Genomic DNA, 56481 nt, shown 5'->3' on the forward strand with positions numbered 1-56481 from the left:
CGCTTCGCCTGCCCCCCGGAAGCGAGCCTGTTGACGCTGGTCCCGCGCGGATCCGGGGCCTCCGACCCCCGCAAACCAGCCCCGCGTAAAGCCGCGAAACCCGTCCGCTAGACTTACTCTCGACCCGCTAAGCAGTACCTCGGGGTGTGGCGCAGCTTGGTAGCGTGCCTCGTTCGGGTCGAGGAGGTCGTGGGTTCAAATCCCGCCACCCCGACGTATGAAGGCCGGGTAGTCACGAGATCGCGACTACCCGGCCTTCATTATTTCCGCCGCCTGCCGCGGTTCGCCAGGTGACTGTCTGCGACCTTTCGCGACAGATCCGGGCTCTCCTATGCAGAGCTGGTGGTCGTCGCAGGGCTCCCAGCGCGTATCCCGGATGCGAGGCTCATCCATGATCGCCTGCTCCCCGCGCGGATCGAGTTCGCGGTACTCATTGGAAAAGTAGTTGCGATCTTGTCCCCTGCGTTCACCGCTACCACTACGAAATCGATAATCTCCTCGCCGGGCATCCGGGCGGCAAGGACGGTAATCCTGATTCTCGGACTGGCCTTGCTCGCTCTGAGAATCACTGCTTTTTGCGGTCTTTTCTTTGTTCTCGCGTTAAGCCGCGGCGGTCAAGGCGGGGTCAATGCGGACGCGGCGTTCACCTTTTTCGCGGCGCACTAGCAAGTCGCGGTCAGCTCTTGCCAACACTGCTGGAAGTCGCCGACGGCGGCGGTTCTTGCCCAGGACCAGGCGGAACGAGCCGCGGAGGTCACTTGGTCGCGGTCGTTCGCGCGGGATTCCGACAAGGCGACGGCCAGCCGAGATTCCATGTAGGCGGCCAGTGCCCGGTAAGACAGATCTTCCCGGAAGCGAGCGCGCTCGACGATGTCCGTGAATCCGGCAGCGGCGACGTAGGCGGCAATAGCGCGACCCGCGAACGGGTCGCCGCCCGCACGGCGGCGCACCAGGTAGTAGCCGCGCAGGGCGGCGTCCACGTTTGCTGTCCTGGGACGGATTTTCGCCCGGCTCCAGTCCGGCGCGGCCAACGCCAGCCGGCCGCCAGGGCGCAGGATGCGGCGGATTTCGGCCAGAGCCGCGTGCGGGTCGGACAGGTGCTCGAAGAGCGAGTGCGAAAACACTACGTCGATCGTTGAAGTGGCAAAGGGAAGCGCATAGACGGCTCCGGCCACGTAAGCCGCCATGGACGGCGAAGCGGGTGCCGGAGGACAGACGTCGACGCAGACCACTCGAGCGGCCGGAACCAGGGAGCTGAGGATCGAGCCTTGGCCGCAGCCCAGGTCCAGGACTCGGGAGCCTGGGGTGAAGAGTGATCGGGCGAACGCGGCGCGGTCACTCGCTGTGCGCGTGTTCATCATCGACAGCGCGTCTTGGGCGTAGCCCGGCGCGTAACCCTCCAGCACCCCGCACAGAGTACGGGTGAGAGGTGGCAGGATCGAGGGGTGAGCACGCAGTCAGGCAACCAAAATCCGCCCGCGGTGGTCCCGGACCGCCTGTTCGACGACGCCGAAGCCGAAAAGCGCTGGCTGGCGCGGTTCCACGCGCCGCGCATCTCGGTGCCCGAGTGGGCCCGCGACGCGCCCGACGCCAACGTGTACGTCTCCAACGCCAGTGGCGTGTGGGAGGTTTACGCGTGGGACCGGGCCACCGACAGTCACCGGCGCGTCACCAATCGACCCAACGGCACCTTGCACGCGACTCCCGCGCCCGACGGGACGGCCATCTGGTGGTTCGACGACACCGACGGCGACGAATTCGGGTCCTGGCGCAGCCAGCCGTTCGACGCCGACAGCTCGGCGGCCGTCAAAGCACTGCCCGACATTCACGACGGATACCCGGCCGGGCTGGAGATCGGCCAGCGAGTAATCGCGGCCGGTGTCTCGACCGATGACGGCAGCGAACTGTTCGCGAAAATCGACGGCGTCACCTCGCGGTTTTATCAGCACGCGGACGACGCTGGGATCGCGTCGATGTCGCGCGATGAAAGTCTGCTCGCTATTTCCCATTCCGAGCACGGGGATTCCCGGCATCCGGCGTTGCGGGTGCTGTCCACCGACGGGTTCGCCACCGTCGCCGAGAAGTGGGACGGCGAAGGAAAAGGCTTGCAGGCGCTGGAGTTCTCGCCGCTTCCGGGCGACCAGCGCGTGCTAGTCCTGCACGAACGCCGCGGCCGCGAAGAACTGCTGGTGTGGGACGTGCAGGCGGACACCGAAACCGAACTGCTGATTGATTTGCCCGGCGAGGTCGTCGCGGACTGGTATCCGGACGCCCGCGCCTTGCTCGTCGTGCACTTCCACGAGGCACGCAGTTCGCTGTACCGCTACGACCTCGACACCGGCGAACTGTCCGCTGTGGACACTCCGGCCGGACGCATCGGCGGCGCGGGAGTGCGACCGGACGGGACCATCGAGTACTCGTGGTCCAGCGCCGCGGAACCCGCCGCGGTCCGTGCTCGCGCGGCCGACGGCACCGACTCCGTACTGCTGACGCCGCCGGGCGAGCGCGCGCCGGGTTCGTCGCCGGTCACCGATGCGTTCGTCGAGGGTGTCGGCGGCCGGATCCACGCACTGATTTCCCGCCCGGCGGACGCCCCCGACGGCCCACTGCCGACAGTGTTTTCGCTGCACGGCGGCCCGGACGCGGCCGACGAGGACCGGTTCTCCGCCTACCGCGCGACCTGGCTGGACGCCGGATTCGCCGTGGTCGAGGTGAACTACCGCGGCTCCACCGGCTACGGCTCAGCGTGGCGCGATGCCATCGAAGGCCGCCCCGGGCTGACGGAATTGGAAGACGTCGCGGCGGTCCACGACTGGGCTGTCGAAAGTGGACTGTCCGATAAGGACAAGTGCGTGGTGAACGGCGCTTCGTGGGGCGGATACCTGTCCCTGCTGGCACTGGGCACCCAGCCGACGCGGTGGGCAGCGGGCGTCGCGGGCGTGCCGGTGGCCGATTATGTGGCCGCTTACGAGGACGAGATGGAACAGCTGCGCTCGTTCGACCGCGCCCTGTTCGGCGGTGCGCCGGAGGACGTGCCGGCGGTGTACCGCGAATGCTCGCCGCTGACGTACGTGGACGCGGTTGCCGCCCCGGTCCTGATCCTGGCGGGCGACAACGACCCGCGCTGCCCGATCCGGCAGATCGAGAACTACCTGGACCGCCTCGCCAAGCGCGACGCCCCTCACGAGTTTTACCGGTACGACGCGGGGCACGGTTCGCTGGTGATCGCCGAGACGATCAAGCAGACGTCCATTGAGGTGTACTTCGCCTTGCGGGCACTGGGAATGCGCTGAGGGTTCGGGCCGTCCAGGTTCTCCTGGGCGGCCCGGCTCACAGCCCGCGCTTAGCGCCCTTCAACTGCTCCACCGCGGCATCGTCTCCCTCGTAAGAGACCTGCACCGCATCCCGCCCGAAGACGAACAGCAGCAGTTCCACCGGCTCCCCCACCACAGTCACCACCGGAGTTCCGGACTTCACCGACGCCGACTGGCCACCAGGAGTCCGCAGCACCACCCCGACCGGTGACTTGCGCAGGTTCAGCTTCGCCGTCCGCGTAGCCAGCCGCCAGGCCGCACCGTCCCGCGAGGGGTCAGCCGGGCGCGGGGTCCAATCCGGTTGCGCCCGGCGGACATCCTCGTGGTGCACCAGGAACTCCGCGCTGTTCGTCGCCTCGTCCACCGGACCGATCGACGTCGGCCAGAAGCGGGACGGGCCGCGGCGCACCTGGCCGACCAGGTCGTCCCACGGGCGCGCCGCGACGCCGTCCTGCACCTTCTGCGTGTGACCCGCGAGCGCGGGCACGACGATTCCCGGCATCGCGTCCGGCCGGTGTTCTCGTACGACCAGGTGCGCGGCCAGGTCCCGCGTCTGCCAGCCCTCGCACAGGGTCGGGGCGTCCGGGCCGAGCTGCTCGAAGAGGTCGCTCAGCGCTTGGCGTTCATCTTTGGCGAGGCCCATGACACCCACGTTACCTATCAGTAGCCCTCAATGGTGGAATCCAGTCGACGTGGCTGGGTCGTGCTGCGGCGACGGCTGGCGGTTCAGCTCCGGCAGTATCCGCCTCAGATCAGCGAGCAGCAGATCGGCCAAGTCGTGCGTAAAGCCGTTGCGGACGACGACGCGCAGCACCGCCAGGTCGGTGCGGTTGTCCGGGAACGTGTACGCGGGCACGAGCCAGCCGCGTTCGCGGAGGCGGCGGGAAACGTCGAAGACGTCGAACGAGGTGATGTCCGAGCGAGTGGTGAACGCGAACACCGGCAATTGGTCGCCGCGGGTGAGCAGTTCGAAGGGCTCCAGCTTGGAGATCTCGTCCGCCAGATACATCGCCACGTCACGCGAAGCTTGTTGTACCGCACGGAAACCTTCGCGACCCAGCCGGACGAACGTGTAGTACTGCGCGGCGACTTCCGAGCCGGGGCGGGAGAAGTTGAGCGCGAAGGTCGGCATGTCGCCGCCGAGATAATTGACGTTGAACACCAGTTCCTCGGACAGCGCGGCCTTGTCGCGCCATACGACCCAGCCAACGCCGGGATAGACGAGGCCGTATTTGTGCCCGGAGGTGTTGATCGACGCGACGCGCGGCAGCCGGAAGTCCCATTCCAGGTCCTCGTCGAGGAACGGGGCGATCATCGCGCCGGACGCGCCGTCGACGTGCACCGGGATGTCCCACCCGGTCCGCTCCTGCAGCGCGTCGAGTGCGGCCGCGACCTCGGCGACCGGCTCGTAGCTGCCGTCGAAGGTCGAGCCGAGGATCGCGACGACGCCGATGGTGTTCTCGTCGCAGAGTTTCACCGCTTCTTCGGCGGAAAGGTGGTACCGGTCGCCCTCCATCGGCACCAGGCGCGGCTCGACTTCCCAGTACTCGCAGAACTTTTCCCAGCACACCTGGACGTTGATGCCCATCACCAGGTTCGGTTTTCCCGTCCGGCCCAGCTTCGACCAGCGCCGCTTCAACGCCATCCCGGCGAGCATGCAGGCCTCGGACGACCCGGTCGTCGAACAGCCCATGATGTCGGTGGGATCGGGTGCGTGCCACAGATCGGCGAGGATGTTGACGCAGCGCCGCTCGAGTTCGGCGGTCTGCGGATACTCGTCCTTGTCGATCATGTTCTTGTCGACGCATTCGGCCATCAGCTCGCGCGCCTGCGGCTCCATCCACGTCGTGACGAACGTGGCGAGGTTGAGCCGTGCGTTGCCGTCGAGCATCAGCTCGTCGCGCACCAGCTGCAGTGCCGTGTCCGGTGGCAGCGAATCGTCCCGAAGCCGGTCGCGCGGCATCGTGAAGTCCGCTGCGAGCGCCGGATTGCTCCCGGCGTACAACGGATTCGTGCCGGTCTTCCGGTCTGCCCGATCTTGTTTCCCCTGATGCAGCACCATGTCTGCGAACCTACTGCCGGGCGCGCGCGACGACCACCGGATAGCCGAAAAGCCGTCCGCGACAAGGCGGACGGCTTTTCTCCGGCGAAGCGGGTCAGGCCTGCTGCGCCTGCCACATCCAGTGCGCCTCTTCCAGCGCGCGGGTGATCTCGATGAGCAGATCCTGCGTCACGAGGTCGCTCTTGTCGGTCTCGTCGATGCGCTTGCGGAGCCGCTCGATCAGCGCCGCGAGGGTGTCGACGATCGCGGCGATGGTCGAGTCGACGGACTGCCAGTTGTCCGGGTACTCCGGCGCACCGGAGGTCGCTACGACGGTTTTCGCCTTGCCGTTGGGCGAAACCCCGATCGCGGCGGCACGCTCGGCCACCTCGTCGACGTACTGCCGCGCGGTCGACACCAGCTCGTCGAGCTGCAGGTGCGCGCTGCGGAAGTTCTGGCCCACTACGTTCCAGTGCGCCTGCTTCGCGATGAGGGAGAGGTCGATCAGATCGGTCAGCGTCGCCTGCAGCGCGTTGCCGGTGATCTCCTTGTCCGCGTCGGAAAGCGGGCTTTTGATGGGGGAAGTGGTCATCTCGAGTGTCCCTCCTCGGTCTCAGTTCAGCCGGTGCCTAATCAGACGGTGGTGGTCAGCTCCACCTCGATGTTGCCGCGGGTCGCATTGGAGTACGGGCAGACCTGGTGCGCCTGCTCGACCAACTGGTCGGCGTCGGCCTTCGCCAGGCCCGGCAGCGACACGTCAAGGCGCACACCGAGCTGGAACCCGACGTCCTTCTTGAAGACGCTGACCGAACCGGTCACGGTCGCCGCCGGCAGCGCGACCTTCGCCTGCCGCGCCACGGCTTGCAACGCACTCAGGAAACACGCGGAATACCCCGCGGCGAACAGCTGCTCCGGGTTGGTTTTGTCCCCGCCGGGACCGCCCATTTCCTTGGGGATCGTCAGCGACTCGTCAATCACGCCGTCCGAGGACGTCACGTCGCCGTTGCGGCCTTCTCCTCGCGCGGTCGCGACGGCGGTGTAGATCGGCTCGGCCATGCGTGTTACCTCCCTCATTGGGACGCCTCCGGAGTCAGCGTCTCAGTGAGTTCAACGCTCCGCATCCGCGGAACAGTGCCCCGGCATGGCAGTCATCACCCCAGGAATAGCCGGGAGGAGAGGAGGCGAAACCTCAGCGCGCGCGAAGCAGCGCGTGCTCCGCGACCTGCTCCCCGATGAGCCGCAACGTGCGGACGCTCTTCTCGTCGGACGCGCCGCCGCCCTCGTCGAACTTCGTCTCGGCGGAGTTGATCGAACCACCCAACGGAGTGGACCAGCCGCGCAAAGCGTGCGTGATCGTGCGGAGCTGTTCGAGCGTGGTGACCGCGGCCTGCCAGCCGTACGCGACAGCGGCGAGACCGACCGCCCGGCCGTCGAGGTAGGGGCGAGTGTCTTCGCGGAGGTCCTCGACGTAGTCCAGGGCGTTCTTGACCAGCCCGGACAGCCCGCCGTGGTAGCCGGGCGAGACGACGATGAGCCCGTCCGCATGGCGGATGCCCTCGATGAGCTTCCGGGCGCGTTCGTTCCGCTCCAGTGTGGCCGTGTCGTAGAACGGCAGGACCAGTTCGGGTCCGGGAATCAGCTCGGTCACGACGCCGCGTTCTTCGGCGGCGGCGAGCGCGATGCGCAACGCGCGCTCGGATTGCGAGCCCTCGCGCAGCGAGCCGCCGATACCCAGCACCTTGACCGTTTTCGCCGAAGTCACAGGTCGAGGCTAACCCCTCCACCTAAGTAGAGGACCAGGATCTGAGACGGAGGCTTGGGTCACACACCGACTGGACCAACGTACCTACTGGCAAGTAACGTCGGCTCATCCGGCGTTCGAGGAGGAACGATGGCCATTCCGCTGCAGATCCGCGTCCAGGCTGCCGCCGCGCAGTTGTTGTTCTGGCTGCCCCGGCCGGTGCGCAGGCTGGTCGCCGGGGCGCCGTTGCGGCTGGACGGGCAGGAACTCGCCCTCGACGCCCAGTTGCTACTGCGACTGCAGAAGCTCTCCGGTGCTTCGCTGGTCAACGGCTCGGTCGAGCGGTCGCGCGCACTGCTGGAAGCGAGCCAGCACCTGGTGAACGGCAAGCAGATCAACCCTGTCGCGACGCGCGATGTCGCCATCCCGTCCGGTGACGCGTCCCTCGACGCCACCCTCTACACCCCTGCCGGACTGCCGGAACCGTCGCCGCTGCTGGTGTTCTTCCACGGCGGCGGCTGGGTCATCGGCAGCCGGGCCACGCACGACAACGCCGTGCGCTACCTCGCGAAGCACGCCGGGGTCCGCGTGCTGTCGGTCGAGTACCGGCTCGCGCCGGAAAGCCCGTTCCCCGGGCCGGTGGACGACGCGCTGGCCGCGTTCGACTACGCGCACGCCAAGGCGGCTGACCTCGGCGCGGACCCGGACCGGATCGCGGTGGGCGGCGACAGCGCGGGCGGAAACCTGTCCGCCGTCGTCGCGCTGGAGGCGACTCGGCGCGGCGGCCCGGCACCCGCGTTCCAGCTGTTGATCTATCCCGCGGTCGACTTCACCACGCGGCGTCGGTCCCGCGAACTGTTCGGCGAAGACCTCTTCCTCACCGACCAGGCGATGGTGTGGTTCGAGGGGCATTACGCGCCCGAGGGCGTCGACAAGGCCGATCCGCGGATGTCGCCGCTGCTCGCGACTGACCACAGTGGACTCCCGCCCGCCTACATCGTGACCGCGGGCTTCGACCCGCTGCGCGACGAAGGCGAGGCGTATGCGGAAAAACTGCGTGCCGCGGGGGTTCCGGTGGCGCTCAGCCGCCAGGCCGACTTGATCCACGGATTCCTCAACTTCGCCGGAGTCGGGACGCGGTTCCGGGAGGCGATCGCCGAGATGGCCGGTGCGCTGCGGGTGGGACTCGCGAAGCGCTCGTGAGTGCCTATGCCGGTTAGAACCGGCATCGCCACTCACGAGCCTGGACATGGAACGGAGCCTGGCGCGGCGAACCGCACCAGGCTCCGGGCCTTTCCCCTCCTGTTCAGGCCGCTTAGGTGCCCGGAACTGGCACCGGTGCGGGCAGCGGCGGCGTCGGCACTGGCACCGGCAGCGGCGGCACCGGGACCCCGCCGAGCAGACCGGCCAGCAGGCCGGTGACCGCGCCGAGCAGGGTCTTGACCAGGTCGCTTACCGCCTTCAGCGGTCCGGGAAGGTCCGGAAGCGGCGGGATCGGCAACGGCGGCAGTTGCCTCGGCGTCGCTGTCGGGTCGCCGAGGAGCCGGTTGGACTCGTCCGCGCGGGTCTTCGCCGCCGACGAGAGCTGCTGGGTTTCGGATTGGACCTGGTAGCGCTTGCCCGCCGCGATGTCGGCGAGCACCGGGCTGAGCTTGCCCAGGTCCGCCCTCGTCTTCGCGACATCGCCCGCGTACGCCACCTTGGTGAGGTCGTCCCGCATCTGCAGTACCTGCGCGGCGACGGCTTGAGTGGCCGAGGAGCCCTTGCCGCCCGCCGGGCTCGCGGAGGCCATCCCCGAAGTGCCGACGGCCAGCAGACTGCCCGCGGCGACCACAGCGATGATCCGCCCGATCTTGCCTTTCATTCTTTACCTCCCTGGCCTTTGGGACCTGCCGGGTAAATCGATACCCGCCGTGTCGGCCCAACACCAGCCGATCACCGGATAGGGAGTTTTTCTAACCCTTACGTGCCGAATCCAATAATCGGGAACCGGCCCGCAATTGATTAACGTGGACGGCTTGCGCGTCCCCCGACGATCACGGACCGCGGATCTGAATCTGACTCATAGTAGCCGGATTACCCGAATGGCGGCGCTGCTCACTCACACGGGCGCAGTTCGTGATCGATTACCTTCGTCACTCCGTCGGGAGGCGTGATCTCGCTCGTCCGACCGTGGTGGGTCCCCCACGCACGCACCGCGGCCCGCATTCGGGTCAGCTCCCCCTTTCCCGGGGATCGCCGCCGCTTCGACCGGAGAACTCCGAGGTCGGCGCAGAAATATGAAAAATTGTTCGCGAATGGGCGACAGGAATGCTTTTTCGCGTCGCCGATGAAGTTATCACCCAGGTCGCGCACGCATTTTCCGGCCCCGCCGAACGCCTGCGCGACGCCCGGCCGGGGGGCGAGACGGCCGCCGGGCGGGTGTGACGAAAAGAAGTTGCACGCTCGTACCAACTCTTGCTCTCATGGGGTACGTGCCTTTTCAGCCGTATCGCCGCGTCCTGAGCGTCCCCGGAGTCCGCCCGTCGATGGCGCTGATGTTCTTCGCACGCGTGCCCATGACGATGACCGGCGTGACGCTGACGCTGTACGTCGTCAGCGGCCTCGGCCGGGGCTACGGCGCGGCGGGCGTCGTCGGCGCGGCCGTCACGCTGGGCATGGCGCTCGGCGCGCCGGTGATCGGGCGCACCATCGATCGGTATGGCCTGCGTCCGGTGGTCGCGGTGTGCGGGCTGTCGTCCACCGCGTTCTGGTTCGCGGCGCCGCATCTCTCTTACGGAGCGCTGGTGGTGTGCGCGCTGCCGGCTGGCGTGCTGTCGGTCCCCGCGGGTTCGCTGGCGCGACAAATCCTGGCCGCACTCGTGCCCGCTGCCCAGCGGCGCGCGGCGTACTCGCTGGACACGATCCTGGTCGAAGCGTCGTTCATGATCGGTCCGGCGGCCGGGATCGCGGCGATCTCGTCGCTGTCGGCGACGCTGACGCTGAGCGGCATCGGCACCATCTTCGGCGGCACGGCGTTGTTGATCTTCCTGCTCAACCCGCCGATCCGGAACGAGGACGAACTCGCCCCGACCGGCACCGCGCGTCCGCCGCTGCGGTCCTGGCTGACCGGACGGCTGCTGGCGACCCTGCTGATCGCCGCCGGGACGCTGTTCTGCCTGGTCGGCACGGAGGTCGCGACGCTGGCCGCGCTGCGCTCCCACGACGACGTCGGCTGGACCGGCCTGGTCATCGCGGTGATGTGCGCGGCGTCGATGATCGGCGGCATCGTGCACGGCGCGGTGCGGAAGTCGCTGCCGCAGGGGCTACTGATGCTGCTGCTCGCGCTGCTGGTGATCCCGGTCGGGCTGGTGACGCAGCCGTGGTGGCTGCTGATGCTTCTGCTGATCCCGACGAACCTGGTCTGCGCCCCGACGCTCGCGGCCACCACGGAGGCGGTCAGCGAACTCGCGCCGCCCGCGGTCCGCGGCGAGGCGATGGGCCTGCAGGACGCGTCGACCCGGCTGGGCCTGGCCGCAGGGAGCCCGGTGGTCGGGTTCGCGATCGACCATTCGAGCCCGGCGTGGGGCTTCGCGGCGGCCGGGCTCGGCGGGCTGGCGCTGGCGGCGCTCGGGTTGGTGTGGTCACTGCGCCGGAGCACGGCGCGGACGCCTTCGCTGGCAGCCGCGGTTCGCGCGCGTCGCTGAACTGGGCTGGGCTGGCGGCTTGGGCTCGGCTCCCGCAAAAGTCCGTGAGGGGAACCCTGAGGGAATCAGAGTCCGTCAGGGTTCCCCTCACGGACAGCGGGGTGCCAAGGGTCAGGTGCAGGCTTTGCGCAGCCCGTCGAGCTTCTCCAGGTTTCGCTTGGTCCACCGGGCGATCACCCCGGCGTCCTCGAGGTGTTCCTTCTGCACCTGGACGTACGAGTCGGCCATGCCGAGCAGGGCCTTCTTGACGTCCTCCTCCTTGACGTCGGCCGCCAGCTCGCGCAGCCGCCGTTCCTTGTCCTGGGCGCGGGCTTTAAGCTTTTCGCCGTCCACCAACGGATTCAGGTCGGCCAGCCCCAGCGCCTCACTGCACGCGGAGACCTTGTCCGCCGTGGAATTGGCCTGATTGACCGCCGAATCGACCTGGTCGCATCCGGCCAGCAGCGTTCCGGCCGCCGCCAAAGCGACAGCCACCCCCCAGTTCTTCATGCACTTCAGGGTAGCGGGTCCCGCGGGCGGACCAATGCGATTCGCCCGCGGGAACTCCTCACCCCTTCACGCACACGACCTGCTTGAGGTGGGCGACCACCTCGACCAGGTCGGTCTGTGCCTTGATCACCGTCTCGATGTCTTTGTACGCGGACGGGATCTCGTCGACGACCCCGGTGTCCTTGCGGCATTCGACGCCCGCGGTCTGCGCGGCGAGGTCGGCGGCGGTGAAGGTCTTGCGAGCCTTCGTCCGCGACATCCGCCGTCCGGCGCCGTGGGACGCGGATTCGAACGACGCGGTGTTGCCGAGCCCGCGCACGATGTACGAGCCGGTTCCCATGCTGCCCGGGATGATCCCGAGATCACCGGAGCCGGCCCGGATCGCGCCCTTGCGGGTGACGAGCAGGTCGACGCCGTCGTAGGTTTCCTCGGCGACATAGTTGTGGTGGCACGAAGTCGCGTCGTCGAACGTCGTACCCGGGATGACCTCCGCGACCGCCAGCTTCACCAGCGCGATCATCGTCGCCCGGTTCCGCGCCGCGTAGTCCTGCGCCCAGAACAGGTCTCGCCGGTACGCCTGCATTTCCGGCGTGTCCGCGACGAACACCGACAGGTCGGGATCCGGCAGATCCCGGTTGTGCGGCAGCTTCCGCGCGATCGCCATGTGCCGCTCAGCGAGTTCCTTGCCGATGTTCCGCGAACCCGAATGCAGCATCAGCCACACGCGGCCCTCGTCGGCTCCGCCCTGTTCGAGGCAGACCTCGATGAAGTGGTTGCCGCCGCCGAGGCTGCCGATCTGCCGTGCCGCCCGGTCATGCAGGTCCTGAACGCCTTCGTGCAGGTCGCCGAACGACTTCCAGAACGTGTCCCAGCCGCCGACGCCGTGCACCTTCGCGGTGTTGACCGGCGTCTTGTGCAGCCCGAACCCGACCGGCACCGCCGACTCGATCCGCTTGCGCAGCTTGCCGAGGTCGTCCGGCAGGTCGCTCGCGGTGAGCGACGTCCGCACCGCGCTCATCCCGCAGCCGATGTCGACCCCGACCGCGGCCGGCGAGACGGCGTCGCGCATGGCGATGACACTGCCCACCGTCGCGCCCTTGCCGTAGTGGACGTCGGGCATCACCGCGACGCCGTGCACCCAGGGCAGGTTGGCGACGTTGCGCAGCTGACGCATCGCTTGGTCTTCGACCGACGCGGGATCTGCCCACATCCGGATCGGAACCCGCTCGCCGTCCACTGCCGTGTACATGACTTTCCTTTCCCAGAACGAAGTTTGCCCGCTCAGCATCCGGCACCGGGATCCGGACGACAACGGATTTTCCGGACTCGCCCGCCGCGGGTGAAACGAAATCCGGCCCGTCATCGATAACGGGCACAACGACCGCACGCCCGGGGTGCTGGTCCGCCGGGAGGATTCCGCGGTTTCCATGAAGAAAACTTTGCGGTCGCTGCTCGCCATTCTGTTGCTGGCCGGGTTTCCCGTGCTGGTGCTTGCCGTGGTCGCGTTTCTCGCCGCCGCCGAGGGGTACGCTCTGACCGAGCGGCCCTGGACCGGGCTGTGGCTCGCCATTCTCGCCGTGCCTGTGCTGTACGTACTGCTGCGCGCGCTGATAGTCATCGAACGTTCCCGAGACGACAAGGTGCGCGGCCTGCTCGTCACGCCTGCCGCTCAACCTGAATTGTGGACGACTGTCCGCGAACTCGCCCAAGCAGTCGGCACGCGGCCGCCGGACGAGATCTATCTGGTTCCCGCGGTCAACGCGTCGGTGCGCGAGCAGACGCGCTGGTTCGGGACTCGGGTGAAGCGGCGCCGGATGTACCTCGGCGCCCAGCTCATCGCCGGATTGCGGGTCAGCCAGCTCCGCGCGGTCATCGGCCACGAACTCGGGCATTACAGCAACCGGCACACGCGCTTCGGCGGCGTGACCTACCGGGGCAGGCAGACGGTCGGCAGAGCCGTGAACGGACTCGACAGCTCGACCTGGCTGCACTGGCTCCTGCGGCCGATCTTCATGCCCTATGCCGTGGTGTATTTGCTGGTCTCGCTGCGAGTGAACCGCGAACAGGAAATCGCCGCGGACGCCGCGTCCGCGCGGATCGCGGGCACTGCCGCGGCGACGAGCGCGCTGCGGGACCTCGAAGTGCTCGACGCGTCCTGGCAGATTTTCGTCAGAGACTACATAAAGGCCGGCTGGGCGGCCGAGTACCTGCCCGATCGACTGGCCGAGGGCTACCAGCTCCTGCTCGCCGACGAAGCGCGGAGGGCGGAAATGGCCGAGCTGCGGCGAAATCCGCCAACGAAACCGAAGGCACGATTCGACAGTCACCCGGCAGCAGCCGAACGGATCGCGTTGCTGGAAGCCGCCCCTTTCGTCCCCGTGCCGCCCGGCAGCGAACGGCCGGCGACGGAACTGCTTCGTGACGCGGCAGCGACGCTCGAAGCGGCATTCGCGACCGGACTGTCGAAGGAAGCCCTTGCCAAGAAGCGGGCTGACTGGGCGACGGTCGTCAACGCGGGGATGCGCAAGTCATTCGAGGACGACGCGCTGAGCGTACTGCGTGATCGCAGCCTCGAAGGCCTGCTCGACGCACTCGACGACGGCCGGCTCGCAGAGATCGCCGACCCCGGTCAACCCGCCCCGCCGGGAATGGAGCCGCGTACGGAACGTGAATTTCACCAGACGTCCGCCCGCCGCCGACTGTCCACTGTGGTCATTGCACGGCTAGCCGAAACTGGTGCGGCGCGGTGGGAATTGTCGTGGTCCGGACCGGCACCGCTCGTGCTGGCCGAACCGTACGCCACCGGACTGACCCCCGCAGTCGATGCGGCGATCGGCGGGGACACTGCTCCGCTCCGCGCCCTGCTGGCTACCAAACCCTGAGGGCGGGATCCGATCAATGCGCCTCGCGATCGGCGGGCAGGCAGCGCTCATACTGGGGCCAAAAGAAGTGAAAACTGCCCGGCCCCTGAAACAGGGACCGGGCAGTTTTCTGCAAGGAAGCTCAGCGGTTCTGCGCCACCAGCTCGGCGATCTGCACCGTGTTCAGCGCCGCCCCCTTGCGGAGGTTGTCGGCGGAGACGAACAGCGCCAAGCCGCGGCCGTCCGGGACACCGGGGTCAGTGCGGATGCGGCCGACCAGGCTCGGGTCGATTCCGGCGGCCTGCAGCGGCGTCGGTACGTCCGCGAGCTGTACGCCCGGCGCGGTCGACAGCAGTTCCGTCGCCCGCTCGACCGACAGCGGCCGCGCGAATTCGACGTTCACCGACAGCGAGTGCCCGGTGAACACCGGAACCCGCACGCACGTTCCGGAAACCAGAAGCTCCGGGATGCCCAGGATCTTCCGGCTTTCGTTGCGCAGCTTCTGTTCCTCGTCCGTCTCGAACGTGCCGTCGTCCACAATGGACCCGGCCATCGGCAGGACGTTGAACGCGATCGGCGCGACGTACTTGGCCGGGGCCGGGAATTCGACTGCCGAACCGTCGTGGGTGAGCGAGGCGGCGCGCGAGGCGACCGCGTTTACCTGCGCGGCCAGTTCGTCGACGCCAGCCAGGCCGCTGCCGGACACCGCCTGGTAGGTGCTCGCGATGATCCGGACCAGACCGGCTTCGTCGTGCAGCGGCTTGAGAACCGGCATCGCGGCCATCGTGGTGCAGTTGGGGTTCGCGATGATCCCCTTGCGCGCGTCCTTGATCGCTTCCGGGTTGACCTCGCTGACGACCAGCGGCACGTCCGGATCGCGACGGTAGGCCGACGAGTTGTCGACCACGATCGCGCCCGCCTCGGCGAACCGCGGCGCCTGCTCGCGCGAGGTCGCGCCCCCGGCGGAGAACAGCGCGATGTCCAAACCGGACAGATCAGCGGTCGCGGTGTCCTCGACGGTGATTTCCTCGCCGCGCCACGGCAACGTGCGTCCCGCCGAGCGGGCCGAGGCGAAGTACCGGATCTGCTCGACCGGGAAGTTCCGCTCGTCGAGCAGCTTGCGCATCACGGCGCCGACCTGGCCGGTAGCCCCGACCACGCCGACGCGAAGACCCTGTGCCATCAGCGACCACTCCCCGCGTAGACGACAGCTTCCTCGTCGCCGCCCAGTTCGAACGCCTCGTGGATCGCGCGCACGGCCTCGTCGAGCTGCGCGTCGCGGATCAGCACCGAAATGCGGATCTCCGAGGTGTTGATGATTTCGATGTTCACGCCCGCGTTGGCCAGCGCCTCACAGAACGTGGCGGTGACGCCCGGGTGCGAGCGCATCCCGGCGCCGACGAGCGAGACCTTGCCGACGTGGTCGTCGTACAGCACGGACTCGAAGCCGATCTCCGCCTTGATCTTCTCGAGTTCCTTGACCGCCTTGGCCCCGTTGGCCTTCGACAGGGTGAAGGTGATGTCGGTGCGGCCGGACGACGTGCTGGACACGTTCTGCAGCACCATGTCGATGTCGATCTCGGCGTCGGCGACGACCCGGAAGATCTTGCCCGCGGCACCGGCGTGGTCCGGCACGCCGGTCACGGTGATCTTCGCTTCCGAGCGGTCGTGTGCCACACCGGTGATCAGCGCTTGTTCCACGGGGATCTCCTCGATCGATCCGGCCACCGTGGTGCCCGGCTTGTCGCTGTAAGAAGAACGGACTCGGATCGGCACGCCGTAGCGGCGCGCGTACTCGACCGAACGCAGGTGCAGGATCTTCGACCCGCTCGCCGCGAGCTCCAGCATCTCCTCGTACGGGATGGTGTCGAGCTTTTTGGCGTCCGGCACGATCCGCGGGTCGGCCGAATACACACCGTCCACATCGGAATAGATCTCGCAGACGTCCGCGTTCAGCGCGGCGGCGAGCGCCACCGCGGTGGTGTCGGAACCGCCGCGGCCGAGCGTCGTGATGTCCTTGGTGTCCTGTGCCACGCCTTGGAAACCGGCCACCAGCGCGACGTAACCCTGCTCCAGCGCCTCGGTGACGCGGCTCGGAGTGACGTCGATGATGCGCGCGTTGCCGTGCACCGACGTGGTGACCACGCCCGCTTGGGAACCGGTGAACGACCAGGCTTGCGCGCCCTGTGCGGAAATGGCCATCGCGACCAGCGAATTCGAGATGCGCTCACCGGCGGTGAGCAGCATGTCCATTTCCCGTTCCGGCGGCGCCGGGTTCACTTGCTGCGCCAGATCGAGCAGCTCATCAGTGGTGTCGCCCATCGCCGAGCACACGACGACCACGTCGTTGCCCGCCTTCTTGGTCGCGACGATCCGTTCTGCCACGCGCTTGATCCGGTCGGCACTTTCCAGCGACGATCCGCCGTACTTCTGGACCACGAGGGCCACGCCCGAACCTCCTTGACGGGCCGGGGCGTACTCCTTGGAGGGCACCGAGGAGCGCCCACGGCCCTTCATTTGGAGAAGAGCCTACCGGCGAGAACGGCGCTCGCCACCCCATCGAGTGGTCCGCCACGGCACGTTCGGAGCGTTTGGAAGTAAATTTTCCTTAACGCCAGGGGAAAGCTCGAAGCCCTTCCTCCGGAGTGACGGAGAGCACTACCGGTCGTACTACGGTTCGCCGCATGCGCAAACCAGCCGAGACGAGCGTTCCCGTCGCGCCGGCCATCGCCGAGCGCTGGAGCCCGCGGGCCTACGACGAGACCGCCGAGATCACCGACGCCCAGTTGACCGCCTTGCTCGAAGCCGCCAGGTGGGCGCCGTCTTTCGGCAACACCCAGCCGGCGCGCTACCTCGTCGGCCGACGGGGTGATCCGGTCTTCCCGCGCCTCCTCGCGACGCTGAACTCCGGGAACCAGGCGTGGGCGTTCCGGGCGAGCGCGCTGCTGATCGGCGTGATGGTCACCACGAACGAGAAAGGCGAGGTGCCCTACACCGACTACGGGCTCGGCTTGGCGACCGAGAACCTCGTCCTGCAGGCGGTCGAACTCGGCCTGATCGCGCACCAGATGGCCGGGTTCTCCCCGGACGCCGTTCGCGCGGAGTTCAGCCTGCCGGACGAGGCGGTGGCCCGGGTGGCGATCGCCGTCGGGTCGGCCGCCGATCCTTCGGTACTGGAGGACCCGCGCCGCATAGAACGGGAACTGGCCCCGCGTCGACGGCTGCCGCTCGACGAGTTCGCCTTCGGGGACAAATGGGGGTCTCCGGCACTGTGACCGTTTCGTGAGCAATCGAGGGAACCGGCGTCGCGTCTTTGAGGTCAGATAGGCACCAAACCGGTCAGGCCACTGAATCGGTGGGACACCCCTCAAGGAGCGACGAGATGCGTACTGGGCTGCCGGTTGTAATGGCGATTTCCGCAACGGCGATGGCGTTCGCCCTGTCCGGGTGCTCCAGCTCGGACGACAAGGCTCCCGCTCCGGCGATCGCCACGCCGCCCGCCTCGTCCGCGGCCGCGCCTTCGTCTTCCTCGGCCGCCGCGCCCGCCGGCGACTCCGCCTCGGCCGAGTACACCAAGCAGGGCACGAAGCTGAAGATCGGCGAGAAGGCCGTGGTGCCGTTCAAGTCGCAGAAGAACACCGGCGCGATCGGCGTGACGGTGACCGGCATCGACAAGGGCGTCGAGGCCGATCTCGCGCCGCTGAAGCTCGGCGACCGAGCCAAGGGCATGACGCCGTACTACATCCAGGTCAAGGTGACGAACGAGACCGGCTCGGACTTCGCGTACAGCTCGCTGGGCCTGATGAACGGCCTGCTCGCGGACGGCACCAGCGGCCCGCACGTGTCGGTGATCGGCAAGTTCGAGAAGTGCGACAGCGGGAACTCCGGCAAGGCATTCACCACGAAGGGCGCTTCGTACAACAGCTGCGTGCTGGCGCTGGCTCCGGCCGGCGCGGAGGTCAAGGGGGCTAGCTACGGGGCCAGCACTTACCGGGACCTGGCTCCGAACACGGACTACGGCAAGGACGCGGTGACCTGGCAGTAAGCTGGGAGCGAGACCGCCGCGGGGGCGTCAGTCGAGGACTGACGCCCCTTTTCGCGTCCTGGGGAGAACTTGATGTCTGGCAGAAGACCGATCGTCTTGGTGGCGGCGTTGGCATTCACGCTGTCCGCGTGTTCGAACGCGGCCGACGCGCCGCGGCCGGGCACCGCCCCGACCTCAGCGCCCACCGCGGCCTCAGCGCCCGCGTCGACCAGCGCGCCCGCGCGGAAGAAGATCGCCTACACCAAGCCGGGCACGAAGCTCAAATTCGGCGAGAAGGCCGTGGTGCCGTTCACGACCGATTCCTCGCCCGTCGGCGCGGTCGGCATCACGGTGACCCGCATCGACCGGGGCACCGAGGCGGAGCTGGCCCGGATGAACCTCGGCGACGACCTCGCCGGGCTGGTGCCGTTCTATGTCCAGTTCACCGTGTCGAACGAGACCGGCGACGACTTCTCCTTCGCCCGGGTGCTCGGCATCAGCGGCCTGATCGAGAACGGCTCCGAAGGCAGGATGGACCTGCCCGCGGACTCGGCGAGGTGCCTCAGCGAAACCCCCGGCGACTTCACCGCCAAGGGCGCGACCAACGACACCTGCACGATGGAACTGGCCGCCCGCGGCACCACGGTGACCGGTGCGAAGTACGACAACGACGGCTACGCCTGGCTGGCCAAGGGCACCGACTACCACGAAAACCCGATCGTCTGGCAGCCGTGATCCCGGCTCAGACGCCCGCGCCCCCGACGCGGCGGATGATCTTCGCCAGGATCCCCGACACCACCAGCCAGAACACCGCCGCGATGCCATAGTTCACCAGCACCCGCAGCTTCGCGTCGCCCGGCGTGAACAGGTCCTTGAAGCCGAGCGAAAGCCCGTCGGCCCAGTTGCGGACGAACGAGACGATTCCGTTGCCCTGGTTGGCCTCGCCGATGACGAAAATCACGTGCAGCACCAAGATTGCGGCGAACAGCAGCCCGACCCAGCGCACGAGCGACGCGATGAACGACACCGCGCGCTCACGAGTGCGCCGCCAGTCCACCGGGGTGCGCTGGGGACGCGCCTTCGCCTCGGTTTCCTGCGCTTCTTCCGCGTGCTCGCCCATGCCGGGCAGTCTGGCACGTCGCCTCGCGCCTCGCTACCCGCTAGTAACAGGTATCAGCCACCCGACGTAACAGTTCGATCGCGGCGGGCGGCTTTTCTTTCGGCGCGTCGGGTGGTTACAGTGACCCCGTGGCGCGTGAACTCCTGCTTCGCTGCCGCGACGGGGCCTGATCTGACCGGCTCCTCGTCGCGGGGCTTTGTGGTGCCGGTCGTCCGCACCGATCCCTTCAGGAGATTTTCCCGCGATGAGCACCGACCCCCGCACCACTAACTCCCGTCTGCGCACGCCCTCTCGTCCCGCGCCCGCCGGACAGCCCTCGTGGAACCCGCAGCGCGGCACGTCCATGCCGGTCCACCGTTACCGCCCCTGGTACGACGTGGTCGAGAACATCGACGTACCCGACCGCACCTGGCCGGACAAGCGCATTGACCGCGCGCCGCTGTGGTGTGCGGTCGACCTGCGCGACGGCAACCAGGCGCTGATCGACCCGATGTCGCCCGCGCGCAAGCGCAAGTTCTTCGACCTGCTGGTCCGCATGGGCTACAAGGAGATCGAGGTCGGCTTCCCGGCCGCGTCGCAGACCGACTTCGATTTCGTGCGCGAGATCATCGAAGAGGGCGCGATCCCGGACGACGTGCACATCCAGGTGCTGACCCAGTGCCGTCCCGAGCTGATCGAGCGCACCTTCAAGTCGCTCGAAGGCGCGCCGCGGGCAATCGTCCACATTTACAACTCCACCTCGATCCTGCAGCGCCGCGTGGTGTTCCGCGAGGAGCGCGAGGGCATCAAGAAGATCGCGACGCAGGCCGCGGAAATGGTCGTCGAGCTGGCGGCGAAGCAGCCGGACACCGACTTCCGCTTCCAGTACTCGCCCGAGTCCTACACCGGCACCGAGCTGTCCTACGCGCTCGAGGTGTGCAACGCGGTCACCGAGATCTGGCAGCCGACCCCGCAGAAGCCGGTGATCCTGAACCTGCCGGCGACCGTCGAGATGGCGACGCCGAACGTCTACGCCGACTCGATCGAGTGGATGAGCCGCAACCTGGAGCGCCGCGATTCGGTGATCCTGTCGCTGCACCCGCACAACGACCGCGGCACCGGCATCGCCGCCGCCGAACTGGGCTACCAGGCCGGCGCGGACCGGATCGAGGGCTGCCTGTTCGGCAACGGCGAGCGCACCGGCAACGTCGACCTGGTCGCGCTGGGCATGAACCTCTACAGCCAGGGCATCGACCCGCAGATCGACTTCTCCGACATGGACGAGATCAAGCGGACCGTCGAGTACTGCAACCAGCTGCCGGTCCCGGAACGCTCCCCGTGGGGCGGCGACCTGGTGTTCACCGCCTTCTCCGGCAGCCACCAGGACGCGATCAACAAGGGCCTCGACGCGATGAAGGACGCCGCGGACAAGAAGGGCGTGCCGGTCGACGAGCACCCGTGGGAGGTCCCGTACCTGCCGATCGACCCGAAGGACGTCGGCCGCACCTACGAGGCCGTGATCCGGGTGAACTCGCAGTCCGGCAAGGGCGGCGTCGCCTACATCATGAAGGCCGAGCACCAGCTGGACCTGCCGCGCCGGCTGCAGATGGAGTTCTCGAAGGTCATCCAGGCCTACACCGACACCGAAGGCGGCGAGGTCGACCCGGGCACCATGTGGCGCGCGTTCTCGGCCGAGTACCTGGAGGCGAAGACCCCGCTGGAGCTGATCAAGCAGCGGGTCACCGACAGCGGCGGCGGCGAGTACGACCTCGAGGCCACGGTGAAGGTCGAGGGCGACGAGCACGAGATCACCGGGCGCGGCAACGGGCCGATCGCGGCGTTCTTCGACGCACTGTCCACTGTGGGCTACGACCTGCGGCTCCTGGACTACAGCGAGCACACGCTGAGCCCTGGCGACGACTCGCGCGCCGCGTCCTACATCGAATGCGCCATCTCCGACCGCGTGTTCTGGGGCATCGGCGTCGACCCGTCGATCGTCACCGCTTCGCTGCGCGCCGTGGTGAGCGCGGTCAACCGGGCCAACCGCTGACCCGAGCCTGACTCAGCGAGGTTTTCGCTGCCTCGCGGCGGCTCTGTTCCCGGGAAAGTCCGTGAGGGGAACCCTGAGGGACTCTGAGTCCCTCAGGGTTCCCCTCACGGACATCTGGCATCGCGCAGCGGGGCGGGAGGTGGGCATGCGAGCTGAGCGTCTGGTCGCGTTGCTGTTCACGTTGCATCGCAAACGTGCGGGGACGGTCGGGGAGCTGGCCGACGAACTCGGCGTGACCGAACGGACGATGCGGCGCGATCTGGCCGCGTTGCGCGAAGCCGGAGTGCCGCTCTGGAGTGAACCAGGGCGGCACGGCGGCATCCGGCTCGTCGACGGCTGGCGTTCTCGGCTCGACGGCCTCACTTCCCGGGAGGCCGTCGCGCTGTTGGCCCTTGATGTTCCGGACGCGCTGGCCGGGCTCGGTCTCGGCACCGCAGTGGCGGCCGCGCACGCGAAAGTGTCCGCGAGCATGCCCGCTCAGCTGCAGGAACAGGCCCGGACGGTCGCCGGGCGGTTTCATCTCGACGCGTCGGCCTGGTTCAGCTCGCCGGACGACACCGCCATGCTGCCTGCGGTCGCGAAGGCGGTGTGGACCCAGAAGCGGCTCGACGTGCGGTATCGGCGGCGCGACAAGGTCACTCGGCGGACGCTCGATCCGCTGGGGCTCGTATTGAAAGCCGGGGTTTGGTACCTGGTGGCGCGGGTCGACGCTGACCTGCGGACGTATCGCGTTTCTCGGCTAGGGGCGGTCGCCGAGACCGGAGAAACCTTTGTACGGCCGGAAGAATTCTCGCTCGCTGACTGGTGGCGGGCGTCGTCGGCGGAGTTCGAGAAGATGCCGCTGCCGCTGAAGGTGACGGCACGGCTCGACCGGACCGCGGCCGGTGCGTTGCGGCGCGTTTTCGGGCCGGAGCACGTGAACGAGGTGCTGGTATCGCTCGGCCCGAAGGACGACGACGGATGGGCCGAGGCCGAGTTCGCCATGGAGGGCAAGGAAGTCGCCGTCGGACAGTTGGTTTCCCTCGGCCCCGGCGTCGAAGTGCTGACCCCGCCGGAGATCCGCGCCGCGGTCGCGGAATTCGGTCAGGCGCTCGCCGACCGCAACCGTCCGTTAAGGGCCCCTTGAGGGAATCTGATTCCCTCAAGGAGTCCTTCACGGACAGTCGGCATCAGCGGTAGCCGGAGGCGTCGGCGGGTTTTCCGGGTTCCTGGACTTCGGTGATGTACCGCCACGCGTCGGGGCGGCTGCCGTCCACGTCGTCGATCTCGTAAACCTTCGCCAGCTGTCCGCTGGAAACGGTCTGGCCGGTCCAGCGGTGCCGGTCCGCGTCGGCGGCGAGCGCGACGACCGTGCGGCCGGAGAAGACTGGAGATTCCGAGATCACGAAATGCGGCTCGCGGACGGTCGCGTCGCGCCAGTTTTCCTCGGTGACCTCGAAGATCTCCAGCATCGCTTCCGAACGCAGCCATCCCGGCGTGAACGCGATGGCCGTGCAGTCGTGCGCCTTCAGCTCGGCCGCCTCGCCGACGGCCAGGACGTTGATCGCCGCCTTCGCCAGGTAGTACGGCAGCGACGTGCCCTCGCGGTACTTCGCGTTGTACTCGGCCGTGCCGTCGGTCAGCTCGATCACGAGCCCGCCCGGACGGCGGATGACCAGCGGAAACAGATGGTGGCTGGTGATCAGGTGGGCGTCGAGGGACAGCCGCATCATGCGCAGGCTGGCGTCCAGCGAGTGCTCCCAGATCGGTTTGCCCCACTCCAGGTAGCGGTCGCCGCCCCAGATGCCGTCGACCAGGATGTCGAGACCGCCGTGCTCGGCGTCGATTCGCTGGGCGAGCGCGGCGACTTCGTCGCTCTCCAGGTGGTCGACCCGCAGCGCGATTCCCTTGCCGCCAACGGCTTCGATCTGATCCAGCGTGTCCTCGATGGTCTCCGGACGGTCCACTTCGGACCGTCCGGCCCGCGTCGTTCGACCGGTCACGTACACGTACGCCCCGGCCCGGCCCAGCTCGACCGCGATCGCCCGGCTCGCCCCGCGCGTGCCGCCCGCCACGAGCGCGACCTTCCCGGCCAGTTCCCCGCTCATTCCGTTCGTCCCCTTTTCTGTCGGTGGACCACCAGCGTGCGCTCGAACCCTGACATCCCCTGTCCGGATTTCCGGAATCTGTGTCCTGCCTGTGCCTTGCTGTGAAGTGCCGGTGATTGGGACTCATTCGGGCTGGCAGGGCGGTTAATAGAGAGATGGACGCTACGACGGCTGGGCTGGTGGTGCTGTTCGTCGTCTCGCTGGTGCCGTTGTTGCCCACCGAGGTGACGCTGCTCGGCATGGGCGTGGCCGCCGCGCAGCACGGGACGTCGCTGGCCGTCGTGATCGCGGTCGCGAGCGTCGGCTGCCTGCTGTCCGACCAGGCGTTGTACGCGCTGGGGCGGTTCGGCGGCGCTCGAATGCTGACCCGGCTTGGCCGTCGGCGCAAGCTGGCCGCCGGGCTGAGCTGGCTCGACGGACGGCTGCAACGACACCCGCGGCCGGTTCTGGTGGTCGCGCGGTGGCTGCCTTCCGGCGGGACGGTCGGCGCGCTGCTGGCCGGCTCGTTGCGGTGGCGGTTCACCGAGTTTCTGACCGCGTCCGCGGTGGGGGTGCTGCTGTGGACGTCGTACGTCGCGTTCCTCGGCTACGCCGGCGGCCAGCTGGTTACCGAGCCCGGGCTGAGCTTGGCGTTGTCGTTGACCATCGCGGTACTGCTGGGTTCGGCGATCACCGTCGGGATTCGACGGCACGGAGCGCCGAGTACAGCGCCCTGATCAGCGGCCCGTTCTCCGGAGCGGCCGCGGCCGGGAACGGGATCCGGCGGCGGGTGTAGCCGTACGCGATGCCGTTGCGAGGATCGGCGAACGCCTGCTGACCGCCCGCGCCACTGTGCCCGAAACTGCCCTGCCCCAGCTCCGGGTAGTACTCGCCGGTGGAGTGGAATCCGACGCCGAACGCCTTGAGCTCGCGCAACACCACGTCGTGCCCGACGGACTGGAGCTGCGCGAATTCGGCGGCGATTTCCGGTTTCAGCAGCGGCGGTTCGCCGTCTAACGGGCTGATCGCCGCCGCGTACATCCGCGCCAGGCCGCGGGCTGACGCGACACCGCCGAACGACGCGGGGCCGAGCCGCCGGACTTCCGGAAGGTTCGGCAGTTCCCACACCTCCGGGCCGTCCGGATGGTGCCGGTTGAACGCGATGCCCGGCAAGCTGTTCGGCGCGGGCAGCGGGAGCTGTCGTTCGGGGGTCAGCACCATCGGTTGCGTGGCCACGAATCGAGAGTCAAGTTCGGCGGGCAAGCCGAGGTGAAAGTCCACTGTGTACGGTTCGCGGACGCGGTCGGCGAAGTTCTCCTGAAGGGTGCGGCCGGTCACGCGGCGGACGACCTCGCCGCTGAGCGCACCGATTACCAGTGCGTGGTAACCGAATGCGGTGCCGGGCCGCCAGAACGGGCGTTGGCGAGCCAAGCGTTCGGCGACGATGCGGTCGTCTGCGAGTTCCGCCCGACTGAAGCCTTCGTCGGAGCCGATCAGTCCGGCTCGATGCGCCAGGAGGTCTCGCAGGGTGACGTCCTGTTTGCCTTCGACCGCGAACTCCGGCCAGTAGTGGCTCACTCGCTGGTCGAGGTCCAGCACGCCGTCCTGGACGAGCAGCGCGACGGTCAGATGCGCCGCTCCTTTCGACGCGGAGTATGCGCCGAGCAGGGAATCTTCGTCGATGTCTTGGCCGGACCAAAGGTCGACGACCAGCTCGCCGCGGTGGTACGCCGCCAGTTGAGCCGATCCGTCGGCTACTGCGGCGAACTCGTCTCTGACCGGTTCGAAGCCGGGCTGCACGGTGCCCTGAAGGTTTGCCATGCCGCCACGCTACCCGAGTTTCTAACCATTGGTCACTAACTATTTTCGGTAGAGTCCCCGCCCATGACCCGACCGCGGCCCGGCCGTCCCGCACAGCTCGATCGCGAACGGATCGTCGACGCGGCGTTGTCCGCCGGGAATCTCGACACGTTGACCATGCGCGAACTGGCGGCGCGGCTCGGCGTGACGCATGGCGCGCTCTACCGCTGGGTCGCCAATCGGGACGCGCTGTTCGACCTGGTCAGCGAAGTGGTACTTGAGCGAGTGCTTCCGGCTGAGGGGCCGCCGCGGCGGGCTTGGCGGCCATGGCTCGCGAAGGTCGCGTGGGCGATGCACGACCAGTTTCTCGCGGTACCCGGCTATGCGACGCGGTCGTCCCGGCCCCATCGGCACAACGCGGTTTCCTTCGGCCGGTTGCACACCGAGGTGGTGGCCGCGTTCACGAATGCCGGTGTGTCGTCCGAGCTGGCCGAGCAGAGTTGGTACATCTTCATCACCTGCACGGTCAGCTGGCTCGCCGTCCGCGAAAACCCGCTCGACCTTGGGCCTGACGCACCCCGGTTCGAGCTTTTCCTCGACACGCTGTTGCGAGGTCTGCCCGCGCGGGAACCCAGCTAGGTCGTGAGCGCGGCTACCTCGGCGCGCATTTCGTCGATCACGGTCGCGACAGCCGGGCGGTTCGCCGCGCCGGTGCGGCACACCACTTCCACCAACCGCGCCGCGCGGATCCCCGCCAGCGGGCGGCCGACCAATCCGCTTCCGCGCCGAGTGTCCATTGTGTACCGAGGCATCAGCGCGATCCCGTGTCCGGCCGCGACAAGCCGTTCAGTGATGCGGAAATCGTTGATGCGCTGAACGATCTGCGGCCGCACGCCACTGCGCACGGTCAGCGAGCGGAGGACGTCGTCGACGGGAAAGCCGTGGTCTACCGAGATCCAGCGCTCGTCCGCGAGATCGGCGAGGCCGACGCGACGGTTGCGGGCAAGGCGGTGGCCGACGGGGAGGGCGACGTCCAGTGGTTCGCGCAGCAGCGGGACCACGTCCAGACGTTCGGTGTCGAATTCGGCCGCGTGCTCGTCGCGGTGGGCGACGACGACGTCGTAGTCGGCGACCAGGCCGGGCACCTGCGGCGGGACCATGTCGACGTCGCGGACGTCGACCTCGAGGTTTTCGTGTTGTTCGATGCGACGCAGCAGGCCGGGCAGGAGCATCAGGCCGGCGGACTGGAAGATCGCGATCCGCACGCGTCCGCGCGGGGCGCTGCGGTAGGTGTCCAGCTCCGCTTCGGCCCGGTCCAGCGCGGCCAGCACGTCGTCGGCGCGGGCGACGAGCGCGCGGCCCGCGTCGGTGAGCCGCAGGCCGCGACCAGCCGGTTCGGTGAGTGCGATGCCGACCTCCGCCTGCAACGCGCGCAACTGCTGCGAGATCGCCGACGGCGTGCAGTGCAACGCCTGAGCGGCGGCGGTGACGCTGCCCCGATCGGCGAATTCGCGCAGCGTCCGGAGCCTGCCCAAGTCCATCCGCGGAGTGTATGTGAAGCACTGCTACACATTCAGTACAGTTATTCTCGCTGGTGCTTCAAAGTTTGCCTAGGCACAGTTGAGGCATGGCCATCCGGGACCGTTTGCTCGCCGTGTTCGTCGCCGTCCTGTGGGGCCTCAACTTCATCGCGATCCACGCCACACTCGGCCAGTTCCCGCCGATGTTCGCGGGCGCGCTGCGATTCCTGCTGATCGCGATCCCGACGGTCTTCCTCGTGCCGCGGCCGCGGGTGAAGCTGCGCTACCTCCTCGGTTACGGGCTTGGGTTCGGCACCGGGCAGTTCGCGTTCCTGTTCGTCGCCATGCACCTCGGGATGCCGACCGGGCTGGCGTCGCTGGTGCTGCAGGCGTCGGCGCCGTTCACCGTGCTGCTGGGCGCGGTGCTGCTGCGGGAACGCGTCTCCGGACGGCAGCTGGCCGGGATCCTGCTCGCGGTGGCGGGCATGACCGCGATCGCCTGGCAGCAGTCCGCCCACGCCGCGCTGCTGCCGGTGGTGCTGACCTTGCTGGCCGCGCTGAGCTGGGCGATCGGCAACCTGAGCATGCGCCGCGCGGAGCCGGACAACCCGCTACACCTGACGCTGTGGATGTCGGTGGTGCCGCCGCTGCCGATGCTGGCGCTGTCGAGCATCTTCGAGGGTCCCGGCGCCGCCTGGCATTCGCTGGCGACGCTCGGCACCAAAACCGGCCTGATCGGCCTCGTGGGCCTGGCGTACGTGGTGGTCTTCGGGACGGTCGTCGGGTCCGGCATCTGGACCACGCTGATGCGCCGCAACCCGGCAGGCGTGGTCGCGCCGTTCTCGCTGCTCGTGCCGGTGGTGGGGCTGACGGCGTCGTTCTTCATCCTCGGCGAGGTGCCGACGGTCCTGACGCTGGTGGCGGCAGCGGTGGTGATCGGCGGGGTACTGCTGGGGTCGTTGCGGCGGAAGCCAGCGGTTACGCCGGAGGAACTGCTGCCGGTGTGAGGGGTCGGGGCCCGGCCCCGGGAACAGAAAACCCCCGGCAAGTCCGAAGGACTCACCGGGGGAACCTCGTCCGTCAGCTCAGGCCACCGCGTCGTTCTTCTCGTCCGACGACGAGGCCGACTCCGCCGCATGGCGGGACATGCGCTTCTTCAGCACCAGCGTCACCACCACGCCGATCACCAGCGCCGCTCCCAGGCCTGCCCACTGGAAGCCCTTGAGCCACTTGTCGGCGACCACGCCCAGGTAGTAGATGAGCGCCGTTGTTCCGCCCGCCCACACGATGCCGCCCAGTGCGTTCGCGAACAGGAAGCGCGGGTAGTGCATGTTGAGCGATCCGGCGAGCGGGCCGGCCAGGATGCGCAGCACCGCGACGAACCGGCCGAAGAACACGGCCCACATGCCGCGTTTGTGGAACATCTTCTCGGCGCTCGCGATGTGGTCGGGGCCGAAATGCTTGGGGAACTTCCGTCCGGCCCAGGCGAACAGCCGTTTGCCGCCCTTCTTGCCGATCAGGTACCCGATGCTGTCGCCGATGATCGCGCCCGCCGACGCCAGCACGCCGATCCACAGCGGGTTCAGCCCGCTGTGCGACGAGGCCAGCAGCGCGGCGCTCACCAGCACGATCTCCCCCGGCAGCGGGATGCCCAGGCTTTCGACCATCACCACCAAGCCCACCAGCAGGTAGACCGAGAGCGGAGGGATCGCCTCCAGCACGTGGTCGATGTTCACTGCCAACCCCCTTGTGATTCGTGCCTGGTCTCCGCAGGGTACCCAGCTGGCGGCGATCCTCGCGTCCACCTGGAGTCGGGGGTGGGGTCCGTCTTCCGGCAGGGTTTTTCAGGGTTTTTCCGACATAACACGCAAAGCACGCATTTCGAAGTACTCCCGTTCCGGCAGGCTCAGCGTGCGCTGTGCGGCGCGGGCGTAGCAGTCGTGAGCGCCTCGCGGGTCGCCGGACAGTTCGAGGAGATGGGCGCGGACCACGTCGGCTCGGTAGTGGTCAAGGTGGTCGCTCGCGTCCAGTTCGCTCAGCGCGAGCGCCGGGCCTTCGACGCGGGCGAGCGCGACCAGGCGGTTGAGTGCGACCATCGGGCCGGGGGCGATCTGCTGGAGAAGGTCGTACAGCAACAGGATCTGCGGCCAGTCGGTGGCGTCGGCGACCGGGGCTTCGTCGTGCACGGCGGCGATCGCGGCCTGCAGTTGATACGGGCCGACGGGTGTATTCGCCAGCGCGTGTTCGATGAGTGCGCTGCCTTCGGCGATCGCGGACGCGTCCCAGAGCGAGCGGTCTTGTTCGGCCAGCGGCACGGGGATGCCGTCCCGGCCAGTGCGGGCGGGGCGGCGAGCGTCGGTGAGCAACATGAGTGCGAGCAGCCCGGCGACCTCTCCGTCAGCGGGCAGCAGGGCGTGCAACTGCCGGGTGAGCCGGATGGCCTCGGCGGTCAGTTCGACGCGGTTGACCTCGCTGCCGGAGCTGGCGGTGTGGCCTTCGGTGAACACCAAGTACAGCACCTGCAGTACCGCGGCAACGCGTTCCGGCAGCTCGTTCTGTGGCGGCTGAGCGAACTCCGCACCGCGCAGTTTGTGTTTCGCCCGGCTGATCCGCTGGCCGATCGTCGGCTCCGGGACGAGGTACGCCCGCGCGATCTCGGCGGTGGTCAGGCCGCCGACCGCACGCAGCGTCAAGGCCACTTGCGACGGCCGGGTCAACGAGGGATGGCAGCAGAGCAACAGCAGCGTGAGGGTGTCGTCCTGCTGCGGTACGAGTTCGAAGGACGGCGGTTCCAGCGCGGCCACCGTCTCCTCACGACGGATACGTGCGGCTTCGTTGCGCCACATCTCGATCCGACGCCGCGAAGCCGTCGTGATGAGCCAGGCCTTCGGGTTGTCCGGGACACCGTCCTTCGGCCACTGCACGGCGGCGGCGAGCAGGGCCTCCTGCACGGCGTCCTCGCATTTGCCGAAATCGCCGTAGCGGCGCACGAGCGCGGTCACCACCTGCGGAATGAGGTCGCGCAGGAGGCGGTCGATCACAGCTCGAAGTCCACGTCGCCGGTCAGCCCCATTACCGGCCGCACCTCGATCGTCGCGAACGGGGCCTCCGGGATCCGCGCGGCGATCTCCAGCGCGCGGGCCTCCGAATCGCATTCCAGCAGGTAGAACCCGGCGAGCTGCTCCTTGATCTCGGCGAAGGGGCCGTCGGTGGTGCTCACGCCGTCGGTGCGCACGTGGACCTGCTTCGTCAGCTCCGGGGCGGCCAGCCGCTCGGACACGATCCGCTCGCCGGTGCCCTCCAGCTCCTCGTGGAACTGCTGATACGCACGCAGGCCCTCGGCCTTCTGCTCGTCGGTCATCCCCGCCCATGCCGCGCGCGACGCCGGGTTGCCGTAGATCAGGACCAGATACTTCATCGGAAGCCTCCTCGAAAAAGTTTTCTACCCCTGATGTCGAAGCCGCGCGGACGGCTTCGACGTCCCGGACGTACGAACCATCCGGGAAAAGGAGAACACAGAATGTCCGAGAACGAGATCCGCGACCTGCTGGCCGAGCGCACCGCCGCGATGCACGCGAAGGACGCGCAACGGGTCGTTGCGAGCTACACCGAGAAGGCGGTCAAGTTCGACCTCGCCCCGCCGCTGCGCACGACCGGCGCTTCCGCGGAGTATGTCTCGCAGTGGTTCGGCACCTTCGACGGACCGATTTCCTACACCTACCACGACGAGGAGATCACCGTGTCCGGCGATCTCGCGGTGGTGGCAGCGCTGGCGAAGCTGACCGCGACGCCGCAGGGGCAGAGCGAGTCGTTCACCCTCTGGCTCCGCGCCACGTTTGCCTTGCAGCGCACGGAAAACGGCTGGCTGATCGCGCACGAGCACGTTTCGACGCCGTTCCACATGGACGGTTCGTTCCGCGCCGCTGTCGACCTCCAGCCCTGAAAAGCCGTGAAGGACTCCTTGAGGGAATCTGATTCCCTCAAGGAGTCCTTCACGGACGATCAGAGGATCTCGGCGGCCGAACCGACGTCCGGCGGGCCGAGGTCGGGGTTCAGCGCCCCGGCGTCGACCAGTTCCACCTCGACCTTGTGCGGCTGGATCCGCCCGTCGCGGATGTCCTCCGCGTAGTGGCACGCCACCCGGTGGCCGGCGCCGATCTCGCGCAGCTGCGGGCGATCGGTGTCGCACAGGCTTTCCTGCTTCCACGGGCACCGCGTGTGGAAGCGGCAGCCCGACGGCGGATTGGCCGGCGAAGGTAGGTCGCCGGCGAGCAGGATCTGCTCGCGGCTGTCCTCCACCACCGGGTCCGGCACCGGGATCGCCGACAGCAACGCGCGCGTGTACGGGTGCAGCGGGTTCTGGTACAGCTCTTCCGACGTCGTCTCCTCGACCAGCGCGCCGAGGTACATCACACCGATCCGGTCGGAGATGTGCCGGACCACCGCGAGGTCGTGCGCGATCACCACGTAGGTGAGACCGAGCTTCTCCTGCAGATCCTCCAGCAGGTTCACCACCTGCGCCTGCACCGAAACGTCCAACGCGGACACCGGTTCGTCGGCGACGATCAGGTCCGGCTCCACCGACAGCGCCCGCGCGATGCCGATGCGCTGACGCTGACCGCCGGAGAACTCGTGCGGGTACTTCCGCAGCGACGTCTCCGGGAGACCGACCGCGCTCAGCAGTTCGCGCAGCCGGGCGGCGGTGGATTCCTTGTCCTTGTCCAGGCCGTGCGCGCGCATCCCCTCGACGAGGATCGACTCGACCGACTGGCGCGGGTCCAGGCTCGACATCGGGTCCTGGAAGATCATCTGCATCCGCCGCCGCGCCTTGCGCAACTGCTCGCCCTTGAGCTTCGCGACGTCGGTGCCGTCGAAGACGACCTTGCCGTCGGTCGGCTCGTTGAGCCGCAGGATCGCGCGGCCGAGCGTCGACTTGCCGCAGCCGGATTCGCCGACCAGGCCGTAGGTTTCGCCTTGGCGGATCGACAGGTCGACCCCGTCCACCGCGTACACGTGGCCCACCGTGCGGTCCACGACGATGCCGCGCTTGATCGGGAAGTGCACCTTGAGGCCGGTGACCTCGAGCAGCACCTCGTCGGTGTTCGCCACCGTCATCGGGTTCCTCCTCCTGCCGCCACGGCGGGTTGCACCGGGTTGTGGCAGCGCAGCAAGCCGTTCCGGTCGGGAACCAGCTCCGGCGAATTCTCCAGGCAGGCCGCCACCGCGTTCGGGCAGCGCGGCGCGAACGCGCAACCGCCGTCCCACGGGATGTTGTCGGCCACCGAACCGCGGATCGGCACCAGCTTCTCGCCGCGGCCCTCGTCGAGCCGCGGGATCGAGGCCAGCAGGCCGTGCGTGTACGGGTGCCGCGGCTGCGCGAACAGCGAATGCCGCTCCTGGCGCTCCACGATGCGGCCGCCGTAAAGCACGTTGACCTCGTCGCAGAGCCCGGCGACGACGCCGAGGTCGTGCGTGATCATCACCAGCGCGGTTCCGGTGTCCTGCACCAGTTCCCGCAGCAGGGCGAGGATCTGCGCCTGGATCGTCACGTCGAGCGCGGTGGTCGGCTCGTCCGCGATGAGCAGCCGCGGACGGCACGCCAGCGCGATCGCGATCAGCGCGCGCTGGCGCATCCCGCCGGAAAGCTGGTGCGGGTACTCGGAAAGCCGCCGCGTCGGGTCGGGAATGCCGACCTTGTCGAGCAGTTCCGCCGCTTCGATCCGCGCCTTCTTGCGCGGCATGTCGCGGTGGCGCTCCAGCACCTCGGTGATCTGCAGCCCGATCGGGATGACCGGGTTCAGCGAGGACAGCGGGTCCTGGAACACCATGCCGAGATCGCGGCCGCGCCGGTCGCGCATTTCGCGGTCGGACAGGGTCAGCAGGTCGGTGCCCTCGAAGCGCACCGAACCGCTGACGGTGTTGCCGCGCTTGGCGAGCAGCCGCATGATCGCGAGCGAGGTCACCGACTTGCCGCAGCCGGACTCGCCGACCAGCCCGACCGTCTGGCCGGGTTCGACGTCGAAACTCACGCCGTCGACCGCGGTGAACGGGCTTTCGCCGCGGCGCTGGAACACGACCTTCAGGTCGCGGACTTCGAGAAGTGCCACGGGGTCACCGCCGGTTCTTCGGGTCGAGGGCTTCGCGGAGGGACTCGCCGAGCAACGTGAACCCGAGCGCCACGATGATGATCGCGATCGCCGGGTAAACCGCCAGTTCGGGCCGGATGTCGAGGAAGTGCTGGGAGGCGTTGCCCAGCATCAATCCCCACTCCGCGCGGGTCGGGTCCGGGTCGCCGAGACCGAGGAACGACAGCGCCGCGGCCTCCAGGATCGCGGTCGCCAGGGTCAGCGTCGCCTGCACGATCACCGGGCCGAGCGAGTTCGGCAGCATGTGCCGGAACACGATCGTCGTCCGCTTCACGCCGAGCGACGTCGCCGCCAGCACGTGGTCCGCCTCGCGCTGGGCGAGCATCGAACCGCGCAGCAGCCGGGCGAAAATCGGCACGCCGATGATCGACACCGCGATGATCACCGTCCACTGGCTCGGCTTCGCGAACAGCGCCGCGACCGAAATCGCCAGCAGCAGCGAGGGAAACGCCAGCAGCACGTCGACCAGTCGCATGAGGACGGTGTCGACCCAGCCGCCGAACGCGCCCGCGAGGCCGCCGATGAGCGCGCCGAGCAGTACGCCGATCACCGTGGCGAGCACGCCGACCAGCAGCGTCTGCTGTGCGCCGATGAGCAGCCGGGACAGGAAATCGCGGCCGAAATCGTCGACGCCGAACGGGAAACCGGGCTGTGCGCCCGGGATGATGCCCCGGCCGAGAATGACCTGGTCTTGCAGATACCGGACCTGCGGGTCCTTCGGCGCGAGCAGCGGCGCGAAAATCGCCAGCAGCAGGAACAGCAGGGTGATCACGCCGCCGACGATCGCGACCGGGCTGCGCACCATCCGGCGCAGCGCCTCGGCGCCGAGGCTCCGCCCGCCCGCCGACGCCGCGGCGAGCTTGTCGATCGGCTCTTTCTTCTTGTTCAGCAGAGTGTTCACCGCACACGCACCCTCGGGTCGATGAGCCCGTAAGAAATATCCACGAGCATGTTCACGAGCACGTAGACCAGTGCCCCGAGAAGCAGCAGCGCCTGCAGCCGCGGGTAGTCCCGCTTGTCGATCCCTTCCGCCAGAAGGAATCCGAGGCCGCGGAAGTTGAACACTCGCTCGGTCAGCACGGCGCCGCCGAGCAGCGCGCCGGTCTGCAGGCCGATCGTGGTGATCACCGGCAGCAGGGCGTTGCGCAGCACGTGCCGCTGGCGGACCACGGGCTGGGTGAGGCCCTTGGAGTTCGCGGTGCGGATGAAGTCCTCATTGAACACGTCGAGCACCGACGCGCGGGTGATCCGGGTGATCACCGCGAGCGGAATGGTGGCGAGCGCCAGCGCGGGAAGAATGAGGTGCTTGATCGCGTCCCAGACCGCGTCCCATTCGCCGGTCAGCATTCCGTCGAGAAGGGCGAAATGCGTGACGACGGTGGCGTCGATGCCGGGAGCCTGCCTGCCTTGCGACGGCAAGCCGAGCGGCGTGGAAAGCAGGTCCTGCATCATGTAGCCGAGGAAGAAGATCGGCACCGCGACACCGACCAGCGTCAGCACGATGATGACGTTGTCGACGATCTGGCCGCGGAACCGGGCGGCGAGATAGCCGAACGAAATGCCGGCCACCACGGCGATGATCATCGCCGTGACGCCCAGTTCAATGGTGGCGGGAAGGAACGTGCCGATCTCCGACATCACCGGCCGGGACGACACGAGCGAATTGCCGAAATCCCCGGTGATCGCGCGGCCGAGGAATTTGAAGTACTGCACGAAAATCGGCTGGTCGAGGCCGAGCACGTGGTTCAGGTTCGCCAGTTTTTCCGGAGTCGCCTTGTCCCCGAGCAGAGCGGACGCGGGACCGCCGGGGAGGGAGCGCAACCAGGCGAACACCAGGATGGACAGGATGAGGAGCGTCGGGATCGCTTGTAGCAGCCGACGCACGAGAAAACGGAGCACGAGTAGTCCTTTGCGTACAGCCCGGGAACGAGGCCAAGGGCAGGCGCGGTAGCACCTGCCCTTGGCCTGGCTGCTCAGTGGAGCACGTCAGCCGATCGTGACGTTGTCGAAGCGTTCGTCGGTAAGCGGGCTGGCCACCACGCCCTTGATCTTCGGGCCGACCACGATCGCCGGCGTCGGGTAGGCGATCGGGATGGCGGGCAGGTACTCCATGATCTTCTTGTTGGCTTCCTGGTACGCCTTGGTGTGCGCGTCGCCGGCGGGCGCGGCGTCCGCGTCGGCGAGAGCCTTGAAGATGCCCTGGTTGTTCTGGTCGGTGAGGCCGAACTCCGGCTTCGGGCGGCCGAAGAAGGTGCCGACGAAGTTGCCCGCGTCGTTGTAGTCACCGGTCCAGCCGAGCAGGTGGATGTCCTGCTTGCTGTTCTGCTGCACGTCGTCCTTGTACCCGCCGTTCCACGACTCGGCGACCGGCTGCACGTTGATGCCGATGGCCTTCAGATCCTCGGAGATCGCGGTGTAGGTGTCGGCCGGGTTCGGCATGTAGGGCCGGGTGACCTCGGTCGGGTAGTAGAACTTGAGGGTCAGGCCCTCGGCGCCGGCTTCCTTCAGGAGCTGCTTGGCGCGTTCCTTGTCGTACGGGTACTTGGTCACGTCGTCGGTGTAGCCGGAGATCGCCTTCGGCACGAACTCGGTCGCGACCTCGGAGCCCTCGGCCAGCTTGGAGCGCACGAACTGCTCGCGGTTGATGCCGTAGGCCAGCGCCTGGCGGACCTTGGGGTTCGCCAGCTTCGCGCCGTTGGGGCCGCCCTGGTTGATGCCGAGGTAGAGCACGTTGAACGACGGGCGGATCAGCACCTGCTCGCCGTCGTTGCGCAGCAGGCCGTAGTCGGCGGGGGCCGGGAAGTCGTACCCGTTGATGTCGCCGGCCTTGAGCGCCTGCTTGCGGGCGTTCTCGTCCGGGATCACCTTGAACACGAGCTTGTCCAGCTTCGCGGGCTGCGGCATCGTGCTGGTGTCGTTGCGCACCAAGGTGATCTGGCCGTTGCCCTGGTCCCAGCCCTCGAACTTGAAGGGGCCGGTGCCGGTCGGGTGCTTGTAGCCGTACTCCGGATACGTGATCGACGTGCCGGAGCCGGTGACCTTGTCCGCGTTGTACTTCTGCAGCGCGGTGGGGCTCTGGATCGCGAACGACGGCAGCGTGAACGCGGCCGGGAAGGCGCCCTTCGCGCGGGTCAGGTTCAGAACCGCGGTGTGGTCGTCCTTCGCCTCGCAGTTCTTGTAGACCGGCTGGCCCTTGGTGGTGCCCTCGTTGTTCGCGAAGCCCTCGAAGACGTCGCCGTAGTAGATCATCTGGCTCTGGGCGGTGGCGCCCTTCATGTTGTACCAGCGATCGAAGTTGAAGCAGACGGCCTTCGCGTCGAACGCCGTGCCGTCGCTGAACTTCACGCCCTGCTTGAGGTCGAACGTCCAGGTCTTGCCGTCGTTGCTCGACGTCCACTTCGTGGCGAGCGACGGGGCCAGGTCGGCGGTGCCCGGCTTGTTCTGGATCAGCGTGTCCAGCATCTGCCGGGTGATCCGGAACGTCTCGCCCTCGTCGTTGAAGATCGGGTCGAACATCTTCGGGTTGCCGGTGTTGCCGAAGACCATGGTGCCCCCGGAACCACCGCCTCCGGACTCGTCGCGCTTCGATTCCGCGCACGCGGACAGCGAGACCGCGAGCGCGCCCGCGAGTCCGATCAGAGCTGCCCGGCGTGTTCGGGTCAGCCGCAATTGCTGCATCTGGCACCCCTTGGGAATGTTCGGTGTCTCGAAATTCACCGTCGGCGGTCAGTTCGGGAAGAACCAGTGCGATCGGTGTGTCCGGTGACACTAGCGGGAACTCGGCCCCCGCTTAAGCACGTGAGGTTACGATCGCGCTACGTAAGCCCCAAATTGACCGCAACGTGTCGGCAATTGTGCGCTCTGCGTAGCGAAATCTGCCGGTTTGGTACGTTGAGTGGCGGTTTGCTCACCCAGTTGGCCTAACGAGGCGGGTTGTCCGTTCCGGGTGCCGTGGATGTTCCGGAACCCTTGCGGCGGTCTGGCGAAGTTGCCCGCGAAGGACCTCGGAACAGCCCGAATTACTCGAGTTTTCCGTGCTCGCGCATTCCGCGCAATAGCCGCTTTCACTGGTCGCAAACCGATGTCGAGCAGGGATTCCGGTTGTTCAGACCAGCTGGTCCGCCGCCTCGCGAGTGCCGTCGACAGCGAACCAGCCGCGTTCGAACAACTGCCAGCGCCGCAGTTCCGCCCGCGCCGCCTCGCCGTCCCGGGCGACTGCCCTGGACAACCGTTCAGCTTCGGTGCCGCCCTCGATCCAGCACAGCCGCGACAGCCGGGACCGCAGCGCCCGGCGTCCACTCGACACACCTTCCAGCACCAGCACCTCGGGCACCTCGACACGCACCAGCTCGCCGGGCCGCGGCGTGCCGGAGGTCCAGTCCACCCGGCGGTACTCGCCGGAATGACCCTTTGCCAGCGGCTTCAACACGCCTTCTTCCAGCTGCGGCCACCACGCGACAGGATCGTCCCAAGTCGCGAAGGCGTCCGTACTGATCAGCACGGCGCGCGAACCGAGAGCTTCGACCGTCTCGGCGGCGAGAGTGGACTTCCCTGCCCCGGACGGACCGTCGATGGCGAGCACTCGAACGCCGCCGAGCCGGGGCGGAGCGGCGAGCAGTGCGGAGATCAGCGAGTGCGTGCCGGCCTCGCTTCGGGCAGGCCGTCCACGTTGTCCGGTGCGGACGTACGCTTCTCCAGCTCGGCGATGCGCGCTTCGAGAGCGCGCTGGGTGTCTTCGAGTTCGCAGCGCAGCAACGCCGTCTCCTCGACCGCGGTCCGCACCTTTTCTTCTAGCAGCCCGACCTCGGTCGAGAGCTGCAACGCAACCAGCGCGAGGACCACACCCGACAGGAAGAAGACGAAGTTCGACGGCGTTTCGACGCCGGTCAGGTGCGCCACGAAGTTCGCCACCGACGGCACCACAGCGAGGATCACGACACCAATGGCCACCACGAGCCAGATGGCGGCGTACTTCTCGCGCAGCTTGCGCCGCCGCATCATCTCGATGACGACGAACAACACGAGACACGCGATGACGATGCTCAGTACGCGCCAGCCTGCCATGGGAAGCCTTCCTACGCGGCGTCGGAAGAATCGACGGACGGACGACGGCGGACCAGGGCCAGCAGCAGAGCCAGCCCGGCGCGCCCCAGGTACACGGCGGATTTCCCCGGTGAATGACTTGGCGTGCCGCCCGCCCGCCGCCGCATCAGGACCGGGGTTTCCGCGATCGTGAGCTTCGCCCGGATCGCCACCACGAGCGCCTCGACCGTGTCGCCGAGGTACTCGGCCGGGTAGTACGCGGCGAAGAGCCGGATCGCGCGCGGCCCCATCGCCTTGAACCCGGATGTGACGTCGCTGAGCTTGTTCCCGGCCAGCTTGCTGAACACCAGAGACAGGACGACCATCGCGTACTTGCGCGGCCCGACCGCCCGGTACGCGCCCTTGCCCGCGAACCGGGAGCCGATCGCGATGTCGGCCCCCTCGTCGAGCAGCCGCAGCAGCGCGCCGACCTCGCCGGGGTCGTGCTGCCCGTCGGCGTCCACCTGGACCACGGCGTGGTAACCGTGCGCGACGGCGTAGCGGAACCCGGTCCGCATCGCACCGCCCACGCCGAGGTTCACCGGCAGCCGGGCCACCTTGGCTCCCGCCTCGCGGGCGAGTTCGGCCGTGCGGTCCCGCGAACCGTCGTCGACGACGAGCACGTCCATTCCCGGCAGCGACTGCTTGACCTGGGCGAGCACCGACGAAACGCTGTCCTGCTCATTGAGGGCAGGCATCACGATGAGCACGCGCCGGATGCTCACGGGTGTGCCGGAGGGCGCAGCGACCATGACCGCTCACTTCCCCTGTGGAGTGCTGAGCCCGGGCCCGGCGGCGGAACCCGCGGCCTCGGACTGGCCGGTGATCTCGTAAATCGTCGCGTCCGAGTTGCGGAACACGACCCGGAACATCGGGCCCTCGGTGATCCGGGCGACGCCGGCCGACTGGATCGCGGTGGGCGTGGCCAGTCCCTTGCCCTGGATGACGTAGCGCACGTGCAGGTCGGTGAGGTCTTTGCGGACCTGCGGGGTTTCGCCGACCTGGTCGACCCGCTCGCTGAGGTACGAAGCCGCGGTGCCCGGGCCGGCGCCGTAGAAGTTCCACTCGACCGGCATCACACCGGCGAGCGCGTACATCCACGCGGAGCCGTCGGCCTTGTTGTTCATCACGTGTTCGCCGGGTGCCGTGTGCTGCCCGAGCCAGGCGTACGCGGCTTCCTCCCCTTTGGACACCGCGGGCCCGTCCTGGTACCTGGCCGAAAGCCGGACCGCGTTGCGTCCGATGTAACCGCCATGGCTCAGCCCGCCGAGCACCACGGCCAACAGCAACACGGCGACGCCCGTGAGCGCGGCCGGTTTGAGCTTCACCCGGAGCTGTGTCTTGCGGACCAGCCAGGCGACGGCGGTGTGCGCGAACTCGCCGAACGCCACCGCGCCGGCGAGCGGCACGAGCGCGGCGATCCGCCAGTGGTCGTTGTAGAAGACGCTCGTGACGGCCTGCACGAGGTTCGATTCGAGCGCCACGGTGACCATGAACAGGCCGCCGAACACGACGTACGCGCCGACCAGCCACAGCATCCGCCGGTGCCGCACCATCAGCACGATCCCGATGAACGCGGGCACGCCGATCCACCACTGCGGGAACTCCGACATCGGGGAGAAGGTGAGCGTCTCGCCGAGGCCGCCGGCCAGCGTCGCCTCGGACGGCCAGCGCGCGCTCGTCACGCCACTCGCGTTGTACAGCGACGGCAGCACGAGCGGCAGGCCGAGAACGATCGCCAGCCCGATCGTCGCAATCAGTGACGGCGCACTGCGCCGCCATTCGATCTTCTCGTAACGCAGCAGCACCGCGAGCAAGAGGAGCAGCAGGTAGACGGCGAGCACGAACACGAGGCTGGTGTGCAGGCCGCACAGCCCGGCAACGCCGACGCCGATCGCGACCGGGCCCGTGACGCCGTTCGGCTTCAGCAGGTAGCGCGCGAGCGTGAGCATCGCCGGGATCAGCGCGACGCCCGCGACGTACGGCCACAGAGGACCACGCCACAGCGAGTCGTATGGGAAGGCGCTGAACCAGGTGGTGACCGCGGCGGCCGCGGCGGCGCCCAGCGCCGGCATGCCCCACACCCGGCACAGTGCGGCAACTCCGACCGGCACGGTGAAAATCACCGCCAGAGCGGCCAGGTTCAGCGTGGGCATCATGGTCAGCCCGGCCTTGCCGAAGACCAGCGAAAGCAGCGCGTGGTAGGTGTCCGGGTAGAAGTAGTCGGCCTGGTTCGGCACATTCGCGATCGTGCCGACCGTGGACGGCCGGGCGTCGCCGTGCTCGGCGATCCAGCGGATCAGGTTGCCGTGGAACGGCGCGTCCCAGCCCTGCTGGACGGTGTGAATCCCGTTGCTGCCGCGCAGGAAAGCGACCGCACCCACGGCGAGACCGGCGGCCACGCCGGCCGCCATCACGAGGTGGTCGCGCAGCGGGAGCTTCGGCAGTTCCTCGACCGTCCAGTCCGGATGGCGTCGCGCGCGCAGCCGTTGCCCGGCGAAAGCCAGCCCGAGGCCGACGATCGCGAGCACCAGGGTCCACAGCGCGACGGCGAGCATCGTCCAGCGGATGCCGAGTCCGCCGAGCACCGGGACACCGAGCGCGACGACCCCGAAGGTGAGCAGCGGCGCGCTGGCCGCGAGAGTCCATCCGCGCAGCCGGACGGCAGCACCGAAGACGAGCCCAGGCACCCAGAATGCGAGCAGCACCAGAAGAACGTTCATCGAATTCGCGGTCCAACCGTGATCACCATTCTTGCCTTCGCCGCACACCGATGCCGGAGGCTGCGAAGTCACACTACTGCGGCGCTATTCCGACGTTTCATCTGAGTCGTGCGTTGCCTTCGCCGACGCATTATCGAGAACGAATCCGAGCACGACCGCAAGCCCGGTCATCGGCGCGGCGGCGAGCGCCACCACGGCGCGAAGAACAGTGTCGCCCGGCACCGCGAGCAGCAGCACCGAAGCGGTGGCCGCGACCACCGCCCACGTGATCAACACGCGCCTGGCCTGGGCGCGCGCGACGAGCACGGCGGTGAGCAACTGCATCGGCACCAGCAGCACCGAGGACCAGACGAGTCCGGCGACCGCCCAGCCGCCGACCTGGTAGCCGGGGCCGTTGACGAACCGCACCGCCCACGGGCCGATGAGCAGGCCGGCCAGCGCGCCGAGCGCGGCCAGCGCGAGCGAGGCGAACGTGCCGAGCAGCAGCACCCGGCGCAACCGGCGACGTCCGGCCTCCCTGGCGGAAAGCCGCACGACGAACGGCACCGCGAGCGATTGCACCGGTCCGATCAGGGTCAACGGCAACCGCGCGATGACCAGCGCGGCGAAGACCGCGCCGAGCCGGTCGCGGTCTCCGCCCGGCGCGAGCAGGCCGACCAGCGCGGGATAACCGGTGATTACGCTCGCGGTGAGCGCGGCGCCGAGCAGCAGCATCAGCATCCGGCGGATGGTCACCGGCCAGCTGTCGCCGTCGGCGCGGACGTCGAGCAGCCGCCAGCCTTGGCGGACGAACAGCAGCCAGGCGAACGAACCCGCCGCGACCGCCAGTGCGAGCGGGACCAGCTGATACGCCGTCGCGACGACCACCAATCCCAGCCCCAGCACACGGACCGCCGGCTCCGCCACCACCAGCCAGGCGAACTGCTTCACCTGATGGTGTCCGATCAGGACCCCGCGAGTGCCGAACTGGCAGGCGAACGCGATACCCCCGGCCAGCACGACGAGGGCGAGCTGCCAGGCGCCGTGGAAAAGCCGGTCGTTGATCGGCGGGACGAGCAGGGCGAGCCCGAACGCGGCGGCGACCGCGACGGCGGTGGCGACCGCGCGGAGAGCACCGCGGCCGGCGAGTCCGCCGGTGAGCGCGGCGACCGCCGACTGCCGGGAAAGTTCCTGCTCCAGCGGGGAAAGCGTGCTGCCAAGGCCCATCAGCAGGCCCCAGAAGGCGACGAACGTGGCGTACTGGTCCGGCGGGAGAAGCCGCGCACAAGCGACGGTGAGGACGTAACCGAGGACGATCGACGCGATCAGCGAACCGCCGAGTTTTCCCGCGGTGCGGCGGGTGTCGCGGACGACCCCGCCGGCCGTCCCTTCCGCGCCGCTCACGCTCATCGGCGCCGCAGCCGTGCGCGCAGCGCGAGATACAGCCCGCGAAGCGCTCCCGAGCCGAAGCCGACCGCGAACGCCGGCAGCAGGGTGCCGACCGCGCGCGCCTCGGCGTTCGTGGCCCCGCACTTCTTCACCACGGCGGCGGCCGCGGCGCTTCCGGCCACTCCGATGACGGCTGCCGTTTTGGGCTTTTTCACCGCCAGTCCGAGGCCGACCGCGCCTACAGCGAGCGAGCAAAACAATGCATTCCTCGCTGGACCGGGTGAATTTAAGTAGGAATCGACGTACGTCGTACCGCGGAAAAATGACTGAGCGTAGAATTTTCTGAACGAATCGCGTCCGTGGTAGATCGCGGAGAACTCCGGGCACAGAAAAATCCGCGAGCGTTCGGCGATCCAGCGCAGCATGCGGGTGTCGTCGCTGGCGAGCCGGACGTCGTCGAAGAGCGAGGCGAACGCGGCGGCCGAGCCCTCCAGCAGGTCGCGGCGCGCGCAGAAGAACGTGGTGCCCTTGGGGTAGAGGTCGAACTCCTCGATGCCGAACGACGTCAGCTTCGGGTCCGCGAGGTAGCGCCGCCAGCCGATGGCGACGAGGCCGGACATGAAGCCCGCGTACGGATTGTGCTCGGAGGCGACGTGGATGTGGCCGTTCCAGACCGCGCGCTCCGGGTGCTCGGCGAGCTGCTCGCGCAGGAAGGAGAGGCTGCCGGGGTCGACGACGACCCGGCTGTCCAGCAGCATCAGCCACTCGCCGGAGGCCTTCGCCATCCCGGCGCGGCGGGCCTCGAACCGGCCGCCGTTGGGCTGGGTCAGCACGGTGATCTCGTGTTTTTCGCGCAGCCGGGCGAGCCGCCGCGGCGTGCCGTCGGTGCTCCCGTCGTCCACGACGAGCACCTCGACCGGCCACCGGGCGGCCTCCGCGGAGGCGATCAGCGCGCCCACGCTGCGTTCGATCCAGTCCTGTTCGTTGTGGACCGGGATCACGACGCTGAGTGACGGAAGGAGCGGGTTCGCACTCACGCGGCGAGGCTACCCGGTGCCTGCCGGGCCGGGCTCCCCGTATCCTGGCCGCCATCGTTGACTCCTGGTGATTGGGCCTCCCCGGTGATCTCCTTCGTCGTCGGCACCACCGCGGAACTGATCAAAATCGCGCCGGTGTTCCACCGCATCGCCGAGCGCGGAGTGGCTCCGAAGCTCTGGTTCACCGCACAGCACGTGGACGAGGTCGCCGACGTCCTGTCCGATCTGCGGCTGCCGGAACCGGATCTGTGGTTCGTGCCGCGTTCGCGGGCGCACAACCTCGAATCCCCGGCGCAGGTACCGGCTTGGGCGGCACAGGTGATGCGCACCGCGTGGAGCCGCCGCGCCGAGCTGCGCGCCCAGTTGGCTTCGGACGGCCGTCCGCCGGTGGTGCTGGTGCACGGCGACACGTTCACCACGCCGTACGGGGCGTTGATCGGCAAGAAGATCCTGAAGGCGCGCGTCGGGCACATCGAGGCGGGCACGCGGTCGGGCAGCATTCTGTCGCCGCTGCCGGAGGAACTGAACCGCAAGATCGCCGGGAAGCTCGTCGACATCCACTTCTCGCCGAGCGAGCGCGAGGTGCACAACCTGCGAGGCGCCCGCGGCGTCGTGGTGAACACCGAGGCGAACACGGCGATCGACTCGATGCGCCAGGTCGTCGACCAGCCGCTGGACGTACCGGGCCTGCCGGAGAAGTTTGGCCTGGCGACGCTGCACCGGTTCGAACTGGTGTCGCGCGCGGACAAGTATCGTGAGGTCTTGGAAATCCTGCGCGCGCAGAGCCGCAAGATGCCGATCCTGTACCTGGCTGGAGCGCCGGAGCGGGAGAAGATCCGGGCGCTGGGCTTGGACAGTCTGTTCGACGACAAGTTCATCGCGCAGCCGAAGATGCGGTACTTGAAGTTCCTGCCGCTCGTCGCGCGAGCCGAGTACGTGGTCACCGACTCCGGCGGGCTGCAGGAGGAATGCGGCTACCTGGGCCTGCCGTGCGCGGTCCACCGAGCGCGCACGGAGCGGCACGTGGGAATCGGCGAAAACGTCATCCTGACCGAGATGCGCGGCGACCGGCTGCGGGAATTCCTTGACACGTACCAGAATCGCCGCGGGGAGTCCTGGATGGACAAGTACCACCCGTCGGACATCGTGGTGAACTCGTTGGCACAGCTGGGTTATTGCTGAAACTTTGGCGCCGACTTCGTCGTCGCGGGCGGGATCGCCTTTAGGTCGGCGTCTGACGGAGCTGCGCACCCCAATGCCAGGGACTTAGGCCGTGCGGCCTCGGCATGCCGAGCGTCTACAAAGGACTCAAGGCTCGCGAAATGCCCGATCCATGCCCTCGTGGCCGCTTGCTCGTGTCCTGAGGGGAACCCTGAGGGAATCAGAGTCCCCCAGGGTTCCCCTCACGGACAGCCGCATCCCGCACCTGCCTCGCCAGCCCCGCGGCCAGGACAGACACCCCTCAGGCCGTGCACGCAGCTCCCAGACGCCGACGCGATCCCGCGGTTGGGTCGCGTCGGCATTCAGGGGGCAAAGAATTTACAACACGCGCCGCCCAGACAACGCGCGTCCCAACGTCAACTCGTCCGCGAACTCCAGATCCCCGCCCATCGGCAACCCCGACGCCAGCCGTGTCACCGACAACCCCGGGAAGTCGCGCAGCATCCGCACCAAGTACGTAGCCGTAGCCTCGCCCTCGGTATTCGGATCCGTCGCGATGATGATCTCCTGGACGTCCGCCTCGCCGATGCGGGTCAGCAGCTGTCGCATCCGCAGCTGCTCCGGGCCGATCCCGGACAACGGGTCCAGCGCGCCGCCAAGGACGTGGTAGCGGCCCTTGAACTCGCGGGTCCGCTCGACCGCCAGGACGTCCTTCGGCTCCTCGACCACGCAGATCACCGTGAGGTCGCGGCGCTCGTCCCGGCAGATCCGGCACGTTTCCTGTTCGGAGACGTTGCCGCAGATCTCGCAGAACTGCACGCCTTCCTTGACCTTGCCCAGCACGTCCTGCAGCCGCGCGATGTCCGCGGGGTCGGCGGCCAGCAGGTGGAACGCGATGCGCTGGGCACTCTTCGGACCGACGCCGGGCAGCCGGCCCAGTTCGTCGATCAGGTCCTGGACGACACCTTCGTACAAGTGTCAGCCGCCGAAGCCGAGGCTGCCGAGGTCCGGCATGCCGCCGAGGCCGCCGGCCAGCGGGCCCAGCTTCTGCTCGGTGAGCTTCTGCGCGCTCGCCGACGCGTCGCGCACCGCGGCGACCACGAGGTCGGCCAGGGTTTCGACGTCTTCGGGGTCGACCACCTTCGGGTCGATGACCAGGCCCTTCAGCTGGCTGTCGCCGGACACCGTCGCGGTGACCAGGCCGCCGCCCGCGGTGCCGGTGACCTCGGTGTTGGCGAGTTCCTCCTGGGCCTCCACCAGCTTCTGCTGCATCTGCTGGGCCTGCTGCATGATCTGCGACAGGTCGAAGCCGCCGCCGCCGGGTTGCACCATGATCGCACTCGGTCCTTCCGCGTTTGGGTGTTCTGCCCCAGCGTAGCCGCGCACCCGGCGAGTCCGCCCCGGCGGCACGCGTGTGCTGTGGCACCGTGGTCGCGTGCGAGCGAAGACACTCCCGCTGTTGACCGGCCTGATGCTGTTCACAGCGTGTTCCGGCGGCGGCGAGACGCCTCCCTCACCTGCCGCTGCGCCGACGTCGAAGGCCAGTTCGGCGGCCCCGAGCCCGTCTTCGAGCCCGCCGCCGGTGTCCTCGTCTTCGAGCCCGCCTTCGACGTCCGCGGTGCCGCCGGTCGGTTCGGGCAAGGTCGTGGTGCTCGATCCCGGCCACAACGGCGGCAACGCCTCGCACCCCGGCGAGATCAACCGGAAGGTGCCCGCCGGGCGCGGGCAGACGAAGCCGTGCAACACCACCGGCACGTCGACCAACGCCGGGTACCCGGAGCACGCCTTCACCTTCGCCGTCGCGCAGGAGGTCGGGAACGCGTTGGCGGCCAAGGGAATCAAGGTCGTCTACACGCGGCAGAACGACTCCGGCGTCGGCCCGTGCGTCGACGAGCGCGCGCAGATCGGCAACGACGCGAACGCCGACGCGGTGGTCTCCATCCACGCCGACGGCTCCACTTCGCCGACCGCGCACGGCTTCCACGTCGCGTACTCGGCACCGCCGTTGAACGCCGCGCAGGGCGAACCGTCGCTGAAGCTGGCGCGCACCATGCGTGACGGAATCCGCGACGACGGCTTCGCGACGTCCACTTACATCGGTTCGGCAGGCCTTTCGCCGCGGAACGACTTGGGCGGGCTCAACCTGTCGACCCGGCCGTCAGTGCTCGTGGAGTGCGGCAACATGCGCAACGCCGACGAGGCCGGTCAGATGTCGTCGGCGGCGGGCCGGGCGCACTACGCGCAGGCCATCGCGAAGGCGATCGAGGCATACCTCGCCGGGTCCTGACGCAGAGAGCCGAAAGGGCTACTGAGCGGACAGAACACCGGACACCGTCTTCTCCCTTGATCGGTCCCGACTTACCGTCGCTGGGGACCTGTCGAGGAGGCGCCGGTGGCAACATCACTCCGAGGACGTCTGGTGCGGCTGCTGGCCGTGACAGCGATGGCGGGCACACTCGTGTCGACGGGAGTCGCCGAGGCCGCTCCACCTGCGGTGACCGCCGGGCAAGCGCGGTTCGAAGTCCTGTCGCCGACGCTCATCCGGACCGAATACGCGGGCGACGCCAAATTCGTCGACGCTGCCACGTTCAACGCGGTCGGCCGCGGCAGTTTCGCCAAGACCCCTTACACCGCAACCAAACGCGACGGCTGGCTCACCATCCAGACCAGTGCGGTCAAGCTGCGCTACAAGCTCGACTCAGGCGCGTTCTCCGACGACAACCTCACCGTCCAACTGCGTACCGGCGGCCAGGACGTCACCGCGCAGCCTTGGGCGGGCAAGGCGACTCCGGTCTGCGCGTTCGGCACGCTCTGCGAGGCCGAACAACTGCAGCTCAACGGACCAGGCACGGCCAGCGACCACCGCGGCTACACCGGCGACGGTTTCGCGGCGGGCTTCATCAACCCCGGCGACAGCCTGGCCTTCCGCGTAACTGCTCCCGGTGATCAGCAACTGGATCTGCGCTACGCCAACGGGACCGGCGGCGACGGGCAGCACACGACTCGCACGCTCACCGTCCTCGTCGACGGCACCAACGCCCACACCGTCACGCTCCCGGCCACCGCTGACTGGGACTCGTGGGCTCTCGCGACCGTGCCAATCACCTTGCCCGCGGGACAGCATCAGGTGACCGTCAAGCGCGGCGCCGGCGACTCGGGCAACGTCAACGTCGACAGCCTCGCCGTGGTCAACCCCGGTGCCGCGTACCCACAGCCCGTGCCACCCGCGCCGACGCCGTGCGCCTTCGGCGTCCTCTGCGAAGCCGAGCAGGGCGCGCTATCCGGCGGCGCGCATCCGGCGAGCGACCACGACGGCCACTCCGGCAAAGCCTTCCTCGCAGGCATGGAGCGAGCCGGTGCGTCTGATGCGCTGACGATCACCGGCGTCCCCACCGACAGTTCCTACGATCTGCAACTCCGCTACGCCGACGCCACCGCCGTTTCCGGCCAAACCCAGCCAACCTCGTTGACTCTCCAAACCGGTGGCACCGCCACCAACCTGACTCTGCCGCCGACCAGCAGCTGGAATTCGTGGCGTACCAACACAATCCCGGTCAAGCTCAAGGCTGGCACCAACACCGTCGCACTCTCTTGCCCGGACGCGAACTGCCACGTCAACCTCGACACCGTCGCTATCACCGCAGCCCATTCGACGCTGCTAGCCCCGCACGCAGCACTCGGCGGCTACCGACGCGGCCTCGACGGCGTGGACGGCAGCGCGGTCTCCGCGCCCGGAATCCTTTACCAGGACGGCTGGTCCCTCCTCGACGACACCGCATCGGCGTTGTACGACCCGCGCACCAAAGTCGTCACCCAACGGCCTAGCAGCGAGAGCTACCAGGACGGATACGTTTTCGCCTACGGCCAGAACTACGGCCGCGCACTGCAGGAACTGGCCCAGCTCACCGGACCGTCGCTACTGCTGCCGCGCTGGGCCTACGGTGTCTGGTACTCCGAGTATTACGACCGCACGGCCGCCGACTTCCAGCAGACGATCGTGCCGAAGTTCCGTGAGCAGCACGTGCCGCTCGACATGCTCGTCGTCGACACCGACTTCAAATCGCCGGACCGGTGGAACGGCTGGGAAATCGACCCTACCCGCTTCCCGGACCCGGCAGCGTTCTTCCAGTGGGCGCACGACCAAGGCCTGCACACGTCGCTGAACATCCACCCGAGCATCCGCGGCGACGACCCGCAGTTCCCGGCAGCGCAGGCGACCGCGAAGGGCAAACTTCAGGCCAGCTGCGGAAAAGACTGTTATGTCTTCGACTTCGGCGACCCCGACCAGCTGCGGGCCTACTTCGACCTGCACCGGCCGATGGAACAGCAGGGCAACGACGTCTGGTGGCTCGATTGGTGTTGTGACAACTCGAAATCCAGCCTCGCCGGGGTCACTCCGGACGCGTGGATCAATCAGCAGTACGCACAGCGCAGCGGCTTCGCGTTCTCCCGCGCGTACGGCTCGCTGCAAGCTGGCGGATACAGCTCGCCGACAGCCGTGCCGACCGGACCGTGGGCCGACAAGCGCACCACGCTCCACTTCACCGGTGACACCATCTCCGACTGGGCCACGCTGGCCTTCGAGGTCGGTTACACGCCCGGCGAGTCCGCGGCCACCGGCCTGGCATCGGTGAGCCACGACATCGGCGGCCACACCGGCGGATTGCAGCAGCCAGGCACGGAACCGGGCAGTACGAAGCTGCCGGACGATCTGTACGCACGATGGGTGCAGCTCGGCACGTTCCAGCCGATCGACCGGCTGCACTCCAACCACAGTGACCGGTTGCCCTGGCAGTACGGGACGGCCGCGGACGCTTCAGCGACAAAGTTCCTTAACCTGCGCGAAAACCTGGTGCCGTACACGTACACGCTCGCGCAGCAGGCCACCGCGACGGGAATGCCGGTCGTGCGGCCGCTGTACCTGCAATATCCGGACCAGCAAGAGGCTTACGCCCAAGCTGGCGGGGAATACCTGTACGGCCCGGATGTCCTCGTGGCTCCCGCGACCAGTCCGGGCACTACGGCGACCACGAGCGTCTGGTTCCCGCCAGGCAACGACTGGACCGACTACTTCACCGGCAAGACCTACCGAGGCGGCACCACCGCGCAGATCACCACCGGTCTGGACACGATGCCGGTGTTCGTGCGCTCGGGCGGAATCATGGTCACCCGCAGCGGAAACGTCACCGGCGACGCACACGATCCGCTCACCGCCGCGACGGCCACGGTGGCTGGCGGCCGCAACGGCGCGTTCACTCTCTACGAGGAGGGCGCTACGACTTCCTTGCGCTACACCGAAAACGCCCACTCCTCGATGCTCTCTATCGGTGCCACACAGCGTGCCTGGACCGTCCGGTTCACCAACGCGACCGCACCGTCCGCGGTGTACGTGGACGGTCGTCGCAGCGGCGCGTGGACTTGGGACGCCGCGACCCGGACGGTAACCGTGCAGGCACCGCCCACCCAGCATCCGCTGAACGTGCGGCTCGTGCGGTAGGCGGCGTCGTGAGTGGCGGTGCCGGTTAGAACCGTGCTCAGCACTCACGAGAGCCTCAGTCCAGCGGACGCGCGCCGAGGTGGTCGGAGAGGAGCTTGCGCGCGATCTGCTCCGGGTCCTCTTCCGCGGGCGGCGGCGGAGGCGGCGGGACCGGGCTGGAGTCCTCGGAGTAGATGTCGTCGTCCTCGTCCGACGGTTCGGGCGGGAGCGGGATGTCCGGCTCGCTCGTGGCGACGCGAGGGCGGCTCGGCGCTTCCGCCGCGGGCTTCGGCGGTGTCGGAGGCGCGGCGGCCGCCGGGGCTTGCGCGGAGGCGGACGGACGCGTGAACGACCGTTCCGGAGCCGGTGCCGCCGCTTGCTGCCGGGGAGCCTGCCGCGCCGGAGCGGCCGCCGGGGCCGCGCCGTGCACGCACCGGACCTGCCATTCTCCGCCGAGCACCTCGCTCAGCCCGGCCGCGATCTTGCTCGCGTTGCCCTGATCGCTCAGCCGCCGCGCGAGCGGTTCGGACTTGTGCGTCAGCGTGACCGCCGAACCGTCGACTTCGGCGACCGCGGCCTGCGTGAGCATGGCCTCGAGCGCGCGTCCGCCGGTGAACTTCCGCAGCGACGCCAGCAGTTGCGGCCATTTCTCGCGCACCTTGGCCGCGTCGACCCCGCCCGCCGCCGGGGCTTCCTCCGCGGCAGCCGGTGCAGGAGACTCCAGCGCGGGAGCAGGCGCGGCAGCCGCCGGGGCAGGCGGTTCGGCGGGAGCGGCCGGACGACTGACCTCCGGCCTAGCCGGACGCGCGGATTCCTCCGCAGCCGGACGGGCCGGAGCCGGTGCCGGTGCCGGTGCGGCGGGAGCTTCCTGAGCCGGACGCTGCGAAGGCCGCTGGAACCGCGCGGGAGCCTCCGCCGGAGCAGCGGAAGCCGCCGGAGCAGGCGCGGCGACCGGAGCGGGACCGGAGCTAGGAGCAGCAGGCGCGGAGGCGACAGCGGGAGCGGGCGCACCGGCCGGACGCCGCTCGAGCCGTTCGATCCGCGCCAGCAAGGCTTTCTCCGCCTCGGTGACCGACGGCAGCAGCATCCGCGCGCAGAGCAGTTCGAGCACGAGCCGCGGCGACGTCGCGCCGCGCATCTCGAGGAGTCCACTGTGGACAATGTCGGCGTAGCGGGACAACGTGGCCGGGCCGAGCTTCTCGGCCTGCTCGGTCATCCGCTTCAGCTCGTCGTCCGGCGCGGCGACCAGACCGCGTTCGGCCGCTTCCGGGACCGCGCGCATCAGCAGCAGGTCGCGCAGCCGGTCGAGCAGGTCGGTGGCGAAGCGGCGCGGATCGTGTCCGGCGTCGGCGAGTTTTTCGACGGTGCCGAACACTTCGGCGGGATTGTCGCTCGCGAGCCCGTCGACCACCGCGTCGATCAGCGCGGTGTCCGTGACGCCCAGCAGCGACACCGCCCGCGGGTACGTGACGCCTTCCGGGCCGGCCCCGGCGAGCAGCTGGTCCAGCACCGACTGGGTGTCGCGTGCGGAACCGCCGCCGGCGCGGATCACCAGCGGGTACACCGCCGGTTCGACCGTCGCGCCCTCGGCGGCGACGTTGCGCTCCAGCAGTTCCCGCATCGAACTCGGCGGGATCAGCCGGAACGGGTAGTGGTGCGTACGCGAGCGGATGGTGGTGAGCACCTTGTCCGGCTCGGTGGTGGCGAAGATGAAGATGAGGTGCTCTGGCGGTTCTTCGACGATCTTCAGCAGGGCGTTGAAGCCCTGCGTGGTGACCATGTGCGCCTCGTCGATGATGAACACGCGGTAGCGCGATTCGGCGGGCGCGTAGAACGCCTTGTCCCGCAGTTCGCGGGCGTCGTCCACACCGCCGTGGCTGGCCGCGTCGAGTTCGGTGACGTCGACGCTGCCGGGGCCTTCCGGCGCGAGCGCGCGGCACGAGTTGCATTCGCCGCACGGATCCGGGGTCGGGCCTTTGGCGCAGTTGAGCGAGCGCGCCATGATCCGCGCGCTCGACGTCTTGCCGCAGCCGCGCGGCCCGGAGAACAGGTACGCGTGGTTGATACGCCCGGCGGCCAGCGCCGTGCGCAGCGGATCGGTCACATGCTCCTGGCCGACGACCTCGGCGAAGGTCGCCGGACGGTACTTCCGGTACAGCGCGAGAGCCACGTGCCCGAGACTACAGTGAGCACGGTGAGCCCCTCCCGTTCCGGTCGCGGCCGTGCGCCGAGCGGCCCGCGACCGGGCAGTTACCCGGTGCGGTTCGGGACCGCCGAGCTGCTGCGCGACGCCGATCGGCCCAACGCGTGGATGCTTTCGGTGGGCGGGGTGGCGCAGTCCTACGTCGATCTGGACGACCCGACGAACCTGGAGTTCGACTACGTGCGCCGGCTCGGCGATCTGGTCGACTTCCTTCCGCCCGGACCGCTCGACGCGCTGCACGTCGGCGGCGCGGGCTGTTCTCTCCCGCGCTACGTCGCCGCGACGCGACCGGGTTCGCGGCAGCTGGTCTTCGACGCCGACGAGCCGCTGATCAACCTGGTCCGCGAACAGCTTGACCTGCGCAGCGTCCCGAAGCTGCGGGTGCGGATCGAGGACGGCCGCGCGGGCGTGCGCAGCAGGCACGACGCGACGGCGGACTTGATCGTGCTCGACGCCTTCGAACGCGCGACACTGGCTGGCGGCTTGGCGACCGTCGAATTCGTGACGGACGTCGCCCGCGTGCTGCGGCCGGGCGCCACGATGCTGGCCAACATCTCCGACGGGCCTGGGTTGCCGTTCGCGCGCCGGTTCCTCGCGACGCTGGCTGAGGTGTTTCCGCACGTCGTGCTGCTGGCCGAGCCCAGCGTGCTGCGCGGCCGCCGGTTCGGCAATCTCGTGCTGGCCGCCTCGCGACTCGAACTGCCGACCGCGGAGCTGACCCGGCGCGCGGCGTCCTCGCCGTATCCGGCGCGGGTGGTGCACGGGGACGAGCTGCGTCAGCTTCGGGGGAAGGCCGCGCCGGTCTCCGACGCGGAATCTCTGCCCTCGCCGGTGCCGCCGGACGACGTCCTCGGCCTGTTCTAGGCATAAAAAAGCGGGTTCCCCCCGTACCCGCCAGAGCCCGCTTATCCTTGCTGCCTTCCGGCCCTGGGGAAGTTCACAGGGTGGACGCCACGGGGGGTCCCCGCAGACGACTATAGCGGACTCGGCTGCGGTGCCTCCGACCCCCGCGCCACCCCGGCTTCGACGAGGTCGAGCACCTCCCGCACCGACGCCGGGTCGCGGGCGTCGAACGGGTGCACCGGGACGCCGTCGCGCACGGTCAGCGCCCAGCGCACGTCATGCAGCGGGCGGGTGAGCAGGCCGTCGAAGCAGTTCACCCCGACCACGAACGGCAGCCGCAGCCCTTCGACCGCGTCGAGCACCGGGTACGCGTCCGCGATCCGCCGCGGATCGACCACCACGAGCGCGGCGTCCGCGCCCTGCACGAGGTCCGGCCAGCGGAACCAGAACCGGGCGTGTCCCGGCGCGCCGAACAGGTACCGCCGCCGCTCGCCCTCGCCGAGCCGGCCGAAGTCGAGCGCGGCGGTGGTGTCGCCGGCGTCGGTGCGCACCGGCGCGATTTCCGAAACGGCGTGCACCGCCGTCGTTTTCCCGGCTCCGGCCGGGCCAAGCACGAGAATCTTCACGGGTCAGGCGAACGCGGTGTTCTTCAACTCCTCGACCAGAGCGGGGGTAAGGACTTCGGACGCGCGGTTGGCGAACATCGCCATCTCGTAGGCGATCGTGCCGAGGCTGGCCTGCTTGTTGGCCAGCACGCCGAGCGAGCAGCCGATGCTGATGGTGCAGACCACCAGGTAGCCGCGTTCCAGCTCGACCACGACCTTGTCCGGATCGCCGAGCGGGTGGCTTTCGGACACGCTCTGGGCCAGCGCGAGCATCGCCGAGCAGGTCGCCGCGAGCCGGTCGGCGTCCGCGCGGTCGAGGTCCTGGGACGCGGCGATCAGCAGCCCGTCCGCGGACACCGCGAGCGCGGCGATCGCGCCCGCGGTGTGCAGCGCGAAGCGGTTGACCAGCCAGTTGAAGTTCTGCGCGGCGGCGGGAACGGTCATGATCCTCCTTGATCGGCCTGCTGGGCGGTGACTTGCTGTGCTTTGGCGACGCCGTCGGAAAACGAGTCGAAGGTGGCCCGTTCGGCGGCCGGATCGCGCAATTCGCGGCGCGGCAACGGGGTGCGGACGATCTGCGGCAGTTTGAGCCCGGGAGCCAGCTGGGCGCCGGGGACACGGCGGTAGACGCCGTCACGGGATTCCGGTGTCACCACGGTGAACTGGTGCGTCGGGGACGGGTCCGTCACGTCCGGCGTTTCCGGAGTGTCCTTTTCGGACTCTTCTGGTTCGCCGGGCTCGCCGGGTTCGTCGGGGAGTTCCAGCGTTCCGGCGCGGGAGGCGAATTCCGGCTCCGCCTCCGGCCATTCCGGAGCCACGGCCTGTTCCGGCTCGTCAGCATCGAGTTCCGGCGGGTCGATGAACCACCGGAACCCGGCCGGAGTCGGCGCGGACAGCGCGGCGATCGCGGGCGCGGGCAGCAGCACCGGCCGCGGGTCCGGCACCTGTCCCGGTTCGAAAAGCCCAGGCCCGCGCCGGAAATCGACGTCGCGGGTGAACAACGCCTGCGGCACCGAAACCCGGGCCGTCACGCCGCCGTCCGGAGTGGACTCCAGCTCGACCCGCAGCGAATGCCGCTGAGCGAGCCGCCCGACCACGGCGAGGCCGAGCTGCTGCCCGGAAGCCGCGTCGACCGGTTCGGCGAGCCGCCGGTTCTCCTGCGCCAGCCGGTCCGCGGACAGCCCGACGCCGTGATCGGCAATGCGCACCAGCAGATCGCCGGACGGCTGAAACTCCGTCGAAATCTCCACCGCGGATTCCGGCGGCGAAAACGCGGCGGCGTTTTCCAGCAGCTCGGCGAACAACAGCACCAGGTCGATCCCCAGCGAAGGCGCGAGCAGCGCCTCCGCCGGTTCGCCAAGCCGGATCCGGGATTCGTCGTCGATCTCCGCGGCCGCCGAGCGCAACGCGGTGGCCAGTTCGATCGGACCGCCGACCCGGGTCTCGTCGCGATTGCCGGTCACCACAAGCAGATCGTCGGCAGTGCGGCGCAGCCGGAGCGCGGCGTGCTCCACGCGATGCAGCCCGGCGAGCAGCACCGGATCCTCAGCGCCGCGCGCCAGCTCCTCGACCACCGTGCGCTGGCCCGCGACCAGGTTCTGCGTGCGCTTGGCCGCTCCGACCAGCAGCTGGACCCCGGCGCGGCGCGCGTTCGCCTGCTCGGTCACCGCTTCCGCGGCAGACCCGCGAAGCCGGTTGAACGCGTCGGCCAGCTCGGCCAATTCGCCGACGGTTCCGGCGTCGAGAGCGGGCAGCGACGGTTGCGGCGGGTCCGATCCCGGCTCGGCGACCTGAACCAATTCAGCGGCGGCGAGGTCGGCGGTCGAATGCGCTTGGGCGCTCAGCCGGCGCAGCGGTCGGGCGACGGATCGGGCGGCCAGCACGGACAAAGCGGCAACAAGTCCAAAAAGGACGATCGCGGCGCCGCCGACGATGATCGCCGTCCGGGTCGCGCTGGACGCTTTCGCGGAGGCTGCGTCGGCGATCACACCGGCGAGCCGGGTTTCCACCGCGTCGCGCTGATCGGCGAGCTGAGTACCGGCAGTGACCACATCGGACACAAACTGCCGGTCTTGCCCCGGCGCGGCGGCCAGCCGGTCGAGCTGCTGGGCCGTCGCCCCGGTCTCGACCGCGGCGAGCTGTGCCGCGTCCTGGCTCCCGGCCAGCCGGGCGAACTGTTCTCCGTAGACGGCAGCGCGCTGACCTGCGCGATCAACTCCGGCCGACGCGATCAGTGCGGTCGCCCGGGCCGCTCGCTGCTCGTCCTCGCGCAGCAGCGCGTCGAGGGCGCCGAGCTGCCGGGCGCCGGTGTCGTCCGCGGTAGCCAGTCCCAGTGCGTCAATCACGCCGACGGACAGGGAATCGTAGCCAGAAGCGATGTCAGCTACGGAAATCTGCCTATTGAGCGCGTTCTGCCGCAGTTTCGACAGCGCACCACCTGGACTGACCAGGCTGCCCGCGACCCCCTGTGCAGCGCTGTCCACCACCTGCTGCTGCCGGACGAGCGCCGTATTGGTGGCCGACGGGTCAGCGACATAAGCGGCCGTGAGCAGGCTTTCCCGCTGCAACTGGCCGACCAGGCCGCCCGCCCGCTGGGCCCGGGCTGCGGTGTCCGAAGCGGTCGCGGCCGTTGACGCGGCGGTGACCTGGGCAAACACGAGCGGAACCGCCGCCGCCACGACCAGGATCAGCGGAGCTACGACCAATACGGTCACTCGCGCTTGCACAGTGCGGATTCCGACGCGGTCGAGCAGCCGCGCAGCGGATTCATGCGACCGGGCCGAGCCGTCGCGCATCCACGTCACCTTCCGTTCCCGAGAGGTCCCGACGAGACCGAGGCGTGGAGTGCACCGAACGGGGACACCCGCAGGACGCTACTACTCTCAGTAGCACTCGTCGCGGTACGCACATGGTCGGACACCCCACGTCTGCGCAGAGCTTAGCGAGGCTTGCAAGATCTAGACAATGCCCTCTTGTACCGTGTCGCGCCCTGACACGCTGGGGTTTTCCCGGCGAGCGGCACCCACCGGAGGACTCCCGCGAGGAGAATGGCCGATATGCGCACCGCTCCTGTCTCCGCCGACGTCGCCGCCGCCCATCTTCGCCTCCGACCACACGTCCGGTGGACGCCGCTGTTACGCACCGAA

At 68.6% G+C, this 56481-nt stretch carries 53 protein-coding genes, 1 tRNA gene, 1 other RNA gene and 1 pseudogene (1 of these 56 only partly in view); 20 read left to right on the forward strand and 36 right to left on the reverse strand.

What is annotated here, in order from left to right; translation table 11 throughout:
* Together D0D37_RS47995 and D0D37_RS18640 are read left to right on the forward strand one after the other, a co-directional pair.
* Nucleotides 1-111 (forward strand): annotated as a pseudogene (locus D0D37_RS47995) (metallophosphoesterase); the annotation flags it as partial.
* A gap of 29 nt (nt 112-140) precedes the next feature.
* Nucleotides 141-214: transfer RNA gene (locus D0D37_RS18640), tRNA-Pro, on the forward strand.
* 448 nt (nt 215-662) lie between these two features.
* Here D0D37_RS18640 and D0D37_RS18650 read toward each other — a convergent pair.
* The gene (locus D0D37_RS18650; protein WP_116201835.1) at nt 663-1406 is read right to left on the reverse strand and encodes a methyltransferase domain-containing protein; all 744 of its coding nucleotides are present in this window, start codon (nt 1404-1406) and stop codon (nt 663-665) included.
* 39 nt (nt 1407-1445) lie between these two features.
* Between D0D37_RS18650 and D0D37_RS18655 the strand changes: the two genes are divergently transcribed.
* The gene (locus D0D37_RS18655; RefSeq protein ID WP_116201836.1) at nt 1446-3293 is read left to right on the forward strand and encodes a S9 family peptidase; all 1848 of its coding nucleotides are present in this window, start codon (nt 1446-1448) and stop codon (nt 3291-3293) included.
* 37 nt (nt 3294-3330) lie between these two features.
* On the opposite strand, the gene D0D37_RS18660 is transcribed toward D0D37_RS18655, so the two are convergent.
* The 5 genes from D0D37_RS18660 to D0D37_RS18680 all read right to left on the reverse strand — a co-directional run bounded on the left by D0D37_RS18660 (nt 3331) and on the right by D0D37_RS18680 (nt 7117).
* On the reverse strand, nt 3331-3957 hold the full coding sequence (locus D0D37_RS18660; protein ID WP_116201837.1) for a TIGR03085 family metal-binding protein: 627 nt from the start codon (nt 3955-3957) through the stop codon (nt 3331-3333).
* A gap of 27 nt (nt 3958-3984) precedes the next feature.
* Nucleotides 3985-5376: a glutamate decarboxylase gene (gene gad, locus D0D37_RS18665; protein WP_116201838.1), complete on the reverse strand. Its 1392-nt coding sequence runs from the start codon at nt 5374-5376 to the stop codon at nt 3985-3987.
* A gap of 94 nt (nt 5377-5470) precedes the next feature.
* Nucleotides 5471-5947 carry a Dps family protein gene (locus tag D0D37_RS18670; protein ID WP_116201839.1) on the reverse strand — a complete coding sequence of 159 codons (477 nt, stop codon included), beginning with the start codon at nt 5945-5947 and terminating at the stop codon, nt 5471-5473.
* 41 nt (nt 5948-5988) lie between these two features.
* A complete protein-coding gene (locus D0D37_RS18675) occupies nt 5989-6411 on the reverse strand; it encodes an organic hydroperoxide resistance protein (protein WP_116201840.1) in 423 nt (140 codons plus the stop codon).
* 133 nt (nt 6412-6544) lie between these two features.
* A complete protein-coding gene (locus D0D37_RS18680; protein ID WP_208720028.1) occupies nt 6545-7117 on the reverse strand; it encodes an NADPH-dependent FMN reductase in 573 nt (190 codons plus the stop codon).
* A gap of 129 nt (nt 7118-7246) precedes the next feature.
* On the opposite strand from D0D37_RS18680, the gene D0D37_RS18685 reads away from it, so the two are divergent.
* The gene (locus tag D0D37_RS18685) at nt 7247-8299 is read left to right on the forward strand and encodes an alpha/beta hydrolase (protein ID WP_116201841.1); all 1053 of its coding nucleotides are present in this window, start codon (nt 7247-7249) and stop codon (nt 8297-8299) included.
* Nucleotides 8300-8411: 112 nt separating this feature from the next.
* On the opposite strand, the gene D0D37_RS18690 is transcribed toward D0D37_RS18685, so the two are convergent.
* Nucleotides 8412-8960, reverse strand: a complete 549-nt coding sequence (locus tag D0D37_RS18690) for a hypothetical protein (protein ID WP_116201842.1) — start codon at nt 8958-8960, stop codon at nt 8412-8414.
* A gap of 664 nt (nt 8961-9624) precedes the next feature.
* On the opposite strand from D0D37_RS18690, the gene D0D37_RS18695 reads away from it, so the two are divergent.
* The gene (locus tag D0D37_RS18695; protein ID WP_167493546.1) at nt 9625-10782 is read left to right on the forward strand and encodes an MFS transporter; all 1158 of its coding nucleotides are present in this window, start codon (nt 9625-9627) and stop codon (nt 10780-10782) included.
* A 111-nt stretch (nt 10783-10893) separates the two neighbouring features.
* Here the strand turns inward: D0D37_RS18695 and D0D37_RS18700 are convergent, their stop codons facing one another.
* Both D0D37_RS18700 and D0D37_RS18705 read right to left on the reverse strand, forming a co-directional pair.
* On the reverse strand, nt 10894-11271 hold the full coding sequence (locus D0D37_RS18700; protein ID WP_116201843.1) for a hypothetical protein: 378 nt from the start codon (nt 11269-11271) through the stop codon (nt 10894-10896).
* Nucleotides 11272-11329: 58 nt separating this feature from the next.
* Nucleotides 11330-12520 (reverse strand): RtcB family protein, encoded by a 1191-nt coding sequence (locus tag D0D37_RS18705; RefSeq protein ID WP_116201844.1) that lies wholly within the window; start codon nt 12518-12520, stop codon nt 11330-11332.
* 178 nt (nt 12521-12698) lie between these two features.
* Between D0D37_RS18705 and D0D37_RS18710 the strand changes: the two genes are divergently transcribed.
* Nucleotides 12699-14153, forward strand: a complete 1455-nt coding sequence (locus D0D37_RS18710) for a M48 family metalloprotease (protein WP_116201887.1) — start codon at nt 12699-12701, stop codon at nt 14151-14153.
* Between the two features lie 121 nt (nt 14154-14274).
* On the opposite strand, the gene D0D37_RS18715 is transcribed toward D0D37_RS18710, so the two are convergent.
* Together D0D37_RS18715 and D0D37_RS18720 are read right to left on the reverse strand one after the other, a co-directional pair.
* Nucleotides 14275-15315, reverse strand: coding sequence for an aspartate-semialdehyde dehydrogenase (locus D0D37_RS18715; RefSeq protein ID WP_116201845.1), 1041 nt, complete (start codon nt 15313-15315; stop codon nt 14275-14277).
* Nucleotides 15315-16580, reverse strand: coding sequence for an aspartate kinase (locus tag D0D37_RS18720; RefSeq protein ID WP_037808437.1), 1266 nt, complete (start codon nt 16578-16580; stop codon nt 15315-15317). Before D0D37_RS18720 ends, D0D37_RS18715 begins: the two co-directional genes overlap by 1 nt.
* Nucleotides 16581-16816: 236 nt before the next feature.
* On the opposite strand from D0D37_RS18720, the gene D0D37_RS18725 reads away from it, so the two are divergent.
* The 3 genes from D0D37_RS18725 (at nt 16817) to D0D37_RS18735 (ending at nt 18891) form a co-directional block, all read left to right on the forward strand.
* The gene (locus D0D37_RS18725) at nt 16817-17407 is read left to right on the forward strand and encodes a nitroreductase family protein (RefSeq protein WP_116201846.1); all 591 of its coding nucleotides are present in this window, start codon (nt 16817-16819) and stop codon (nt 17405-17407) included.
* Nucleotides 17408-17514: 107 nt separating this feature from the next.
* Nucleotides 17515-18177, forward strand: coding sequence for a hypothetical protein (locus D0D37_RS18730; protein WP_116201847.1), 663 nt, complete (start codon nt 17515-17517; stop codon nt 18175-18177).
* Between the two features lie 72 nt (nt 18178-18249).
* Nucleotides 18250-18891, forward strand: coding sequence for a hypothetical protein (locus D0D37_RS18735; RefSeq protein ID WP_162834309.1), 642 nt, complete (start codon nt 18250-18252; stop codon nt 18889-18891).
* Between the two features lie 7 nt (nt 18892-18898).
* Here D0D37_RS18735 and D0D37_RS18740 read toward each other — a convergent pair whose 3' ends face one another.
* The gene (locus D0D37_RS18740; RefSeq protein WP_116201849.1) at nt 18899-19276 is read right to left on the reverse strand and encodes a hypothetical protein; all 378 of its coding nucleotides are present in this window, start codon (nt 19274-19276) and stop codon (nt 18899-18901) included.
* A gap of 244 nt (nt 19277-19520) precedes the next feature.
* Between D0D37_RS18740 and leuA the strand changes: the two genes are divergently transcribed.
* Nucleotides 19521-21305, forward strand: a complete 1785-nt coding sequence (leuA, locus tag D0D37_RS18745) for a 2-isopropylmalate synthase (RefSeq protein ID WP_162834310.1) — start codon at nt 19521-19523, stop codon at nt 21303-21305.
* 145 nt (nt 21306-21450) lie between these two features.
* Nucleotides 21451-22431 (forward strand): helix-turn-helix transcriptional regulator, encoded by a 981-nt coding sequence (locus tag D0D37_RS18750; RefSeq protein ID WP_116201851.1) that lies wholly within the window; start codon nt 21451-21453, stop codon nt 22429-22431.
* Nucleotides 22432-22474: 43 nt separating this feature from the next.
* On the opposite strand, the gene D0D37_RS18755 is transcribed toward D0D37_RS18750, so the two are convergent.
* Entirely contained in the window at nt 22475-23392 is a 918-nt protein-coding gene (locus D0D37_RS18755) for an SDR family oxidoreductase (protein WP_116201852.1), read from the reverse strand.
* A 155-nt stretch (nt 23393-23547) separates the two neighbouring features.
* Here D0D37_RS18755 and D0D37_RS18760 point away from each other — a divergent pair, with 155 nt between their 5' ends.
* Nucleotides 23548-24108: a DedA family protein gene (locus tag D0D37_RS18760; protein ID WP_116201853.1), complete on the forward strand. Its 561-nt coding sequence runs from the start codon at nt 23548-23550 to the stop codon at nt 24106-24108.
* On the opposite strand, the gene D0D37_RS18765 is transcribed toward D0D37_RS18760, so the two are convergent.
* The gene (locus tag D0D37_RS18765; RefSeq protein ID WP_116201854.1) at nt 24062-25192 is read right to left on the reverse strand and encodes a serine hydrolase domain-containing protein; all 1131 of its coding nucleotides are present in this window, start codon (nt 25190-25192) and stop codon (nt 24062-24064) included. The genes D0D37_RS18760 and D0D37_RS18765 overlap by 47 nt on opposite strands.
* A 63-nt stretch (nt 25193-25255) precedes the next feature.
* Here D0D37_RS18765 and D0D37_RS18770 point away from each other — a divergent pair, with 63 nt between their 5' ends.
* Complete coding sequence (locus D0D37_RS18770) at nt 25256-25810, forward strand: TetR family transcriptional regulator (protein ID WP_116201855.1); 555 nt, start codon at nt 25256-25258, stop codon at nt 25808-25810.
* Here the strand turns inward: D0D37_RS18770 and D0D37_RS18775 are convergent.
* On the reverse strand, nt 25807-26712 hold the full coding sequence (locus D0D37_RS18775; RefSeq protein ID WP_116201856.1) for a LysR family transcriptional regulator: 906 nt from the start codon (nt 26710-26712) through the stop codon (nt 25807-25809). The two genes, D0D37_RS18770 and D0D37_RS18775, sit on opposite strands and share 4 nt — an antisense overlap.
* A gap of 86 nt (nt 26713-26798) precedes the next feature.
* On the opposite strand from D0D37_RS18775, the gene D0D37_RS18780 reads away from it, so the two are divergent.
* Nucleotides 26799-27698, forward strand: coding sequence for an EamA family transporter (locus D0D37_RS18780; protein ID WP_116201857.1), 900 nt, complete (start codon nt 26799-26801; stop codon nt 27696-27698).
* Nucleotides 27699-27776: 78 nt separating this feature from the next.
* Here the strand turns inward: D0D37_RS18780 and D0D37_RS18785 are convergent, their stop codons facing one another.
* The 3 genes from D0D37_RS18785 to D0D37_RS18795 form a co-directional block, all read right to left on the reverse strand.
* On the reverse strand, nt 27777-28427 hold the full coding sequence (locus tag D0D37_RS18785; RefSeq protein ID WP_116201858.1) for a DedA family protein: 651 nt from the start codon (nt 28425-28427) through the stop codon (nt 27777-27779).
* 108 nt (nt 28428-28535) lie between these two features.
* Nucleotides 28536-29732: an RNA polymerase sigma factor gene (locus D0D37_RS18790; protein WP_116201859.1), complete on the reverse strand. Its 1197-nt coding sequence runs from the start codon at nt 29730-29732 to the stop codon at nt 28536-28538.
* On the reverse strand, nt 29729-30109 hold the full coding sequence (locus D0D37_RS18795) for a YciI family protein (protein WP_116201860.1): 381 nt from the start codon (nt 30107-30109) through the stop codon (nt 29729-29731). The genes D0D37_RS18790 and D0D37_RS18795 overlap by 4 nt, the downstream gene beginning before the upstream one ends.
* A 102-nt stretch (nt 30110-30211) precedes the next feature.
* On the opposite strand from D0D37_RS18795, the gene D0D37_RS18800 reads away from it, so the two are divergent.
* Nucleotides 30212-30634, forward strand: coding sequence for a YybH family protein (locus D0D37_RS18800; protein WP_167493545.1), 423 nt, complete (start codon nt 30212-30214; stop codon nt 30632-30634).
* Nucleotides 30635-30693: 59 nt separating this feature from the next.
* Here D0D37_RS18800 and D0D37_RS18805 read toward each other — a convergent pair whose 3' ends face one another.
* The 11 genes from D0D37_RS18805 to D0D37_RS18860 form a co-directional block, all read right to left on the reverse strand.
* Nucleotides 30694-31806 (reverse strand): ABC transporter ATP-binding protein, encoded by a 1113-nt coding sequence (locus D0D37_RS18805; protein WP_116201862.1) that lies wholly within the window; start codon nt 31804-31806, stop codon nt 30694-30696.
* The gene (locus D0D37_RS18810) at nt 31803-32798 is read right to left on the reverse strand and encodes an ABC transporter ATP-binding protein (RefSeq protein ID WP_116201863.1); all 996 of its coding nucleotides are present in this window, start codon (nt 32796-32798) and stop codon (nt 31803-31805) included. Before D0D37_RS18810 ends, D0D37_RS18805 begins: the two co-directional genes overlap by 4 nt.
* 4 nt (nt 32799-32802) lie before the next feature.
* Nucleotides 32803-33738 carry an ABC transporter permease gene (locus D0D37_RS18815; protein WP_116201864.1) on the reverse strand — a complete coding sequence of 312 codons (936 nt, stop codon included), beginning with the start codon at nt 33736-33738 and terminating at the stop codon, nt 32803-32805.
* Nucleotides 33735-34736, reverse strand: a complete 1002-nt coding sequence (locus tag D0D37_RS18820; RefSeq protein ID WP_116201865.1) for an ABC transporter permease — start codon at nt 34734-34736, stop codon at nt 33735-33737. The genes D0D37_RS18815 and D0D37_RS18820 overlap by 4 nt, the downstream gene beginning before the upstream one ends.
* Before the next feature lie 87 nt (nt 34737-34823).
* Nucleotides 34824-36515 carry an ABC transporter substrate-binding protein gene (locus tag D0D37_RS18825; RefSeq protein ID WP_162834311.1) on the reverse strand — a complete coding sequence of 564 codons (1692 nt, stop codon included), beginning with the start codon at nt 36513-36515 and terminating at the stop codon, nt 34824-34826.
* Nucleotides 36516-36942: 427 nt separating this feature from the next.
* The gene (locus D0D37_RS18835) at nt 36943-37419 is read right to left on the reverse strand and encodes a uridine kinase family protein (RefSeq protein ID WP_244223572.1); all 477 of its coding nucleotides are present in this window, start codon (nt 37417-37419) and stop codon (nt 36943-36945) included.
* A gap of 44 nt (nt 37420-37463) precedes the next feature.
* On the reverse strand, nt 37464-37901 hold the full coding sequence (locus D0D37_RS18840; protein WP_116201866.1) for a DUF2304 domain-containing protein: 438 nt from the start codon (nt 37899-37901) through the stop codon (nt 37464-37466).
* 11 nt (nt 37902-37912) lie between these two features.
* A complete protein-coding gene (locus tag D0D37_RS18845; RefSeq protein ID WP_116201867.1) occupies nt 37913-38671 on the reverse strand; it encodes a glycosyltransferase family 2 protein in 759 nt (252 codons plus the stop codon).
* A gap of 6 nt (nt 38672-38677) precedes the next feature.
* Nucleotides 38678-40642 (reverse strand): DUF6541 family protein, encoded by a 1965-nt coding sequence (locus D0D37_RS18850; protein ID WP_116201868.1) that lies wholly within the window; start codon nt 40640-40642, stop codon nt 38678-38680.
* Between the two features lie 84 nt (nt 40643-40726).
* Nucleotides 40727-42031: a polysaccharide biosynthesis protein gene (locus D0D37_RS18855; protein ID WP_116201869.1), complete on the reverse strand. Its 1305-nt coding sequence runs from the start codon at nt 42029-42031 to the stop codon at nt 40727-40729.
* Complete coding sequence (locus D0D37_RS18860; RefSeq protein ID WP_116201870.1) at nt 42028-43047, reverse strand: glycosyltransferase family 2 protein; 1020 nt, start codon at nt 43045-43047, stop codon at nt 42028-42030. The genes D0D37_RS18855 and D0D37_RS18860 overlap by 4 nt, the downstream gene beginning before the upstream one ends.
* 84 nt (nt 43048-43131) lie before the next feature.
* Here D0D37_RS18860 and D0D37_RS18865 point away from each other — a divergent pair, with 84 nt between their 5' ends.
* Nucleotides 43132-44229 (forward strand): UDP-N-acetylglucosamine 2-epimerase, encoded by a 1098-nt coding sequence (locus tag D0D37_RS18865; RefSeq protein ID WP_116201871.1) that lies wholly within the window; start codon nt 43132-43134, stop codon nt 44227-44229.
* Nucleotides 44230-44586: 357 nt separating this feature from the next.
* On the opposite strand, the gene recR is transcribed toward D0D37_RS18865, so the two are convergent.
* Both recR and D0D37_RS18875 read right to left on the reverse strand, forming a co-directional pair.
* Nucleotides 44587-45183, reverse strand: a complete 597-nt coding sequence (recR, locus tag D0D37_RS18870; protein ID WP_116201872.1) for a recombination mediator RecR — start codon at nt 45181-45183, stop codon at nt 44587-44589.
* Nucleotides 45184-45186: 3 nt separating this feature from the next.
* On the reverse strand, nt 45187-45540 hold the full coding sequence (locus D0D37_RS18875; protein ID WP_116201890.1) for a YbaB/EbfC family nucleoid-associated protein: 354 nt from the start codon (nt 45538-45540) through the stop codon (nt 45187-45189).
* A gap of 139 nt (nt 45541-45679) precedes the next feature.
* Here D0D37_RS18875 and D0D37_RS18880 point away from each other — a divergent pair, with 139 nt between their 5' ends.
* Both D0D37_RS18880 and D0D37_RS18885 read left to right on the forward strand, forming a co-directional pair.
* Nucleotides 45680-46495, forward strand: coding sequence for an N-acetylmuramoyl-L-alanine amidase (locus tag D0D37_RS18880; RefSeq protein ID WP_208720032.1), 816 nt, complete (start codon nt 45680-45682; stop codon nt 46493-46495).
* 105 nt (nt 46496-46600) lie between these two features.
* Nucleotides 46601-49705, forward strand: coding sequence for a TIM-barrel domain-containing protein (locus D0D37_RS18885; RefSeq protein WP_116201874.1), 3105 nt, complete (start codon nt 46601-46603; stop codon nt 49703-49705).
* A gap of 55 nt (nt 49706-49760) precedes the next feature.
* Here D0D37_RS18885 and D0D37_RS18890 read toward each other — a convergent pair whose 3' ends face one another.
* Nucleotides 49761-51854 carry a DNA polymerase III subunit gamma and tau gene (locus D0D37_RS18890; RefSeq protein WP_116201875.1) on the reverse strand — a complete coding sequence of 698 codons (2094 nt, stop codon included), beginning with the start codon at nt 51852-51854 and terminating at the stop codon, nt 49761-49763.
* Between the two features lie 24 nt (nt 51855-51878).
* On the opposite strand from D0D37_RS18890, the gene D0D37_RS18895 reads away from it, so the two are divergent.
* Nucleotides 51879-52751 carry a fused MFS/spermidine synthase gene (locus D0D37_RS18895; protein ID WP_116201891.1) on the forward strand — a complete coding sequence of 291 codons (873 nt, stop codon included), beginning with the start codon at nt 51879-51881 and terminating at the stop codon, nt 52749-52751.
* 5 nt (nt 52752-52756) lie between these two features.
* Here D0D37_RS18895 and ffs read toward each other — a convergent pair.
* From ffs to D0D37_RS18915, 4 genes are all read right to left on the reverse strand, one after another.
* Nucleotides 52757-52856, reverse strand: an RNA gene (gene ffs, locus D0D37_RS18900) — signal recognition particle sRNA small type.
* 5 nt (nt 52857-52861) lie between these two features.
* Complete coding sequence (locus D0D37_RS18905; RefSeq protein ID WP_116201876.1) at nt 52862-53356, reverse strand: GTP-binding protein; 495 nt, start codon at nt 53354-53356, stop codon at nt 52862-52864.
* Nucleotides 53357-53359: 3 nt separating this feature from the next.
* Nucleotides 53360-53779: a roadblock/LC7 domain-containing protein gene (locus tag D0D37_RS18910; protein ID WP_009084595.1), complete on the reverse strand. Its 420-nt coding sequence runs from the start codon at nt 53777-53779 to the stop codon at nt 53360-53362.
* Nucleotides 53776-56130, reverse strand: coding sequence for a sensor histidine kinase (locus D0D37_RS18915; protein ID WP_116201877.1), 2355 nt, complete (start codon nt 56128-56130; stop codon nt 53776-53778). The genes D0D37_RS18910 and D0D37_RS18915 overlap by 4 nt, the downstream gene beginning before the upstream one ends.
* Before the next feature lie 261 nt (nt 56131-56391).
* Between D0D37_RS18915 and D0D37_RS18920 the strand changes: the two genes are divergently transcribed.
* On the forward strand, nt 56392-56481 hold the 5' portion of the coding sequence (locus tag D0D37_RS18920; protein WP_116201878.1) for a serine/threonine dehydratase. Its footprint extends 816 nt past the window's final position; 90 of the gene's 906 nt are visible here — the first part of the coding sequence; its start codon is at nt 56392-56394; its stop codon lies off the right edge, out of view.

Origin of the sequence: Amycolatopsis circi, from assembly GCF_003385235.1 — a bacterium.
In the GTDB taxonomy this organism is placed as follows: domain Bacteria; phylum Actinomycetota; class Actinomycetes; order Mycobacteriales; family Pseudonocardiaceae; genus Amycolatopsis; species Amycolatopsis circi.

Bases quoted from the DNA above. Each gene is read 5' to 3' on its own strand.
- D0D37_RS18660 (WP_116201837.1), bottom strand. From the start codon at position 3,957: ATGGGCCTCGCCAAAGATGAACGCCAAGCGCTGAGCGACCTCTTCGAG.
- gad (WP_116201838.1), bottom strand. From the start codon at position 5,376: ATGGTGCTGCATCAGGGGAAACAAGATCGGGCAGACCGGAAGACCGGC.
- D0D37_RS18670 (WP_116201839.1), bottom strand. From the start codon at position 5,947: ATGACCACTTCCCCCATCAAAAGCCCGCTTTCCGACGCGGACAAGGAG.
- D0D37_RS18675 (WP_116201840.1), bottom strand. From the start codon at position 6,411: ATGGCCGAGCCGATCTACACCGCCGTCGCGACCGCGCGAGGAGAAGGC.
- D0D37_RS18685 (WP_116201841.1), top strand. From the start codon at position 7,247: ATGGCCATTCCGCTGCAGATCCGCGTCCAGGCTGCCGCCGCGCAGTTG.
- D0D37_RS18690 (WP_116201842.1), bottom strand. From the start codon at position 8,960: ATGAAAGGCAAGATCGGGCGGATCATCGCTGTGGTCGCCGCGGGCAGT.
- D0D37_RS18695 (WP_167493546.1), top strand. From the start codon at position 9,625: ATGGCGCTGATGTTCTTCGCACGCGTGCCCATGACGATGACCGGCGTG.
- D0D37_RS18700 (WP_116201843.1), bottom strand. From the start codon at position 11,271: ATGAAGAACTGGGGGGTGGCTGTCGCTTTGGCGGCGGCCGGAACGCTG.
- D0D37_RS18705 (WP_116201844.1), bottom strand. From the start codon at position 12,520: ATGTACACGGCAGTGGACGGCGAGCGGGTTCCGATCCGGATGTGGGCA.
- D0D37_RS18710 (WP_116201887.1), top strand. From the start codon at position 12,699: ATGAAGAAAACTTTGCGGTCGCTGCTCGCCATTCTGTTGCTGGCCGGG.
- D0D37_RS18715 (WP_116201845.1), bottom strand. From the start codon at position 15,315: ATGGCACAGGGTCTTCGCGTCGGCGTGGTCGGGGCTACCGGCCAGGTC.
- D0D37_RS18725 (WP_116201846.1), top strand. From the start codon at position 16,817: ATGCGCAAACCAGCCGAGACGAGCGTTCCCGTCGCGCCGGCCATCGCC.
- D0D37_RS18730 (WP_116201847.1), top strand. From the start codon at position 17,515: ATGCGTACTGGGCTGCCGGTTGTAATGGCGATTTCCGCAACGGCGATG.
- D0D37_RS18735 (WP_162834309.1), top strand. From the start codon at position 18,250: ATGTCTGGCAGAAGACCGATCGTCTTGGTGGCGGCGTTGGCATTCACG.
- D0D37_RS18740 (WP_116201849.1), bottom strand. From the start codon at position 19,276: ATGGGCGAGCACGCGGAAGAAGCGCAGGAAACCGAGGCGAAGGCGCGT.
- leuA (WP_162834310.1), top strand. From the start codon at position 19,521: ATGAGCACCGACCCCCGCACCACTAACTCCCGTCTGCGCACGCCCTCT.
- D0D37_RS18750 (WP_116201851.1), top strand. From the start codon at position 21,451: ATGCGAGCTGAGCGTCTGGTCGCGTTGCTGTTCACGTTGCATCGCAAA.
- D0D37_RS18755 (WP_116201852.1), bottom strand. From the start codon at position 23,392: ATGAGCGGGGAACTGGCCGGGAAGGTCGCGCTCGTGGCGGGCGGCACG.
- D0D37_RS18760 (WP_116201853.1), top strand. From the start codon at position 23,548: ATGGACGCTACGACGGCTGGGCTGGTGGTGCTGTTCGTCGTCTCGCTG.
- D0D37_RS18765 (WP_116201854.1), bottom strand. From the start codon at position 25,192: ATGGCAAACCTTCAGGGCACCGTGCAGCCCGGCTTCGAACCGGTCAGA.
- D0D37_RS18770 (WP_116201855.1), top strand. From the start codon at position 25,256: ATGACCCGACCGCGGCCCGGCCGTCCCGCACAGCTCGATCGCGAACGG.
- D0D37_RS18775 (WP_116201856.1), bottom strand. From the start codon at position 26,712: ATGGACTTGGGCAGGCTCCGGACGCTGCGCGAATTCGCCGATCGGGGC.
- D0D37_RS18780 (WP_116201857.1), top strand. From the start codon at position 26,799: ATGGCCATCCGGGACCGTTTGCTCGCCGTGTTCGTCGCCGTCCTGTGG.
- D0D37_RS18795 (WP_116201860.1), bottom strand. From the start codon at position 30,109: ATGAAGTATCTGGTCCTGATCTACGGCAACCCGGCGTCGCGCGCGGCA.
- D0D37_RS18800 (WP_167493545.1), top strand. From the start codon at position 30,212: ATGTCCGAGAACGAGATCCGCGACCTGCTGGCCGAGCGCACCGCCGCG.
- D0D37_RS18805 (WP_116201862.1), bottom strand. From the start codon at position 31,806: ATGACGGTGGCGAACACCGACGAGGTGCTGCTCGAGGTCACCGGCCTC.
- D0D37_RS18825 (WP_162834311.1), bottom strand. From the start codon at position 36,515: ATGCAGCAATTGCGGCTGACCCGAACACGCCGGGCAGCTCTGATCGGA.
- D0D37_RS18840 (WP_116201866.1), bottom strand. From the start codon at position 37,901: ATGGCAGGCTGGCGCGTACTGAGCATCGTCATCGCGTGTCTCGTGTTG.
- D0D37_RS18845 (WP_116201867.1), bottom strand. From the start codon at position 38,671: ATGGTCGCTGCGCCCTCCGGCACACCCGTGAGCATCCGGCGCGTGCTC.
- D0D37_RS18850 (WP_116201868.1), bottom strand. From the start codon at position 40,642: ATGAACGTTCTTCTGGTGCTGCTCGCATTCTGGGTGCCTGGGCTCGTC.
- D0D37_RS18855 (WP_116201869.1), bottom strand. From the start codon at position 42,031: ATGAGCGTGAGCGGCGCGGAAGGGACGGCCGGCGGGGTCGTCCGCGAC.
- D0D37_RS18875 (WP_116201890.1), bottom strand. From the start codon at position 45,540: ATGGTGCAACCCGGCGGCGGCGGCTTCGACCTGTCGCAGATCATGCAG.
- D0D37_RS18880 (WP_208720032.1), top strand. From the start codon at position 45,680: ATGCTGTTCACAGCGTGTTCCGGCGGCGGCGAGACGCCTCCCTCACCT.
- D0D37_RS18910 (WP_009084595.1), bottom strand. From the start codon at position 53,779: ATGACCGTTCCCGCCGCCGCGCAGAACTTCAACTGGCTGGTCAACCGC.
- D0D37_RS18915 (WP_116201877.1), bottom strand. From the start codon at position 56,130: ATGCGCGACGGCTCGGCCCGGTCGCATGAATCCGCTGCGCGGCTGCTC.